The organism is Coleofasciculus sp. (assembly GCF_046565525.1).
GTDB lineage: Bacteria > Cyanobacteriota > Cyanobacteriia > Cyanobacteriales > Coleofasciculaceae > Coleofasciculus.
Window position 1 is genome coordinate 1 of record NZ_JBKHUP010000059.1, and the last position, 51,519, is coordinate 51,519.

The following is a 51,519-nucleotide window of genomic DNA, read 5'->3' on the forward strand; positions in this document are numbered from 1 at the left end:
TTGGTCATCTACGTCCCTCCGATGACCCGCCTCATATCCCACGCTTAAAAGACGTGGGTTTTACGGCGCTTCTATAAAAATCGCTAAACATCAGTACCAGTAAGCCTTTCAGAAATTGCGCGGCTGAAATTTAGGCAGAGTCACCTTCAACCGCTTATCTAGAGAGCGATTCAGCCATTTTTCCGCATCCCCTAAAAAAAACACCTACCCATCCGCGCTATCAGCCCAAAATCTCGTGTCATCTCGAAGGGGTTCACCGCCGATGCATTCAACCTTTCCTTGACAACAGTCACAGCGGAAATCAAAGGCAATGCTATCCTAATCTGAATGTCACGCTCCTCGTATTCTGGTGGGCAATGCCCACCCTACAGTATATCCAAGGTTTTAGCGATCGCGCGATGCAAATTTTCACCGCCATTGATCCTAGTCTAGCTTAATCACCGGATGCAGACACCAGACGCGATCGCCACCTGGCATACTGGGAATCGGTCAAACTGCACTCCAACACACTCTACTGCATCCACTGCCCCATACCCACCACTTGACAAGAAACCGTAGGGGCGCATGGCGTGCGCCCATAAAATCGACAAATCAGATTTATCTTTGGCTTTCGATGTTTGAGTCTCTGGAAAAAGTGACAGTTGCATTCGATTGATCAGCTAGGCTAATTTTGATGTCGTGCTGTTAGTGTAAAGCCAATCAATTTACAGTGAAAGTTACCGGGTTGGAGATATTACTTTTCAAGTTTCTCAGCTAACCTAGTTTTTCACGGGAAGTCTAGAAACCTGAATAGGGGCGGGTTTAGTCACATCTGGGTGCAACCAAAAAGATGGTCGTGAAACCCGCCCCTACACAATCAATACTCACGTTGTGCCACATACCGTAAAAAGTCAGCTTAGTTAACCCCTTTAGTTCAGTGATATTCAACTCCTCTTACTTGTGCAAAACAGCCTCTTTCAATGTTGAGATGCGCTCAAGTACGCTGTTGATTTCCTCTTGTGTGAGTCCATATTCAGCCAGTGATTCAGCCAAGTGATTGGCAATCGCTTCAAAATGTTCGGCTTGTAAGTCTAATCCAGCGTGAGCTCTTTCCATTGAGCGTCCACTGTATTGATTCGGACCCCCCAACGCATGGGAAACAAAAGCGGTTTGATGACGCCGTTGCTTTTCCATATCGGTGTGAGCAAAAAAGTCATTAACGATGTCGTCTGCTAAAACGCGCTTATAAAAATCATCCACAATTTGAGCAACAACTGGCTGTCCACCTAGCTTTTCGTATAAGTTGAGGGTTGGTGATGTAGGCATATTCCTTTCTGAAACTTAGCAATTTCTATTAGGTATTCTATCTCGGTATTGAATGAGGTTACGTCTCTCTAGAGTACAGCAATAGCCGAGTGACCTCTCTGCCTTAAGTTGGATTAAAAGAACTATTCTTATATTAATTTAAAAAAATAAAAAAGTCCAAATTAAATAGAGACATGATATGCATGTCTCTAAAATCTGGAAATAAAAGGCTTTTCTAATGCTGTCTTGGGTATCATTCCCCCCGAAAAACCCAAAGTAATCCTTTATCCGTTGGCTGAGTTTTGATGAGGAAGAACTAACTCGGAGTTAGAATTACCGGATTGAGAATTACCCGTTGTATCCGTTGGTAGAGGAGAATTGCGGAACATTAATGTATAGATATCAGTGGGCATTTCGATATTTGCCTGTTGCAGTGCTTCTTTTATACTTTGACTGACTTGAGATGTCATCGTCAAAAACCCTAATCGCCGTGAATCAACCCAAAAGCGTACTTCCAGATTCACCGTACTCGCCGCTAACTCCATTACTAAAATTTCGGGAGGCGGTTCTTTTTCTAACCCTGGAAGTGAGGCGAGAGTCGTTTTAATCACCTGTTTTGCCTGGGCAATATCGGCATCATAGTCAATACCAACCATAACTGAACTACGACGACGCGGTGAAGCCGTATTATTAATAATACTGGCAGAAAATACTTCTTGATTCGGAATATAAACTAACCGCCCATCATAGGTTCTCATCGTGGTTGCTCGGAGGTCAATCTGCGTAATCGTACCCTCATAATCACTAATCACCACCTGATCATTAATACCAAAAGGTCGAGCCGCAAGTAAAATGACTCCAGAGATATAATTACTCAAAACATCTTTGAGACTGAAACCAATCGCCACACTGGTGAGTCCCAACGCCCCTAATAAGGCACCAAAGTCTAGTCCCAAAACCCCTAGGGCAATGACTGAACCCAGTACCCAGACTCCACCATAGCCCAAGCGTCCAATCAGAATTTCTGTACTGCGATCGCCTTCCGTTTGTTGCGCCCAACTAAAGCCAATAAACCGCACCCCTTTCGCCACTCCCCAGGTAATCCCAACCACAACCAGCGCCCCTAATAAAGAAGGGAGATTCGTTATAATATCGCGTAAAAGTTGCCGTACTGTTCCATAAAGACGCTGTCCCACATCAATTGCTAGGGGCGGTTTTTTAATTGCCTGCTCCAGTTGTTCTGCCCATCTTTCGGCTAAGGCTTCAACAGACAAACCAAAATCTTGGGCATCTTGCTGAGTAACAGTCATTAATACTCGGTTATTCAATCGCAACGTTGCCACTTGGCGAGGGTCATCTGGATTCACTGTCACCTGTCCCAAAGTTTCCGATTGTGCCAAAAGACTATTAATCCGCCGATTGATAATTTTTGCCCGTTCTCTTGCACCAAAATCCGCAAGGCTACCCACTTGGAAAACAGGTTTACCTCGAACTAAAATATCGGAAAAATAGACTTCACTATCAGGATTATCAAGGGGTGAATTCGCGGACGCTGGTATAGGAACCATCTCGTCTTGGGCGACACTCCGGTGAGGACTAGCCAGGAAAAGAAATCCAGTAGCAAAGACGACAAGGGTGAATCGACGTGAACCGTTAAGGAGGATTTTCATGAATGGTCAGTTTTCAGCGTTTTGAACAGATTTAGCCAAAACAGATTACATGACCCATCCCTCGTTTGACTTCTAGCTACAGACAGGGAATCTGAAGGTTCGACTTCAGATTCCCTGTCTATAGCGTAGGGTGGGCATTGCCCACCAGCCTCATCTGATCGCATTTAATTTGATAAGGCAATCTAAGCTATCAAAGGGTTTCAGGATCTAAATTATTGGATTTAGCTGCATAGCAGCTTACCAAGTTGCATTCAAAGATATAACGTTCTCTCCCCCTGCTTCCCCTGCCTCCCCTGCCTCCCTGCTTTTCCTATGTACTATGTTTGAGCACAACTCGGTATGAGCGTGCCATGCAGCTTAACATCACTGTTAACCAAGCTGTGTCTAAGGATTGCTGCTGGTGATGCGAAGAATTTTATCTTTCTCAGGGGGGCAGTTCCCGCGTCCGTCGCAGTTACTCGTGGTAACATAAAGCTCACCATCAGGTCCCATAACCACTTCTCTAAGCCGACCGAACTCATTTTGAAAATACACCTCGTGACTCTGAACCTGATAGGGAGACTGTGGCTCGAAGGTAACGCGATGCAGGTGGGAAGCACCCAAGACACCCATTAACAGACTACCCCGCCACTGTGCGATCGCGTCCCCCGTATAAATGGCGGCTCCACCTGGAGGTACAGCTTCCTCCCAACTCAGAGAAGGAGGTATCATCCCTTCTTGATCTTGACAACCGTAGATAGGGGGCCAGCCGAGGTTAGCACCCGCACTGGCGACGCTAACTTCATCATGTCCGCTTCTACCCAGTTCGCCACTCGGTCCATGATCAGTTATGGCTAGGGTTGATGAGTCAAACCAGTCAAATCCCTCAGTATTACGAACACCGATAATATAGGCAGGATTGCCAGGAAAGGGATTATCCTCTGGAACCTGTCCCTCTGGAGTCACCCGCAGAATTTTTCCCGCAAGGCTGTTGACATCTTGGGAATTTTGAGGATTTCTGGCATCGCCAGTGCCGATATAGAGCATTCCATCAGGTCCCAAGCGCAAACGCCCGCCATTATGGAAGCGGGCGACGGGAATATTATCAACAATGATTTTATCGGGTGAGGCACTCGTGCCATCGGCTGATAACTGCCATCGCTCAACCAGATTGACCGATGATCCGTTGCGGTCGGCGGTGTAGTAAATATAAAATAGGCGATTACTGGCAAACTCAGGATGAGGCGCGATACCCAGTAATCCCCCTTCTCCCCTAGCGGTTACGGGAACAATGGCGACAGGTTCACTCTGGAGTTGCCCATCCCGCACCAGTCGAATCCGCCCAGGGCGTTCAGTCACCGGAAATAAAGGGTCTGAAGCCCCGTCCTTCTAGGACGGCTTTTATCCGGATAAACACCCCAGGATAGTATGATACAATGCAGTTGGCTTGCGGCGGCAAAGTCGAAGTCAACTTATCAGGTACGCCGGGACTCGGCGGAACCCAAACCGCAAAGGTTTGAAACGCCCAGCCCTGAATCGACAGGGTGTTAGGAGATAACACGATGCCCTAGATGGCGAATATCGTGTGCCTGGGAACCCGTTTACCGGGATATATGGAACGAAATTTCCATAGAATCTCCCTTCTTCTAGGAGGGAGAGCGTCAATCAGGGTTATTGTTTCAAAACCATTGAGCAAATCCGTCCCTCCTAGGGAGGATTAGCCATACAAATCCTGATCTGGCAACTACTCTGGTAAGGATTTAATTCCGATGCCAACGAGTGACACCACCGGGTTGATCAATCAGCGTAATCCCTTGGGCTTTCAGTTCATCCCGGATGCGATCGCCTTCCCCAAAATCCTTCCGTTTCCGCGCCTCGGTACGTTGCTGAATCAGCGCCTCAACCTCTGTATCACTTAACCCACTCGTCGATTCCTGACTGATTTCCTCCCCTTGCGCCTCAAGTCCAAACACCTGCGCCAGTTCCACCAATGTATGCCATTGTGCTTCTAATTCCTGGGGCGATGTCCGGGTTTTCCCTTCATGCACCAAAATATTCCCCTCACGCCCCAACTCTTTTGCCAGTTCAAATAATACAGCTAACCCCTCCGCAAAATTGAAATCATCATCCACAGCGGCTTGGAAGCGTTCTACTACAGAATTTTGCCGTTTATCAGAGTCTTGCCACCCCAGTTGTTTGCCATACTGATCACCAAAGAGCAATCCATCTTTCAACGTATGCCAACCATTCGTCGCCGCCGCCAAAGCATCATCCGTAAAATCTAAGGGCTTGCGATACTGTGCCTGGAGGACAAACAGCCGCACCGCCATCGGATCAGTGGGGCGATCGAGTAAATCCCGAATGGTGATAAAATTACCCAAAGATTTAGACATCTTTTCCCCATTCACAATCACCATCCCCGTATGTAACCAGTAACGCGCCAAAGGTTGACCTGTCACCGCTTCCGACTGGGCAATTTCATTCTCGTGGTGCGGAAAAATTAAATCCGATCCCCCCGCATGAATATCAATCGTTTCACCCAGATTGTCCCGAATCATCGCGGAACACTCAATATGCCATCCGGGACGTCCCGACCCCCAAGGGGATTCCCAGGCAGGTTCTCCGGGCTTAGAACCCTTCCACAGGGCAAAATCAAAAGCGTCTTTTTTCTTCGCCGCCTCTGAATCCTCTACCTCAACTCGCCCACTAGCCCCCGCTTGCAACTCATCTAACTTGCGTCCAGACAACTTACCATACTGATCAAAACGACGCACGGCATAATAAACATCTCCGGCGGCGGGGTAGGCGTAATTTTTTTGTTCTAAATCAGAAATGAGCCGTTTAATCCCATCCAGACAATGCGTCGCCCGGGGATAAGCATCCGCATCGTCCACATTCAGCCGCGCCATATCCTCAAAATACGCCTGAATAAAGCGTTCAGAGACGGCTTCCATCGATGTCCCCTCTTGTCGCGCCCGATTCAGGATTTTATCGTCAATATCGGTAAAATTCTGCACGTAGTTCACATCATAGCCGCGCCATTGTAGATAACGACGGGCAGTATCCCAGATAATGCAGGTTCTAGCATGACCCAAATGGCAATAGTCATAGGTGGTGATGCCGCAGCAATACATCCGCACCTTATCAGTCTCTATCGGGGAAAACGGTTCTTTGCGACGAGTCAGTGTATTGTACAGGGTTAGGGTCATGGCAAAAGAACAGTAAACTCAGTTGGGAACAGATACGCAATAATGAGAAAGGATTGGCATATCCAGCGTACAGCTTGATGTCTTATTGAATCACACCTGTACGGTATCTTCCTATCGTAACGTGGGGGGAGAGGGGGAGCTATAGAACCCCATCCTCAACGCAACGAAGTGGAGTAGGGTGGGGATGCCTTCACTCCCCCAAGTAAAAAGCAGATATTCAATATGCCTGCTTTTTACAATCTCTCCCGTCAGATGCTAGGATATCCGACATAGATTTTAAGTGACCATGCTAGTATTCGAGGCAAAATTACGAGGAACAGACGAGCAATACGCCATCTTAGACGAGATGATTCGTACTGCGCGTTTTGTGCGTAATTCCTGCCTTAGATACTGGATGGATAACAAAGGTCTCAATAAGTACGACCTCAATAAATATTGCCGAGTACTCAGAGAACAATTTGAATGGTGCAAAAAACTTTCAGCTCAAGCTTGTCAAGGGTCTGCTGAAAGGGCTTGGAGTACCATAGCTCGGTTCTTTAATAATTGCAAAAAAAAGGTTCCAGGCAAGAAAGGATTCCCCAAATTTAAGAAACATCAAATTCATGGCTCAGTCGAGTACAAAGTTGATGGGTGGGTGTTATCGGATGACCGATTAACCATTACATTTAGGGATGGATTTAAAGCTGGAACTTTTAGGATGTGGGGAACTCGTGACTTGCACTTTTATCAAAAAGAGCAGATTAAACGAGTACGTGTTGTGCGTCGGGCTGATGGATATTATATCCAGTTTTCCATCAACCAAGAACGAACCGAAAAACACGAACCCACTAATCGGATGGTAGGGATAGATGTTGGTTTAAACCATTTCTACACTGACTCTGATGGCAACAAAGTAGAGAACCCTAAATTTTTGAGAAAGGCGGAAAAAGCCTTAAAACGCGCACACAAACGTGTTTCTCGTAAGACTAAGGGTTCCAAAAATCGTCTTAAAGCCATTAAGCGGTTAGGTAAAACGCATCTCAAGGTATCAAGGCGGCGTAAAGACTTTGCGGTAAAGACCGCAAGGGCGCTTGTTCAGTCGGCAGACTTGGTAGCCATTGAAAACCTAAAAGTACGCAATATGGTCAAAAATCACCATCTAGCCAAATCAATATCTGATGCTAGTTGGACATTGTTTAGGCAATGGTTGGAGTATTTTGGAAAAGTATTTGACGTACCAGTGATTGCTGTTGCGCCTCATTACACTTCTCAGGATTGCTCCAATTGCGGACAAGAAGTCAAGAAAACCTTGTCCACTCGCACTCATCAATGCCTACATTGCGGATATATTAATGACCGAGACACCAACGCCGCCATCAATATTTTGATGAAAGCGTTGCGAGGTCTTGCACAACTACCGTCGGGCAGACGGAAAGTTACGCCTGGGGATGAGATGACCCCCTGCTCTTGTGGGGAAACCCAAAGGAGTAAGGTTGCTCGACGAGCCAGGAAACCCCATCAGTAATGATGGGAATCCCTACCCTCAGCAGATCCTTTGCAGGCTCAGGAGGGTGGGGAGGATGTCAAATTCTGACGTTTAAAGACAGTTCAACATAGCGCCTTATGCAATCAATCACAACTCAGTCTGCATCCGACCCAACCTTGGACGCTCCGAAACATGGCTTACCTGTGACGATTATTACAGGATTTCTCGGTAGCGGCAAAACTACGCTGCTTAATCATATCTTGAGCAACCAAGAAGGTGTCAAGACTGCCGTTTTAGTCAATGAGTTTGGGGAAATCGGCATTGATAATGAACTCATTGTTACCACCGGGGATGACATGGTGGAACTGAGTAATGGTTGTATTTGCTGCACCATTAATGAAGATTTAGTCAATGCCGTTTACAAGGTGCTCGAACGAGAAGACAAGGTGGATTATCTGGTGGTAGAAACCACAGGATTAGCAGATCCCCTACCCGTCGCCCTCACGTTTCTGGGAACAGAACTGCGAGACATGACTCGCCTAGATTCAATTGTCACAACGGTAGACTGTGAGAATTTTAGTTTAGATCTATTCAATAGCGAAGCGGCATATAGCCAAATTGCTTACGGCGATATCATTCTACTCAATAAAATCGACTTAGTTGATGAAGGTGATGTAGACGCCTTAGAGGTAAGAATTCGCGAAATTAAAGAAGGGGCGAGGATTATTCGCACCACTCAATCCCAAGTGCCATTACCGCTGATTTTAAGTGTAGGATTGTTTGAGTCAGACCGGTATTTTGATGAGTCGTCGGAGCATGACCATGATCATCACGAGCATGAGCATCACCATGACCATGATTGTGAGCATGAGCATCACGAGCATGAGCATCACCACGATCATGATCACTCCCATCACTTAGAAAATGATGGGTTTACCTCGATTTCCTTCCAGAGTGATAAACCTTTCAATATTCGGAAGTTTCAATATTTCCTGGACAATCAACTGACAACGAATATTTTCCGGGCTAAGGGAATTCTCTGGTTTAATGAAAGTCCAAATCGCCACATTTTCCACCTCAGTGGTAAGCGGTTTAACATTGAAGATGATCGGTGGAAAGGGGAGAAGAAAAATCAATTGGTGCTGATTGGTCAAGATTTAGACCATGATAAGTTGTACCAGCAGCTTGAAAATTGTCTCTGTTTACCCTCAGAAAATCGCGGTAAGGGATTTGGCAAATAAGGTGTTCTGTCGGGGTTGGTTTTGAAGCAGGCAACGCCTGGTAGAGACGTTGTATGCAACGTCTCTACAACAGTTCGCTTGTCTTAATCGATGTGTATACTGCTATCCTCAAAAAGCCCCCCTTTTGAAGGGGGGTTGGGGGGATATAAACTGTCGCAACCAACGCAAAAATCCCCAATACCTCATCCAAATTCAAAACCATTTTGCTTAGGGTTTAATCAAGCGTCGCTTTTTCGCCGACTGATTGTAATACTCCAGTTGTTTTCTCCGTTGCAGGTAAGGATTAATCAGAATATTAACCAAGGCTAAACTGCTGCCAACCGTCGATACCAATAGCCAAAAATTAACAAAACCTAAATTATAGCCAACCCCTAAACTCAGACCAAACCCAGTCATTAATAGTGAACTCGTCAGGGCAATTTTGGGGCTAAAGCCTCGATCCCGATAATTTTTAATCACTGCTCCCGCTGTAAATCCGATGATTAAACCCACTAAACCGACTAATGCAACTAAAAATGTCCCTATAAACCAAGACACAAATAGAGCAAAAACCATCATCATCCCCAGGATAGATAATGCTATTTTAGTAATCGGTACTCCCCTCACTCCTAGCCCACTGAGTACAGCACCGCCAATAAATGCGGCGATAAACCCAGTACCAATCCAATACCCTAATATCGGAATTTTGGCGATAAAAAAGGTAACAAATCCTGACAAAATCCCGGTTCCTATCCCAGATAGTCCTAAAAGAAGTCCTAGGGATATCCAAGGCGGTTTGGGTAAGGCTAAAAAATTAGTATTAACCTTCAGTTCAAAACTATAAGTTTCGGGAACAGCATTGGTTTGTAATAAGATGCGGCGGTTGTAGGTTTGATTTGCCATCAACCTGTTGGTATCCACCGTGATTCTACAATCAACCTGATTTCCCTGAAACTTACTCGGTTCAAAGGTAATCCAAAGATGTTTGTTTTGTTTCCTGAAACTTGGATCACTGGGATGGGGAGCGACTTCCCAAGTGCCTTCTAACACCGTTTCGGGAATGGAATTATCAAGGGTAACAATTTGTGTCAGTTTTTCCCCAATATGGGTTGTTGTGAATTCTAGTATCTCTGGGCTGAATTTCACCTCTGGCGTGCGGATCAAATCGATGGGCTTGAGTGCTTCTAGCGCCGCCGCTGCATTGATATAGCGATCGCGTGCTTTCGGTTGCACCATTTTCTCCAACCAAGTCACAAACCGGAGGCTGAGTTGGGGAAGCAGATGTTGAAAATGAATTTGTCCCTCTTCGTTAATCAGGGTATCCATGGCTATGGATTTTGTCCCCGTCAGCAAACTGATTAGAGTTGCACCTAATCCATACAGATCTGTGGCTTCCGTCAGTTTATGGTTGTATATCTGTTCTGGTGCCATAAACCCAAATGTCCCCGCCGCAACGCTACTCATGGCTACGTTACTACCCCCCACCCGCGCTAACCCAAAATCCACCAGATAAACATTGAGTTGCTCATCGACTAAAAGATTTTCGGGTTTGATATCGCGGTGAATCACCACAGGAAGCCGACGTTGCAGGTAAACCAGGATTTCTAGGGTGGCGATGGCGATTTGCTTGACTTGCTCCGGTTCAAAACTCCGGGGTATGGCTAACGATTGCGCTTTTTTGTACTCCTGGATCATACAAAATCCGGCTTTGGTTTCAAAGGAATCCAGATATCGGGGAATACCGACGTGATCGAGTCCCTGCAAGAGTTGGATTTCTCGTTGATAGGCTTTGAAACCTGACCAATCTGAACCCGCCTGAGCAAACAAAAATCGCTTAATCACAACGGGTTGCTGGGTTTTATTATCCTTTGCCAAGTAGGTGATGCGTCCACCAGCACGATTTCGCCCTAGTTCTCGCATCTTATGATAGCGAGGGCGGGGAGTTGATGGTGTGGGTGAGGACTTGTTCATGATTCCTGGGATGACGTGACGATAACTAGACGGTCACAGGAGTTAAGGTTATATCGTCATTGTGGCTTGTTTTCAAATGCGATCGCTATTGTCGAAGCCACCGGAGACGCGATCGCACTTGCTCTTTTAAATTTAGAACCTTTGTACTACAATTAAGATGTGGCAACCCTGGAGCCTTCTGTCTTCTTATACTAGACTGTCCCATCGTTAATGACAGTGCTTCAAGTGATTATGGCAAATCCTCGCCAACTTGCATTCCTCGCCCTACGAGATGTCCACAGCCACGGTGCATTTACAGATATTGCATTAGATCGAGTGCTTCGTAACGCTACTCTCAACCGTGCCGATCGCGCTTTGTTAACTGATTTAGTCTATGGTACTACCAGACAAGCCCGCACCCTTGATGCCTTAATTGACCAACTGGGTAAGAAAAAAGCCCACCAGCAGCCCCCTGACTTGCGCCTAATTCTGCATCTGGGCTTATACCAATTACGCTATCTGCAACGCATTCCCCCTTACTCCGCCGTTAATACCAGCGTAGAGCTGGCTAAAGCCAATCAATTAAAAGGATTAGCTGGGGTAGTTAATGGGGTGCTGCGACAGTACGCACGTCTGAAATCCAATCCCCAATCCTATGATCCCTTGCAGTTACCCCCCCACCCCATCCAGCGCCTGGGTACTCTCTATAGTTTTCCCGACTGGATAATCGAAGTGTGGTTAAATCAACTGGGAATCGAGGAAACAGAAGCCCTTTGCCAATGGTTCAACCAACCACCAACCCTTGACTTGCGGATCAATCCCTTGAAAGCTTCTATCGATACTGTAGAAACAGCGATGCAAGCCGCAGGTGTTCAAGTTCAGCGCCTTCCCCAGCTTCCCCAAGCCTTACGCCTAAAAGGAAGTACAGGTTCAATACAAAAGCTTCCTGGATTCAACGAGGGATGGTGGACAATTCAAGATAGTAGCGCTCAACTCGTGAGTCATTTACTCAATCCCCAACCGAATGATGTTGTCATTGACGCCTGTGCTGCTCCGGGAGGGAAAACAACCCATCTGGCTGAACTTATGTGCGATCGCGGTACAATCTGGGCATGTGATCAAGCCGCTTCTCGCCTGAAAAAACTCCAAGCCAATACCCAACGGCTACAATTACAATCCATTCAAATCTGCACAGGCGATAGCCGCGATTTCCCCCAATTTACCCAGACAGCCGATGCTGTCTTACTCGACGCCCCCTGTTCTGGCTTAGGGACACTGCACCGTCGCCCTGATATCCGTTGGCGTTGTACTCCAGCCAGAGTTCAGGAACTTTCTGTACTGCAAGGCGAACTATTAACTCATACAGCTACCTGGGTTAAACCTGGAGGCGTGCTAGTTTACGCCACCTGTACCTTGCATACCCAGGAAAATGAAGCCGTGATTCAAGCCTTTCTGGAACGTCATCCCCACTGGTGTACCGATGCACCCCCGCCGACACTCTCCGCTTTTTCTACCCCTCAAGGCGGGCTGAAAGTCTTACCCCATCAGCATCAGATGGATGGCTTTTTTATGGTGAGATTGAAGAATATAGGAGATTAGCCTTATGTCTTATGTCCTTTGTCCTTTGTTATGGATAGCCATTCCCTGTTTCCTGCTCATTAGTAAAGATTAGAACGTCTAAGCGCATTTTTGGGAACAGTTCTGATATAGATAGAGCAGAAGTTCTTTGTAGAAAAACGTCATGGTTACAGACTCTCATGTCAAACAGCTTGTGAAGATTCTGATTGGTGCGGCTTGGATAGATGGTCGAATTCAGCCAGAGGAACGGGAGTATCTGCGCCGAGTCGCCCAGCAATCCGGTGTGGATGAAGATCCAGACATTCGACCCCTGTTGAATGAACTCAAATCGGTGTCTAGTAACCAGTGTTATAGATGGGTGCAAGAGTATTTGGGTGATCATCCTAGCCAAGAGGATTATCAGGGCTTGATTGAAGCGATTAGTGCCTTAATTTACAGCGATGGCGATGTGGATACTGAGGAAGCTAAACTTCTCACTCGCTTACAGCTTCTCGATCCCGCCCAGACTTCCCCCAAGTCCACTCAGAATAATGTGCTTAAAGCCATTCAAAAGCTCTACCACCGTTGGATTGACCAGCAAACTTAGTCCTTTGTCCTTTGTCATTCGTCCTTAAGGAACAGGGAATAGGGAACGGGGAATGGGGAACAGGATCAGGTAGAGTGTTGACTCAAGTCCTTCTGGTCACTCATCATTCCCTTTACCTTGCCCCCTTTTTCCCTTGAAGCCTTGGAGCGCTGGAGCCTTGTCTGCACCATTTCCCCCATCTTTTCTCCTTTACCCTAAGAGTCGGTAGGGTTTTTTTTTATCGGAAACTAATTGTCCTTAATGATCGTCATTATCTTTTAAAATGTTCCCAAATACAGTGACCACGAGAACATTTTTTTGCTAAAGTTTATCCAATTAATAGGTTGGAAAATTTTAGGAACATCTGGAATCCTAAACGGTCTAGTTATTTAACAAGACGATTTGTGTTGGAGAACGCCTTTAATGTCTAACTTTTATCCCTGGCAATCTGGAACCGCTGCATTTTTAGCCCTTGGATTAACGGCTGGTGCGATCGCTCCCTTCGTTACAGGTGCATCAGCCCTTGCCCAAACCACACGTTTCTCAGATGTTTCTTCTAGCTACTGGGCTGAAGACTTTATTACAGAATTAGCACAACGGGATATTATTTCCGGTTTTCCGGATGGCACATTCCGACCTGATGCTCCCGTAACTCGCGCCCAGTTTGCGGCTATGCTGCGTAAGGCAAATCAATCTTTTAATAAAGCCAATCAACGGGGAGCAACGAATTTTGTCGATGTTCCTTCAAGATACTGGGCGTATTCTGCGATCCAAGATGCTTATAAAACGGGATTTTTAACGGGTTATCCGGGTAATGTTTTTAGACCCGAACAAAATATTCCTCGTGAACAAGCCTTAGTTTCATTGGCAAATGGCTTAAATTATGCCGCGAATTCAACCAATGTATTAAGTTACTACAATGATGCGTCTAGCATTTCTAGTTGGGCGCGGACGCCAATAGCCGCCGCTACAGAAGAACGCTTGGTGGTGAATTATCCGAACGTTAAATCGTTAAATCCCCAGCGGAATGCTAGTCGTGCTGAAGTCGCTGCATTTATTTACCAAGCCCTAGTGAGTGAAAATCAAGCGCAAGTTGTCAGTTCTCAGTACGTAGCTGATCCGACGCCTGTTGTTCAAAATTTCACGATTCCTGCGGGTACAACTATTCCAGTTAAGTACATCCGAGAGAAAATTTTAATTGCCCAAGAAGACGAACAATTACCCTTGACGTTAACAGTTGATGCTAATATCACAACCTCTGATAACAAGGTGCTGATTCCTGCGGGTAGTGAGGTTGTGGGTACGTTGCGTTCGACCAATGGTGGCGCTCAATTTATCGCCGAGAAACTAGTGATGAATGGTAAGCAGATGAATATTGATGCTTCGTCTGAAGTTATCACCACAACAGAAACAATAAGTCAAGGTAGTAATACAGGTACTCTGCTCAAAAATGCTGCACTTGGTACAGCGGCGGCGGCGGCGATTTCGGCGGTAACAGGAGATCGAGCGATCGCGACGGAAGAACTGTTGATTGGTGCGGGCTCTGGTGTAGCGTTAAGCTTAATCCAGCGCTTCCTCGGTCGCAACAGTGTTGATCTGATTGTGATTCAACCGGATACCGATTTGGATCTCAAACTAGATAATAACTTAGTCATCAGCGCCAACTAGATCACCATAGTGTAGAGACGTAGCATGCTACGTCTCTACACGTTAACGATGTGTGGCTTTCCAGATAGGTGTTTTCGGTGTTTTTTTACTTCATGATTCATGAATGGGTAACCAAACCACAAAGGTTGTTCCCTGGCTTGACTCCTCCCCCGAACTTTGAATCGCGGCGTCTAACTGAGATTGTTTCCACAGTGACTGCGCCGGACTAAATACCTCGATTTGACCCTGCATTTGTTCAATCAGTGCTTTGGCGATCGCTAGCCCTAAACCACTCCCTGGAATCCCTGTGTTGGCTTGTATTCCCCGATAACGCCGCTCAAATAAATGCTCGATGTCTTGGGGCACAATCCCCAAACCCGTGTCAGTAATCGCAATTCCTACCATTGTCCTCGTCTCATCATCGGGTTGAGCCACACCTGCTTCCACATCAATTTGTCCCCCGGCTGGCGTGTATTTTAAGGCATTGTCAATTAAATTATTCAAGACTTCTCGTAACGCCTTAGCATTAGCCCGAACAGGGGGTAAGTTTTGGGGAATCGAATAGCGTAATTCTAAACCACGTTCTCCTGCGATCGCTTGGGCGGAAATGAGCAGGGGTTCTAATACTTCAGTGACGGTGAACGACTCGACAATTAGGGTTTTGCCCGGAAGCAGAGGAATGGCTGGTGCGTCTGTATCCGGTTCTGAGTTAACGACAGAAGCTATTTTCCCATTCTCGTCGGGTTCAGGGAGTGGACAAGTCGCCGCGCTAGCTAACGCGGGTAAGGTTAGGGGTTCACTTGTCGGTGCATCCTGATCTAAGCACTCGTCAAAATCTTGCAATAAATCTTTCAAGCGATCGCTCTCCCGCACAATACTAGCTGCAACGTTATGATTTTGATCATCGGGTTGCAGTCGATTGAGTAGCAGCTTGCCAAAGGTTCGCAATGCGGTTAAAGGATTGCGAAATTGATGCAGGATATCATCAAGCCGATCCCTTTGCTGTGCCTGTAGACGGCGTTGCTGAGTCCATTCCTGCTCAAACCAAGCCCGACGCCGATCCATTAAGTAGGCAAGTGTCAATGTCCCAGCTATGCGTTCAATCGCGGTTTGTTCTTTGTCATTCCACGGTCGATCCTCGCGACTTGTCACTAATAATCCCATGACTACCCCTTCATGGATCAGGGGCAAAACTATTTGCCGTCCTTGAGATAAGGGATAGTTGTCCTGATAAAGTGAGGTGGAATCTGGGATAGGGTGATCGTCACAGGGTAGAGGTAAAAGGTGAGGTACAGCTTCAGCAAGGCGGGGAATTGTGTCCAGTGAACTGATGCGATCGGGCAATGCTAACTCAGCATCGTCCTCTTCCCAGATTGCCGCTTCTGGATAGACTACTACCGGAATCAGTTTAGGTTGCGCGGCTTCGTCTAGCTCATCTGTTGTTAAATATACCGCACTCAACGCCGCGCCTAGACTTTGAGTGAGGACTCCGACCTGTGATTGACACAAGGCGACAAATTCTGAACTAGCAGGAATGAACATGAGGATTGCGTGATCACCAGCAGAGGGCTTTTACAACAGAACTCAGCAAAGGTTCCTTTTCTATAATGTCTAACAATTGACACAACTGGCTATCGCCCCAAGGATATAAGATGAAATGGGGAATAGAGAACTCTTCACAGGGAACAGGATCATGTATAGTGTTGGCTTCTCTGGTTAACTCACCACTTCCTCATCTCCCCCCTGCACCACTTCCTCATCTCCCCCCTGCACCACTTCCTCATCTCCCCCCTGCACCTCTGCCTCTGGAGCCTCTCTAGGGGTTCTTTGTGAAGTTTTTTAACGAAAAATTAAATTTTATGGTAGTGATTGGGGCGGGATCATCGCTCAAACCCTTTTTTTTACTTAGTCTTGAGACATTTTAGGTATATCTATCAGAGCATAAAAAGATATTGATATTTCAGACTCAAGCAGATATACTTGCGACGGCTTTTGTAACTAGCATTACAACTGTCGGCAAAAAGAGGAGGTAAAGAGGTTGGCAAGAAGACGTAAGCGCAAGAGTCGCCGCCGCCAAGAGGGGCGCAAAATCCTAGAGCATGTGCCTCAGTATAATATAGAAAGCGGTGAAGATAAACCGGTTACAGCAGCACGTAAATATATTCAATCAGCCGGGATTATTCCGCCTGCTTTGCTACTAGTTAAGCGAAATGAGCATACGACAGACCGTTATTTCTGGGCAGAAAAAGGTTTATTTGGCGCTCAATATGTTGAGGAAAACCATTTTCTATTTCCCAGTCTGCGGGTGCTTGAGGCTCCCGTAGAAAAGGCTGTAGTTGCGGCTCAAAGCCGCTGACAGAGCCAGACTGTACGGATTGATCAGTGAGTGCTTTGACACTCATCATCGGCAATTCGTCTCATTCCTGCTAGGGGGGTGGGATGAATTGCCTAATTTTTTTGGTCATGTTAAGTTTCGGCTAGGATAAAAAGTCTCCAAAGCAGAGGGAGAGAAGGTAAGGCTCAAGGTGGCAAGGTAGAAGAAAATGATAACTGTTGAGTATGCTTGTCGAGTCATTTTCCTCTGATTCATGAGTTCAGTGCAACCGTCTTGTCCATTTATAGTCGGTGTAACGATCGCGGACTCCCGATTTTTTGTGGGACGCCAAGAGGAGTTGCAACGGATTGTCTCTCAGATGACAGGTGTCCTACCGGGTAGCTTGAATGTAGTGGGGCGCAGACGAATTGGCAAATCCTGGCTTCTCTATCATTTTTGTCAAACGTATCAGGAGTACCTTTCTCAACCCCATCGGTTTATTAGCGTTTATCTTTCGCTGCAAAATCCCCAGTCTCATGGGGAAGAAGGATTTTATCAGGTAGTTGGGCGACTGTTGTGGAATCATCCCCAAGTGCAGCGTCAACCGGGGTTAGTTGAGGCGCTGAGGGTTCAACAGTTTAACCGCTTGGCATTTAGTAGCGCCATGGGACATTGGAAACGCCAAGGGGTGTTAGCGGTACTCTGTTTAGATGACTTTGAAGTGCTGATGCGCCATTATCGGGACTTTGATGATGGATTCTTTGATAACCTGCGATCGCTAATCGATAGTGGCGCGTTGATGGTGGTGGTGGCGTCTCCCCGAAAGTTGGAATATTACCAGCATCGGTATCGTCTCACCTCGCCATTTTTTAAGTTGAGTCAGGTGTTGGCGTTGGGAGAATTGCGGGAAGAGGAGGCGTGGGAATTAGTGAGTTTATCGGATACTCAGGGAAAGGAGGGACAAGCCGCATTGAGTCCCCAGGATCAGAAATTGGCAAAGCAGTTGGGGGGTACTCATCCCTTTTTATTGCAGTTAGCTGGAAGTTTACTATGGGAAGCACGTCAGCAGAGGCGAGATATAAATTGGGTTAAGGCGCGGTTTGAGGTAGAAGCAAGGCGCACTCCTGGATATAGTTTTGAATTGCACCAGTTACCGCTTCCGTTGCAGGTATTAGTTAGGTTTCCCTTGAATTTAGGGCGAATGGTTAGGGGGATTCGGGGGACGGTGGATGAGATTGGTAATTTGATGGTGGGGACGGCTATTTTAATTGGAGTTATTTTAGTTGTTTTGGTGCTATTGAGGTTATTGTTTTAGACATTACCAATAATTAAAACTTTTCGTTCTCTACAATTTCAATTAGCTTTTTGTCACTTAACAGAAATTAACTGGTGAGAAATTGGTGAGAAGTATTCGCAATTACTGAGGAAGTTACGTCGTTTCAGCCTTATGTTAAAGATTTTTTGTATCCAATTTGCAGTATTTTAGTTTTTCGCCAAGCTCAACCCCTTGCTTTAGGGTCGCTTGAGCCGCATTTTCTCAAGACATGGTGCAGACGCGATCGCACCTTTAATGCATGTATTTTTGTAAAGAACAAACGAGTGTTTTGACAAAATAGATAATTTGTAGTGATGAAGCTATCCAACGTTTAGGTAGAAATCCACAAAAAGGTCTGTTAAGGATGTATATTAACAAGCATGTCAAGATAACAGAGCTGACCCTTGAGCCATTGATTGCCACTGTCCCGGAGGATAGGGTCGCAAGAATCCTACGGATGGTAGACCGATTAATCAAACTGGCTCATCAATAATGTTTCATTTGAGAGTAATCAGGAGCCTTTTATGTCATTCAAAGTCACTGGACGAGTTTACGAATCCGAAAGTGGTTTAGGGATTCCTAACCTAATAGTCGAAGCCTTTGATAAAGATATCGTCAAGAGCGATAACTTGGGATATGTGAAGACCAATAGTCAGGGACAATTTGAAATTACCTATACAGACGCAGATTTCCAAAGCCTGTTTGAACGGTTTGAAGGCAATCCCGACTTATATATTGTTGTCCAAACACCGGATCGTGCCAAAATTGTATACACCAGTGAGAAAAACGTTCGTCCAGATGCAAGTACGGATGAATATTTTGATGTACCCATTCCCCGCTCCACCTTTCTGGCAAACAAGGAAGAGTGGCTCAAAAATGAGCGGCAGTTGCTAAAACTCCTGATTGGGGTTGCTTGGATTGATGGGGTACTCGAACCGAAAGAACTCGAATTTTTGCAGCGAGTGGCAAATGAAAAAGGATTGACAGACGATCCAGAAATTAAATCCTTATTATCAAATAACCAGCCCGTACCGCGTGATGAGTGTTATCGCTGGTTAAAAGCTTATTTAGGAAATTATCCCAGCGAGGAAGATTTTCAGGAACTATATGAAGCTTTCAACTCCCTCATGTATTCTGAAGGAGCGTTAGACGAACAAGAACAGGAACTGATAAAATCACTAAGCCTCGCCACCACCGCCCCATCTGGGACTCGCCCCAATACGCTTCAGCAGCGCTTCATGAGCGTTTTAATGGATAACGAATTCTTGGCTAACGTCCTACAAATGGAGCGCTCATCAATCGCTAGTGACGTAGCCAAAGGTGCGGGTTACTATGCGCGGGTTCCTTACGGAATCCTGAGTCGCCTCAGCCTGACGGCAAACGTCAAAGCCCTCGCTGAGGATATGGCAGATTTTTATTTGACGGACAACTTTGCCCCAGTCAAACAAGAAGTGACTGCCGATAATTTAACCGTCATTGGCGAACTTCCTCAGGAACTTTCGGGGATGTTTCTTCGCAATGGTCCTAACCCTCAATTTCCCCCCATTGGACTCCACCATTGGTTAGACGGGGATGGAATGCTGCACGGCGTTCACATTAGCAATGGCAAAGCTAGCTACCGTAACCGCTACATCCAAACCGAAGGGTTTTTCCAAGAGAAAGCCGCCGGGAAATCCATTTGGCCCGGACTGCTGAACCTACCTCGGTTTGATTCCCCTCACGGTTTGATGATGAAGAATACCGCCAACACCGCCTGTGTGTGGCACGCAGGTAAACTACTGGCGCTGTGGGAAGCTGGCGCCCCCTATCAAATCCGACTTCCTGACTTAGAAACAGTTGGCGTGTATACTTTTAACGACAAACTCGCTTCCACGTTTACGGCACACCCCAAAGTTGACGCCGTGACGGGTGAAATGATTGTATTCGGTTTCGCCCCCATTGCTCCCCCTTACCTGGAATACAGCGTCGTTTCCAAAGAAGGCGAACTGTTGCGAACCGTACCGATTGATATTCCCGCCCCGGTGATGATGCATGATTTTGCCATTACCGAAAACTATACGCTGTTTCTGGATATGCCCCTGACATTTCGCCCCATGCGAATCATGTTGGGTCAGCTACCGATTAAATTCGAGGCTCAAAACCCCAGCCGCATTGGTATCCTACCCCGCCATGGCGATAACCGGACAATCCGCTGGTTTAAGATTTCTACCTCTATGCTCTACCACGTTGGTAACGCTTGGGAAGAAGGGGATGAAGTGGTACTCCTGTCCACCCGCACACCTGATACCTATCTGTTTATCCCTCAAGAAGATAATGGTGAAGGTGGGGACACTGAATTTGAACATTTCCGCATGTATCGCTACCGGATTAATTTAGTAACGGGTGCGGTGAAAGAGGAACTTCTCAATGACCTCGATGTCGCCACAGAATTTCCGCGCATCAATGATGATTTTACGGGTCGCAAAACACGGTATATGTACGCTTCCCGACAGGCAACCTATATGAGACCCCGACTCTTATTAGACGGTCTAATTAAGTATGACGTAGAAACAGGTAGCTCTCAGATTCATGAATTTGGTCGGGGACGGTTTGGCGGTGATAGTGCCTTTGCCCCGCGTCCGGGTGGAACAGCTGAGGATGATGGCTGGTTACTTACGATGATTTGGGATGCTGTAGAAAAACGGTCTGAATTATGGGTCATTGATGCTCAAAAGTTTACCAATGAACCAGTGGCACGAATACTCATGCCTCAGCGCGTTCCTTACGGTTTCCACGCCGCCTGGATTTCTGAGGCACAAATGGCAACTCAACAAAGTTAACCGTCAACGTCTCTGAGAGAGCACCATTGTAGAGACGTTGCATGCAACGTCTCTACAAGGCGGATGTATCTTAACCGCTATATTGCCCCCAGCATTATTTTTACCAATGCCAGATTTGATCGTAATTCCCAAATAACCCGGGCAAATCCTGACAGGCAACGTGAGTCAAACCGTTAATCATTTTTCCTTCAGGAATCCCACGAGATTTCACATCATCTACCACAATATAAACCGTAATTCCCTTCTCGATTGCCCGCCGCAAATCTTGATCCAGTTTAGGTGGCTGGGTTTGTGGCTTATCCCCAAACATAAGTCCAGACGCATCTTGCCCACTCACGGCATAATTCACCGCATTTCCCCTCAACAAAATATCTAAATCAGCACCGGCAGCTTTCATCGCTTGAGAAATCCAAACCGAGGGATCATCTTGTTCTTCAATCGTACAGCGATAAGCGGATTCAACTATTTGTAACGCTTTCATCTTACTATCCCTAATCCTTCCTACTTCGTAGCAATAATTAACGTTCCATCCGACTCACTCGCCCATTTCCATAAATCACTCGGCGCACCACGACGACAGCCATCAATCGCATCTTCTACCCCTCGCTCATCCACACAAAGCCCGCAATTAATCCAATCTAATTGACACCCCTTTGCTTTCGCTTTTTCCTGGAGTGCGGCAATCCAATCTTTGGTTAAAGGATGATCTTCTTCCTCCACTCCTCTACCATGAACCGCATTCGCGTGGGGTTTTTGATGAGCAAAGGCTAAAGATACTGCCCCTTCATAAGCAAAAACATTCACATTATACCCACGTTCAATTGCCTCATGAATCATCCGAAACGCTGTGGTTGTCCTTGCTTGTTCAAAAGGACCATCCATAATGGAAAAGGTTAAGGTTTTGGTACTCATTTTTTACTTATCTTGGGTTACAGCCAAATCGTTTTTTGTCCTTGAGCCATGGCATCAACCACAGCCGCAATACTAGCCACTTGCACGCCATCGCTTAGTTCTGTCTGTGAGATACCGCGTTCTCTCAGAGAAAAATCATCTGCCAATACGTTGACAGTGTTGAGATTGGCTAAACCATTCGCTACCGAAGCACGAGCGGCTAATACGCCATTTTCTACCAGAAACAAGGTGGTTTCATTTCCAGCATTGGCTAAATCTGATGCCAACTGATAATTTTGACTCACTTGGGTTGAATCAAAGGAACTCCTCGATTCAATTAAAAAATACTTTGCCATTCTGTTTGGCTCTCCAACCGATTGAATTAGTCAAATCAAGCAAGCAATGATAATGCCAGGACTCCCAACTATAATACAGGTTCAATTCATTGGCAAGATTGATTTTAATCCACGTTTTTGTGGATTTGTCAATGATTTGATTTTAAAGAATGTTTAATTTTTAAGAGATTACATTCAATTATGTTTATTTTTGTGTAGAAGTGGTTATTCGTCATTAGACAGGGAACAGAGAACAGGATAAGGTAGCATTATCGGTAAAACATCCCTACACCTCAGCACCCCTGCACAATTAGATTAGATAGCGAAGACAGCGCCTACTACGAACCGCGCAGGTTGCCAAAAAAACGGTAAACCGTCCTGATGACAACGTTTTGAGCCAGTAAAACAACCACAGAAATCAAAATGACGGGAACATAATCCCTGTCCCCGGGGTTCTAAGGTGTTCAGTGTTCAGGGATAATTCCTGGCAATTGATGGAGTGGTGTAGAGACGTAGACGGCTACGTCTATCAGTTACCAGTTATCAGTTATCAGTTATCAGCCAATTACTGACCACTGATAACTGACCACTATTTACGCTCACCTACGGAGCTGACTTATCGCGCCGCAATGAGCCGCATCATGTTATCTTGCTCAATTAGCGATCGCGCTTTGCTCATGCTCTCTCACGATGCCCAGATTGTAAAGGCTTGCAGACGATGAAACCCATGAATCCTTGGCAGAAGCAGTCCCTAGCCATGCTCACCGTCGGTGTGATGGCGATGGGTAATGTCATGACTCCCAGCATCGCGAGGGCGACAACGGCGGCTAATTTGACTAAAAGCGCCGACTCGATTGAAATCTTTGTTCCGCCTCCAGAACGTCGAACAAGTGGCGTTTGTCCAGATTTTTTGGGATTTTATATCGACTCAATCATTAATCGTCCCAATTTAGCGGGGGGTAAATGGGGGATTGTCGTGGAATCGGTATCGAATCCTGGGATTTCCTACAGCCACAACGCCAATCAATTTCTTATCCCCGCATCCAATAACAAACTCTTTACCACCGCCGCCGCTTTACAAAGGCTGGATTCCCAAGCCTTAATTCAATCGAAATCGTTAGATGAATGGGTGACAGTAACCAACCAGAGAAGCAGTAACAGCTATGCGGATAGCCTACTACGTTACATTGGTGGACCTTCTGCCGTGAAGCAGATTTTAGCACCCTTAGGTGTTGACCCCAATAGTTTTCGTCAAGTTGATGGCTCAGGTTTATCCCGGCAGAATGTAGCCACGCCGCAAGCGTTAATCGCGACATTAAAAGCGATGATGTATGCCAATGGTAATGATTTATTTTATCGTTCCTTACCCGTTGCCGGTGTGAATGGAACCCTGAGAAATCGCTTGCAGTTACCTGAAACTCAAGGCAGAATTCGGGCGAAAACGGGGACATTACGAGGAGTGAGAAGTCTGTCTGGGTATTTGGAACATCCCTATTATGGGACGATTTTGTTTAGCATTATGGTGAATCAACCGTCTCAGTCGGGACAAGTATTAGTGGGGGCGATTGATGAAATTGCCTTGCGCTTGGCTCAGTTAACGCCTTGTCAGTAATCTTTGCTGTCAGTAGTCAGACGAAATAGTCTAGTCCGCGCAGGCGGACGAAAGTTTGTGTAGCTGCGACTTCCTCCTCGCCAAGGCAAAAAGGGGATTTCTGAAAAAGTTAGTTATACCAAGTTGCCGTCTAAGGTAGAATCTGTCATGCTGAGCAAAACGCAGTGAAACGGAGTGACGCGAAGCATCTGCCCAGATTCTGACGCTCGTTCCGACGCTCGTTCCTCGCTACCGCTTCGCTAACGCTATCGCGCAAGCGTCACGCTTCGCTCAGAATGACATGATAGAACGCAACTTGGTATTAGGCTAGAAACAGCACAATCTTTCATCCATTAATTTTATGGCAGGGGAACCGGGAATTAAAGTCGAAAAGCCTGTTTAATTCTGGAAAAAAGCGATAAATCTTAGTCCTGAACAACTCACCAATCTGATACTGTAACCCCTCCGCCCAACTAATACATTTGCTCAATAAAACCTTGGAAAAGGGCGGGTTTACTAACATCCGGGTGAAAAAATACGATAACCATAAAACCCGCCCCTACATTGATATCAGAAACTTCCCTCACCGCCAACCCCTCTGCGTTCCTCTGCGCGAACCTCTGCGTTCCTCTGCGTTAAAAAAGCCAACCCTCCCGCCTCTCAACCCTAAAAACAAAGCGCGATCGCAAGCAAATTATATAATCAATATAAACAGCACTAACCAAGCTTTACTCTAATATTTTAGGCTAAGGGTTTAATCGCATTAACTTTGTAGGGGCGCAAGGCTTGCGCCCATCAAACCCCTACAATCTATTGCTAACTATTCAATCGCGAGAATTTATCTCCCCAATTTTTCCGCCATAACTTATGTTTTGGAAATTGATGGGCGGGTTTTATCGGAAATTGTATAATTAATCTAAATAGCACTAACCGAGCTTGATTTGTGTTGACTTCATGGCTTATATCTCCCACTCTCAACTATGAAACTATTTCGCCTTTCTCGAAATCACCGCCTAATTATCACCACCCTAATCAGCCTCTGTCTAATCCTATTTAGCTGGCTCAATTCTCCCCTCCATTCCACAGCAACTAATCCCCAAACTGAACTCTTTAACCAAGTTTGGCAAACCGTCAACGATAACTTTTACGATCCAAACTTTAACGGCGTCAACTGGCAAACCATTAAAGACGAATATGAACCCCAAATCCGCCAAACCCAATCCAGGGAAGCCGCCGCAACCCTGATCAATCAAATGCTTTCTGAACTCAACACCTCTCACACGCACCTCTACATACCCAACCAACCCGCCTACTACCAAGTCTTAGGAATCTTTGCACCCAGAAACCGCGACTTACGCCAACAACTCAAACCCTTCTTTCCCAATGACAAAATAGAATATACTGGCATTGGTATAGTTACCAAAACTATCGACAACCAAACCTTTATCAGCGCCATTCTAGAAGGAAGCCCAGCCGCTAAAGCCGGATTAAAGGTAGGCGATCGCATCCTGAGTGTGGATAATCGCCCATTCCAACCCATTGAATCCTTTGCCGATCAAGCTGGTACTCCTGTACCAATCCTAATTCAGCGATCGCAAAATCCCAACAGTCAGCAAGAAATCACCGTCACCCCTAAATTGCTGGATACAACCACCATGTATCTCGACGCCATGGACGCCAGCACGGAGATAATTGAACAACAAGGTAAAAAAATCGGTTATATTCATATCTGGTCTTACGCCAGTGATGAATATCAAGAACAGCTTGAGGAAAAACTAATCTATGGTCGTCTCAAACAAGCAGACACTTTAGTCGTAGACTTAAGAGATGGATGGGGAGGTTCACCCCTCACCGCCCTGAACATCTACACCGCTCCAAATCTCAGCTTAACCGCTATTTCCCGGGATGGCACGCCATATACTCACTACGCCGGCTGGAATAAACCTGTCGTCATGATTGTCAACGAAGGAAGCCGCAGTGCTAAAGAAATTCTGGCTTATGGTTTCCAGAAATTCGATATCGGACCCGTTGTTGGTACGCCAACCCCTGGCGCTGTAGTGGCGGGGCGTGCATTTCTCATGTCAGATGGTAGCTTGCTTTACGTCGCCGTCGCTGATGTCTACGTGAATGGAGACGAACGACTCGAAGGGAAAGGAGTAACACCGGATATCCTGGTTCCCTTCTCTCCAGAATACGCCCAAGGCGCTGATCCCCAAAAAGAACGGGCGCTAGAGGTGGCGCTGGAAGCCGTTACCTAATTAGGATCTGCTGAATAAGTCTGGTGGAGGGAGCAGGGGGAGCTGGGGGAGCTGGGGAAGCAGAGGGAGCTGGGGAAGCTGGGGGAGCTGGGGGAGCTGGGGGAGCTGGGGAAGCAGAGGGAGCTGGGGAAGCTGGGGGAGCTGGGGGAGCTGGGGAAGCCATAGTACATTTTCCCTGATAGCTAAGGGTTTGGGAGTTGTGCAGCAAGCCCTAATTACCAATCCCCAACATCCTCAAGCGCCTGTCGCAAATCATCCCCAATTTCTTCAGCACATCCTTTAACCGGTTTATGACAGTAATCCGCCACCGCTAATGGCGAACCAATACGAATGTCAACATCGCACCCCCAGTGGGGTACAGGTTGACTGTAATGAATCCGAATCGGTACAATTTTAACCCCTAAACCCGGTTGCTCCTTTTCTGCATGGAGCGCTATTCGAGCAAATCCCGGTTCTAGGGGTTGAATTTCTTCTGTGCGAAAAATATCGCCTTCCGGGAAAATCACCAAAACTTTTCCCTGTTCTAATAACTCAATCCCGTGACGCAAACTGGAAACTCCCGGACGCTTGGGATCAACTGGAAAACCGCCTAAATGACGAATAAACCAGCCTTGCACACCGTTCATTTCATCAACCGACACCATAAACTGCAACTCCCGTCCGATAATATCTCGACCTGCGGCGTAGGCTAACGTCAGCGCATCCCAGCGAGAACGATGGGTGGGTGCAAAGATAACTGGACTGTCTTTGGGCAAATTCTCCCGTCCTTTGACCTCAATCTTGCCAAAGTAAATGGGCAAAACCAGGTGACGTCCTAGGGGATAGACTAGGCGCACTAACCACGGTGAAATATGAGAGGTGATTGCATCTTGCTTGGTAGTTGGGGAATGCTCTTGAGTTTTGTCGGGAGATTCAGTCGGGCTCATTGTGGCAATCGGTGATGTGTAAGCCAATAAAATTTTATTACAGCTTCACCTTAGGTGTTATGACCTAGACTATCCTCTACCTAAGGGGTGATGAAGTTAGTTTGTAGTAAGGGCTTTAGCCCTTATCAAGGGAGGCAGAGCCGGGGAACGAGTAAAGCTTAAATAAAGGTGGGTTGTGTTGATATCACTTATCGATGGACTAGGGCGGGTTTTATTGTTCATTGATTGGTGGCTATCTTAATTTAGCAGCTAAATCCGCCCCAAGAATCGACTGTAATTGATCAAAAATCTGCCTGTTGAATGGTGCAATACTTTCCGCAACTATGCAACCTTCAAGTCAGGTACAGATACTTAAACAACAGTATGTCTTATAATTACGAACTCTTAGTCATTGGTGCAGGGTCTGGCGGTCTGGCGGCGGCGAAACGAGCCGCTGCTTACGGCATCAGCGTTGCTGTGGTTGAAAAAGAATCCCTCGGTGGTACTTGTGTCAATCGCGGCTGCATTCCTAAAAAATTAATGGTCTATGCGGCTGATTTTGCTTTACAAGATAAACTGGCAATTAGCTATGGTTGGAGTGCCTGAGTGAACAGGAGGAAAAAACGATGATTAAATTAATCGTTGAGGGAGAAAACCAGCGCATCGTGGGCGCTCAGATGGTGGGTGAACATGCGGCGGATATTATTCAAACTCTCGCCGTGGCGATTCGTCAGGGCGTCACCAAGCAAGAGCTAAATGGGACGATTTGTATCCATCCGACTATCGCAGAAGAGGTTCTCACGCTGGAGTAATGGGGAAGCCAATTCAATCTTCACAAAATGGTGTTCAAGTACACATTGGTACAGTCGGACATAAGATGTAGCTTGCTTCTGGCTTTGCAAGTATGACGAATGAGGAATGACGAATGACCGAAAAATTGGGTCACAAGCCTCCCCCTGCCATCGGGACTTTTGTGCTATGATAACGATGGTTGAAAAACCCGCATTCGCTTGCAGCGATATACACTCATTATGAGTTGAAACCGGGACTGGGCCAGCAATAGGGAAACGACGGAAGGGCAATGGTAAAATCCAACCTGGAAGCCAAACAAAAGTATTTTTTGATGCTTTTGATCTAAACGATACATGTAGTCGCGGGAGGGCATTCCGAGACTTAAAACGGACAGGGAGCGTATGTAAGACCTCTTTGAGGCAGTGTGCGTAGAGCTGTCAACCCCATTCAGCGACCACCCTTAAAAAGGTGGCGTGGTGAGGAATCATCGCACTTACAGGGCGGTGAGGATGTCAAAAATGATAATACTCATCCCCCTATAATTGAGTAAAATCAAGAACAAAGTAGCCCAAATGAGTGCAGCAAATAGCGCTAATAAAATAAAATTCGGCACAGATGGCTGGCGGGGAATCATCGCTGATGATTTTACCTTTGCCAATGTCTGTAAGGTAACTCGCGCGATCGCAAGTTATTTAGATACAGCCTACGACAAAGACCGCCCCGTTTTAGTCGCTTATGATACCCGATTCCTGGCTGATGAGTTTGCCCGCATGGCTGCTGAGGTGTTGGCAGACTTGGGTTGGACGGTGAAAATTGTCAACCGGGATTGTCCCACACCCGTGATTGCCTATCAAGCGCGTCAACTTAACTCAGCCGGAGCGCTGATGTTTACTGCCTCCCATAACCCCGCTGCTTATTGCGGGATTAAATATATCCCGGATTACGCAGGTCCTGCTACCCCGGAAATCACGGATACGATTGTTTCCAATATTGCTGGAGCAGATGATGCGCCACCTACGGGTAAGCATGGTGATAAAATTTCTACCTTTGACCCGAAACCGGATTACTTGAACTTTATTTACACGCTGCTAGATGTAGAACGGATTCGGCGGGCGCAACTTAATGTCAAATATGATGCCCTCTATTCCACCTCTCGCGGTTATCTGGATGATGTCTTAGAACATTGCGGCTGTCAGACTGAGGCATTTAACACCACCCGCGATGTCTTATTTGGGGGGGGAATGCCCGAACCCAAAGGGGAGTATCTGGTGGGGTTAAGAGAAGCCGTGATGCGGGATAAGGCAGATTTAGGTCTAGCTACCGATGGAGATAGCGATCGCTTTGGTATCGTGGATGAACAGGGGACTGTGCTAACGCCCAATACGGTGCTGTTGTTACTGGCACGTCACTTGATTAAGAATAAAGGTAAAAAAGGTGCGATCGTCCGTACTGTTGCTACAACTCACCTGTTGGATAACTTTGCCCTAAAAAATGGTCTAGAAACTTACGAGACAGCCGTCGGCTTCAAATATATCGGTCAGAAAATGCGGGAAACCGAGGTGCTGATTGGGGGTGAAGAATCCGGGGGATTGAGCATTATTGGGCATATTCCCGAAAAAGATGGTATTTTAGCCAATATGCTGGTGGCTGAAGCTATTGCTTACGAAGGCAAACCCCTAAGTCAGTTAGTCGAAGAAGCGATCGCGGAAGCTGATGGTCCGGTTTACAACCAGCGCCTGGACTTGCATTTAAACGAGGATCACAAAGCTGCTGTTTTAAACACTTGCGCCAAAAATCCCCCCCAAGACGTGGCTGGGATTAAGGTTAAAGAAGTTGGGCGCAAAGATGGGATTAAACTCTATTTATCAGAAGGAAGTTGGGTGCTACTGCGTCCATCAGGTACAGAACCCCTGATGCGGGTGTATATGGAAACAGATTCTCCCGAAAAGCAAAGCCAAATTGCTGAAGCGATGAAGCAGATGATTCAGCAGATGAAACCTGCGACGGTATAACTAGGGTTTGCTGAATCAGGATTGTAGAGACGTTGCATGCAACGTCTCTACACAGTTGGGGAATTCCACCCATCAAAATTAGTTTCCTACCAAATCCGCCTTTATTACCCCATGCAAGAGCAGGCGATTGAAATCGCTGCTACACAAACAAAGTCCGCGCAGGCGGACTGAATTATAGAGGATTTCGACTTTATTCTGCAAAGGTTTTGGTTATTTACTTTGTATGTTTCAATCCCTGATAGGGATTATAGAGGATTTTGACGCTGATTGTCTCTTTGTAGATATTCATCTCACTCGTGTTTCAATCCCTGATAGGGATTATAGAGGATTTTGACCGCCGACCTCTGAAACGCTTGCAGTGTATAGCTTTCAAGGTTCAGTTCCGAGAGACTGCATCTAATATACCATTTCAGACTTCGACAGACAAGAGACATCTTCAAGAAAAACTCCAAAACCCTCTACTAGCAAGCGTTTCAAGATTTCCGAGATTCTCATTTTCGGGATGGTGTCCTCAAACCCAGAACCCATAAGGGATACAGCCGAAAATTTACTACAGCCTTAAAAAACACCTACCCCTTCTCGGATTTAAGCCCAAAAAATTCAATCATCCCGAAGGGGTTCACCACCGATGCGCTTAACCTTTCGTTGAGAACACCCCCAGAGGCAGTCAAACCGAATGCTATCCGGGTTTAGCTTAACCACTTCGCCCAGGTGGAATGGTACTGACTGGTATGCTGGTGGGCAATGCCCACCCTACGATATATCAAGGGTGGAGGCGAGCTCAAACAGTGCCACTTCGCCTAGGTGCGATCGCCAACCTTACTGAATATCGTCAAACTGCGCTCAAATACACTATACTGCATCCACTGCCCTGAAGACTTAGATGAAAGCCTTAACTAATCTGCTAACCTCTGTAATTGTCGCCGCGTGGATTGCGGCAATTGCTATCCTATCCGTACAAAATGCCACACTTGTATCCCTAAGATTCCTCACTATTGAGTCCATTAAACTCCCTGTGGGAATTGTATTGGCGTTTAGTGTAGGCATAGGAGTGATTGCTGGGGCAATTATTCCGTGGGTATGGCAGATTGAAGGCAGAAGATAGAGGCGTTAACACCCACTTGATGTTAGCAGGGTACGATATGATTGTACCCCAACGATCGCACCGACAATAAGAACACGACTTCAGGGAGTGTGCCTCAAATGACAGTTAGCCCAAACTACGCCTATATTTCTCCAGAAGACTATTTAGAAGGAGAGAGAATCTCCCCCATTAAGCACGAATATATTCGTGGGGAAGTCTATGCCATGGCAGGTGCAAGTAAAGCCCATGGTCTCATTGCTCTTAACTTAGCCACCCAGCTAAGAAGCCATCTACGGGGGAGAGGTTGTATCCCTTACATGGCAGATATGAAAGTCCAGATTGAAGCGGCTAATATTTATTACTATCCCGATGTAACTGTAACTTGTGATGAACGCGATAATTCTTCCTCCGATGAAGACTTTATTCGCTATCCCTGTTTAGTTGTTGAAGTCCTATCTCCCAAAACCGCCGCCTTTGATAGAGGGAATAAATTTGCCGACTACAGAACCATAGACACTCTAGCAGACTATGTGCTAATTAATCAAGAACGTATGAGTGTTGAGTGTTTTTGTCGTAATTCCGAAGGACTTTGGGTGCTCCATCCCTATAGCCAAGGGGAAGAAATTCACTTCGCTAGTGTTGATTTTCACTGTCCTATCGAAGCTTTGTATGAAGATGTTATAGGACTTTAGTGGGTTAAAAAGATGTAGAGACGTTGCATGAAACGTCGGGGCGGGTTTAGTAAAATCTGGGTGCAACCGAAAAGATAGTGGTGAAAGTGAGCCCCTACAGAGGCGCCACATAACGTGAAAAGTCAGGATCTCTCAGGGGGACGCAAGGGGGAGCTCTTATTGGGTAGTTGAAGGGCTCAGAGATAGAATCAATAGGCATCTTGATTGCAAATCGGCGCTTCCCATCGACTATGACTCCCAACCGTTTTGTGTTCTATCTCAAAGTGCAGCGCGTCGAACAGGCTTGTCTGTTTGAGTTGTCCTGGGGACGAGGACAACTAATTGGTGTCACCGTACCCTATCCAGAAACCCTAACCACGCTGTATCAGGAGTGGAGTACGGTTTATCTGAGTTTCTATAAGCAGGCGCTGCGAGGGCGGGTGTCTCAGATGGGTAACTTGAATACACCGCCAATTGATTGGCACGCTAAACTTGTCCAAGCTGAGGCGAAATTACTCTACGAGTTTCATCAATGGTTGCGGCGAGGGGAGTTGTTTGAACTTCGTTCTCGTATCGTTCAGGCGGTTCGAGATCAGGGGATGAAGGATATCCCGATTATCGAAATCTTTCTCACCTGTAATCCCCTAGAACTCGCCCGATTACCCTGGGAAGCCTGGGAAATTGGGACAGAGTTTGCCGCACCATCTCAAATTCATATCCTGCGTACACCCCTGACGATTCAAGGCACTACAGTGACTCCCAGGCGGCGGCGACGGGCGCGGGTTTTGGTGATTTGGGGAGATGATACCGGATTAGATTTTCAGGCGGATCAAGAGGCGGTGCGATCGCTTACCGGAATCGCTGAGATTGTTTTTGTCGGTTGGCAACCTGGACAGGATGGGAATGCATTAAAAACGGAAATTGTCAAACAAATTACTGATGAACGAGGCTGGGATATCTTATTTTTCACGGGTCATAGTAATGAAACCATTTTAACCGGTGGAGAGTTTGCGATCGCGCCGGGAGTTTCTCTGAATTTCAGTGAAATCGCTACCCCTGTGAAAATCGCCAAGGAACGAGGATTACAATTTGCCCTATTTAACTCCTGTAATGGACTTAGTTTAGCCAATTCCCTCATTGATTTAGGCTTAAGTCAGGTGGCGGTGATGCGAGAACCGATTCATAATCAAGTCGCCCAAGAATTCCTCGTCCAGTTTCTGCAACGGTTAGCCCAGTTTCATGATGTGCAAGAATCCCTGCGGGAGGCTTGTCAGTATCTCAAATTAGAAAAGCATCTCACCTATCCTAGCGCCTATTTAGTTCCCTCCCTCTTTCGCCATCCTGACGCCCCACCCTTTTGCCTAGAACCCAGGGGCTGGAAGCAACAGGTCAAGGGTTGGTTGCCAACTAAACTCGAAGCGATCGCACTTTTGGTTCTCATGTTTCTTAGTTTACGCCCTGGGGTGCAAGATTTTCTACTGGAACGGCGGGTTTGGATGCAGTCGGTTTATCGAAACATCACCGCACAGACTCCTACCGATAAATCCCCACCTGTTCTGTTAGTTCATATTGATCGCGATTCTCTCATCCACGCCAATATTGATGCGCGACGAATTAATCCCATTGACCGCACCTATTTAGCTCGCCTCATTGATCAGCTTACCGCATTAGATGCCAAAGTGATTGGGTTAGATTATCTCCTGGATAGTCCCACCGATGAAGATGATGTTCTCGCCCAATCCATTCAGCACGCCATCGACAAAAAACAAACTTGGTTGGTATTTGCGGCGGTAAAAACCGGAAACGAAGAACTAGGAATCATTGATAGTCTCGCCCACCCCAATTGGAGTTTAGAGGCTTATATTAATGCGCCCCTTTGGTACGCTAAACTTCTACCCGCCCATACCAGTTGTGCAGATAGTTGTTCCTTTGCCTATTTATTAGCCCTCGCCCGCGCCGCAAATCAAACACCTATCGATCCGAATTTACCGCAACCCCAGCGATTAAGCGAGACTGATTCATCGGCAATTTTTCGCACCCGATTGGTTTCCTATTTAGACCAAAATCCTGCACCCAATCCCCTCACTGCATTTTTGCATGAGTTGCGCCTTCCTTCCATTACGAACCCATCGCGAAATTTTCAACAACTTTGGTTATATCCAATTATTGATTTTTCCATTCCTCCCGATTATGCCTATCAAACTATCGCCGCTTGGGAGTTACTAGAAAATACCGATAACGCACCAACACCGGAACAATTAAAACAGCAAGTTGTCCTGATTGCGGCTGGCGGATATGACCAAGCGGGGGTAACTGATGGAGGAAGTGATAACTTTCCCATTCCCCTGGCTGTAGACTATTGGCGATCGCAAAATCCTCAACTCAATTATCCACCTTTATTTACAGGAGGTGAGGCACATGCCTATACTATGCACCATTTATTAAGTCAGAGGTTAGTAATTCCCATCCCAGATTTGTGGATGATTGGTATGGCGGCATTTTTGGGTAAAGGAATGGTATTAATTATTGGTGAACGCCGACAAATTAAGATATGGCATTGGTTGGTACTATTAACCAGTGCAACGGCTATTTATGGACTAATTGGATTACAGGTTTATATTTCCGCTGCCCTATTAGTTCCCTTATTTTTACCATCGGTTACAATAGGAATTTACGCACTATATATTGTGGCGAGACGATATTGAATTCTCTATTACCTAGATTAACGAGTAATAATCGTGTCTACTGTCCCCGCTTCTGAGCTAAAACTTAGCTCAACCTCTGGCACATTTTTATTGAAGGAGAAAGAACTCTTAAAGAACATTGTTTTTCCGGGATTAAGGGTAAAATCGTAGTCGGTAAGGGAGGTGAGACCAGCACCAAATCCATTTTCATACATATAGCCATAGGTTACTCCAATGCTGGATAAGCTTTGGTTACTTTGATTAGTAATACACCCGTAAACAAAATTTTCTTCATCAGTCGGTTCGCTGTAAAGCTGAAGATTAGAAACGACTAATCCTTCCGATTCGATAGGATCGACTTGAGGTTGACAATACTTGGCGGTGACAGCATCTGTTATCTTTTCATTAGCGACACTCAAATTTTGTTTATATTCAATAATTTTTGTTCTCGCCCGCGAATAATTTTTGCTACGATTGGGTACAGTTTCCAGGCTCTTAATGGCTAGCTCCCATTTATTTGCCACTTGTTGCCAGTCAGATAAGCCTTGTGCAGATTGAGCCGCTTGAGCCGCTTTCATCCCCAGTTGTAGGGATTCTTGAAAATAGTCCCGTTGTGCCTCTTTTAGGTTAGTTTCAATAATTGCTAAATTCCTTTGATAGGTGCTAATCTTCTTTTGTGCAATGGCAAAATTTGGGTGAGAATTCGGGACGGTTTTAAGAAGGCTAATTGCTTTTTCCCAGCGACTCGCCGCTAAATTCCAATCCTGCTCACCCACCGCTGACTGACCAATTATGGCTGCTCCCATGGCGTGATCAATGGCTTGAGTGTAAGCATCAATATTAGGTTGAGAGGAGGAAGGTTCAGGGGAAGTGGAAACAGGTATCACTTCTGGGGAGGGTTCAGCCGTAATTGGTGTCTCTGTCGCCACTGGTTCTTCTCCCTGAGAACAGCCCACGAGGACGACTAAGAGAGTAATTGATAAAATCGGGGAAACGGATTTCATTAAACGATTCATATCGATCTAACTCCTGAATAATTCCGTTCAAGATTCACACCAATTATCGGTAAAATGTATAAACTTATACGTTTAGTTTATCTTTTGCTGAATAAGGTGGCAATAGGATAAGTTAGGGACTGAATCGAAAAAAGTAGGGAAAAATCAGGAGATTACTGGGACTCAGCACCTAGACATCAATTTTTGTTCAGGTCGTTAAAAATTGTAAACACCCACGGGTTCCTTCTATGATGAGGCGGCGTATGATTTGTCGATTAACTATTATAATGAACCCCCTCCCCCACCCACTCTTTTTGACCAATGGTTAGAGCGTCAATTGATGTAATCACAGTTAGCGGTGCTAAAGATTAATTTTCGGGTACTTTCTTGAGTCAATGTAGGGGCGGGTTTAGCCCAGTTTAGCCGCTAAAACTCCCTGGTGATCAAAACGTGAACAACAAAACCCGCCCTAGCTGACGAATCGGTAAGGGCGATAGAAAAAACCTTATACTATCTTTAATAACCTTTGCTCAATCTGTAAAAGCCCCGAAGGAACACGTTCTGACACAATTATCACCAACTGACTATGGTACAAGCACTCACCCCAATCACCACAGCAACTGATCTGGCTCAACTAGCGATTGACTTAATTCGTCAAGCTGGCTGTGAATACGGCGATGTCCGATTTTGCACGTACCGCCATCAAAATCTTTTTGCCCGCGATCGCTCCCTGAGTCAACTCTGTGATAATGTTAGTGCTGGCTTTGGTGTGCGGGTGTTGCTCGATGGGGCGTGGGGCTTTGCAGCGAGCCCCTATAAAACGCCAGCAGAGGTGGAACGCCTGGTGACTTTAGCCGTGGAAATCGCTAAGGGGAGTCGCCTGTCTCAGCAGACACGGGTGCAACTTGTTCCTGTCGCCGCCTATCAGGATACCTACATTACCCCGATGGAAATTGACCCCTTTAGTATCCCGATTACTGAAAAAGCCGATTTACTGTTGCAGATTAATGATCAACTACTGAGTTATGGCGAACGGGGGATTAAAAAGGCGTATTCTTATTTACAATTTACTAAGGAAGATAAGACCTTTGCTTCCACTGAAGGTTCGCTGATTCAACAAACGCTGTATCGAACCTATCCTGGATTTGGCTGTAGTGCGATCGCGAATGGAGATGCTCAAAATCGCAGCTATGAACGCCCGCCGATGAATAAGGGATATGAGCATGTTATCCGAGCGGATTTACTTTCTCAAGTGGAACGAGTAGCGGAAGAAGCGATTGAAAAGGTTCACGCGCCAAAAAGTCCCTCTGGTATTCGCACCACGTTGATTCTGAAGCCGACAAACCTGTGGTTAACGATTCATGAATCCGTCGGACATCCCACGGAATTGGATCGAGTATACGGCTATGAAGCCAACTTTGCTGGCACCAGTTTCGCTACAACTGATAAATTAGGTAAACTCCAATATGCTGCACCCTGGGTTAATTTCAAAGCCGATCGCATCCAACCCGGTGGACGCAGTACCATGGGGTATGATGATGAGGGCGTACCTGCACAAGAGTGGTACGTTGTCAAGGATGGAATTTTAGTTGATTATTTGACTGATCGCGAAACCGCCTATCGATTAGGGCGAGGCAGTAGTAATGGTAGCGCCTTTGCCGACAGTTGGTCAAGTGTGCCGATGGTACGCATTCCCAATTTAGGCTTAGAACCGGGAGTTGAGGGGGGAAGTCATACGGCGACATTAGCCGAAATGATTGCCGATACCGAAGATGGTATTTTAATTGATGGCATTGGCAGTTTTTCTATTGATCAGCAACGGCGTAATTTCCAGTTTGGTGGCGATGCTTTTTGGAAGGTGGAAAAAGGGAAAGTAGTGGGAATGTTAAAGGATGTCACCTATCATTCTATGACCACAGACTTTTGGAACAGTGTAGACGCGATCGGATCTGCATCTGAATGGCAACAATGCGGGACGAATTTATGTGGTAAAGGTGAACCCATGCAAATTGCCCAAATGACTCATGCTTGTGTGCCGGTGCGGGTGCGAAATATCCACATCGGCGGCGCATCTTAATCCGTCTGTAGGGGCGGGTTTTACGACTATCTTTTCGGTTGCACCCAAATGCAACTAAACCCGCCCCAATCAAATTTTGAGGATAGCAAGAGGAGGCGATTGAAATCGCTGCTACACAAACAAAGTTCGCCTGCGCGGACTAGGGTTATAAGGGGGGTGGCTAACCCGGATTTGGTATAATTATTTTGGGCGATCGCGTAATCGTTTTCCTTCGCCTAAGTGCTCATCACTATTCAATTGCAGCAATTTTACCGTTGTCCTTCCTTCTGGTGTTAATCCATTAATAGTTCTGACTTTTCACGTTATGTGGCGCCTCTGTAGGGGCGGGTTTCACCACTATCTTTTCGGTTGCACCCAGATTTTACTAAACCCGCCCCGACGTTGCATGTAACGTCTCTACAACTTTTTGGTTGCACTCAGGTTTCTAGTGCAAGAAGGCAGAAATAACTGAACAGCTACTATCTCCCCCAGCTCCCTCAGCTTCCCCTGCTCCCCCAGCTTCATCGTATCTACGAAGCTGCTCAAGTATTTCCGCCGCGCTGCACTAGACTTCCCCTGAAAAGTTAGATTAATAGTTGTATCCTCACCCACAAAAGTAATTGGCTCGTTCTTCTTGTATAGAGTTTTCTATTAGAAATTAGGATACCAAAAAAAACGTAGAACAGTCAAGTATTCGGTGCGATCGCCGATCACAAAATGAGTAAATTTCAGTCATTTGATGCCGTTAATTTAACCGTTTAGCGGCGGTTTTAGATAATAGTACCTATGTAGGGGCGCAAGGCTTGCGCCCTTGATTCAATCAATTGGCGATCGCACTCCCGTTGAAAGAGTTTGAGCAGAGGGGTTCTCTTTCATTAATGGTTTCCATCCCCTTTCGGGGAAGTGTGTTTGTAAAGCCTACTTCCCCAATCCAACTCAGTAAGTCGGGCATTTATTACAACGGGTAAGTCGGTGAAAATAAACTCAACTCTATTAAGTTACAGAAAAAGTTCTCAAACCCTGACAAATGACATAAGGCTCTCCACCTTTAACGGTATTCAGTATCAAAGGATACTGTTTTTTTGAAGCATTTTCCCACAAAACTCAACCCTCAACTAAATTAAAGCCAAATTTCCCGAATGTTATCGTTTTGTTAAAGCTTGGCTTGTACTTCTGGTGGAGTTGGTTTATCGTAATCCAACAAGCTGGTGGTGTCGCGGCGGGGATACTCTCCGTTAAGGTAAAAGGCAGAAGGTAGAATAAAGGAATGCTTGTAAAGTAAGCTGTTGCACCTTTTTCCACAGGATACTGATTTCCGCTACGTTCCACCAAACAGCTTCCCAGCCTCTACACTGAAAAATGGGCGCAAGCCTTGCGCCCCTACAACCCTCGTCATTTTTGGGTCATTTTTAAGATGAAAAGCAACCAACTGCCAAAAAAACAAGGCTTATACGATCCACAGTTTGAACACGACGCCTGTGGTGTCGGATTCGTCGTGCAGATGAAGGGGAATAAGTCCCACGATATCGTGGAACAAGGACTAACCATTCTGGCAAACCTGGAACATCGCGGCGCGTGCGGTTGTGAAGCCAACACCGGAGATGGCGCAGGGATTTTAATCCAAATCCCGGATCAGTTTATGCGGAAAGTCGCCGCCGCCCTTGACATTACCCTACCAGAAGCGGGTCAATATGGGGTGGGGGCGATTTTTACCTCCCCTGATCCGATGATTCGCCAGCAGAGTCGGCAGATTTTTGAGAAAATCGCCTCTGAAGAAGGTCAAACGGTTCTGGGTTGGCGGGATGTCCCCATCGATGACTCACCCCTAGGGAGTATCGCCAAACTGGGTGAACCGTTTATGCAACAGGTTTTCATCCAGCGTTCCCCCAACCTGGCTGATGATCTATCCTTTGAACGGAAACTCTATGTGATCCTGAAACGGACGGAAACAGAAATTCGTAACTCAGAGGTTGACCCCTGCTGGTATGTCGCTAGCCTCTCCTGTCGTACCCTAGTGTACAAAGGAATGCTCACACCGATACAGGTGGGACAATATTATCCCGAACTCCATGATCCCGATCTTAAAAGCGCCTTAGCCTTGGTGCATTCCCGGTTTAGCACCAATACCTTCCCCAGTTGGGAACGCGCCCATCCCTATCGCTATATCGCCCATAATGGGGAAATTAATACCTTACGGGGTAATACTAACTGGATGCACGCCCGACAGTCTCTGTTTAAGTCCAACCTGTTTGGCGATGACTTAGACAAAGTTCAGCCGGTTATTGATTTAGAGGGAAGTGACTCGGCGATATTCGACAACGCCCTAGAAATGTTAGTCCTTTCCGGGCGTTCATTACCCCATGCGGTAATGATGATGATCCCAGAACCTTGGACGAATCATGAATCCATGAGTCAGGAGAAAAAGGCATTCTACAAATATCACTCCTGTATGATGGAACCCTGGGATGGTCCAGCTTCCATCGCCTTTACTGATGGTACGACGATTGGGGCAGTTCTGGATCGCAACGGATTGCGTCCATCGCGCTATTATGTGACGAAGGATGATCGGGTCATTATGGCATCCGAAGCCGGTGTCTTACCTGTAGAACCCGAAGACGTGGCGTTTAAAGGGCGCTTGCAACCAGGGCGGATGTTCTTGGTAAATATGGAAGAGGGGCGGATTATTGCTGATGAGGAACTCAAACAGGCAATTATTACCGAACATCCCTACCAAGACTGGATTGACGAATACATGCTCGAACTGGCACAGTTAAAAGACGCGCCAGAGGTAGCCCAACCCGAACCCGACACCCTGATTCAGCGGCAAATGGCGTTCGGCTACACCTTCGAGGAACTGCGGATGCTGATGGCGCCGATGGCACAGAATGGGGTGGAAGCTGTGGGTTCCATGGGTTCGGATACCCCGTTGGCGGTGCTATCTGACCGACCGAAATTACTGTACGATTATTTCCAGCAACTGTTTGCCCAGGTAACTAATCCCCCCATCGATTCAATTCGGGAAGAAATTATCACCTCGGCGGAAACTACGATTGGTTCAGAACGCAATTTACTCGAACCCGAACCCAAAAGTTGTCATTTAATTGAACTGAAAACGCCGATTCTGAGTAATGAGGAATTGGCGAAACTCAAATATGTGTCCGCCGGGGAGTTTAAATCTGTTACCCTTCCGATTCTATTTGACCCGAAAGCTGGGGTGAAGGGATTAGAAACGGCGATGGATGAGATTTTCGCCAAAGCAGATAGCGCGATCGCACAAGGGACGACTATAATTATCCTTAGCGATCGCGGCATTGACAAAGACCATGCACCAATCCCCGCATTACTGGCGGTTGCAGGTTTACATCACCACTTAATCCGCAAAAAAACTCGCACCAAAGTAGGGTTAGTCTTAGAATCGGGAGAACCCCGCGAAGTTCATCATCACGCGGTTCTCGTCGGTTATGGTTGCGGCGCGATTAATCCCTATCTGATGTTTGAAACCATTGACGATATGATTCGCCAGGGCTTGCTGGAAAATATTGATAGCAAGACGGCGTACAAAAACTATATCAAAGCCGCCACTAAGGGTGTGATTAAAGTCGCCTCCAAGATTGGGATTTCCACCATCCAAAGTTATCGCGGTGCCCAAATCTTTGAAACCATTGGACTCAAACAAGCCCTCGTTGATCAATACTTTACCTGGACAGCAACTCGGATTGAAGGGGCGGATTTGGACGTAATTGCCCAAGAAGCCATTATACGTCATCGCCACGCCTTCCCAGACCGAGAAGTGAATGGTCATACCCTGGATGCAGGGGGCGAATATCAGTGGCGTAAAGACGGTGAAGCACACCTATTTAGTCCCCAAACTATCCACGCCCTACAAAATGCCGTGCGTCAAGGGAGTTATGACCTGTATAAAGAATACGCTGCCCTAATTAACGAACAGAGCCAGAAACATTTTACCCTACGCGGACTCCTGCAATTCAAGAAACGCGACCCGATTCCTTTAGAGGAAGTGGAACCCGTGGAGGCGATTACTCGGCGGTTTAAAACGGGGGCGATGAGTTACGGTTCCATTTCCAAAGAAGCACATGAATCCCTAGCCATAGCCATGAACCGGATTGGCGGTAAATCCAATACCGGGGAAGGGGGAGAAGATCCCGAACGCTATACCTGGACAAATGAACGGGGGGATTCTAAGAATAGCGGGATTAAACAAGTCGCATCGGGGCGGTTTGGCGTCAACAGTTTGTATCTGTCTCAAGCCAAGGAACTGCAAATTAAGATGGCGCAAGGGGCGAAGCCGGGAGAAGGGGGACAGTTACCGGGGCGGAAGGTTTATCCTTGGATTGCTAAGGTACGCAACTCTACCCCCGGTGTGGGGTTAATTTCGCCACCGCCGCACCACGATATCTACTCGATTGAAGACTTAGCCGAGTTAATTCATGACCTGAAAAATGCCAACCGCAACGCCCGGATTAATGTGAAACTGGTGTCTGAGGTGGGTGTGGGAACGATCGCGGCGGGGGTTGCCAAAGCCCATGCTGATGTGGTACTAATTTCTGGATTTGATGGGGGAACCGGTGCATCGCCGCAAACCTCGATTAAACACGCGGGATTACCTTGGGAATTGGGGGTAGCGGAGACGCATCAAACTCTGGTATTAAATAATCTGCGATCGCGGATTGTCGTGGAAACCGATGGTCAAATGAAGACTGGGCGCGATGTGGCAATTGCGGCGCTATTGGGGGCAGAGGAATTTGGCTTCTCTACTGCACCTCTAGTGTCCCTGGGCTGCATTATGATGCGGGTTTGTCAAAAAAACACCTGTCCGGCGGGAATTGCCACTCAAGACCCCCAGTTACGCGAGAGTTTCATTGGCAATCCGGATCATACGGTAAACTTCATGACCTTTGTCGCCCAAGAAGTGCGGGAAATCATGGCGCAACTGGGATTCCGCACGCTGAATGAAATGGTAGGGCGTGTGGATGTCTTGGAAGCGAAGCCAGCGGTGGATCATTGGAAGGCGAAGGGATTGGATTTATCCCAGATTCTCTATCAACCGGATGTGGGACCCGAAATTGGGCGTTACTGTCAGATTCCCCAGGATCATGGGTTGGATAAGTCCCTGGATATGAGGGTTCTGCTAGATTTATGTAAAGGCGCGATCGCGAAAGGTGAAAAGGTAACGGCTACCCTACCGATTCAGAATATCAATCGGGCGGTTGGCACAATTTTAGGCAATGAAATCACCAAGCGCCATTGGCAAGGTTTACCAGAGGATACCATCCATCTGCATTTCCAAGGGAGTGCGGGTCAAAGCTTTGGTGCCTTTGTTCCTAAGGGAGTCACCTTAGAACTAGAAGGAGATGCTAATGATTACTTTGGTAAAGGGTTATCCGGTGGTAAATTAATCCTCTATCCTCCCGCCCGTTCCACCTTTGTTCCCCGTGAGAATATCATTATCGGTAATGTCGCCCTCTATGGCGCAACCTCTGGTGAAGTTTATATTCGGGGAATGGCTGGTGAACGGTTCTGTGTTCGCAACTCAGGGGTTAATGCGGTGGTGGAAGCCGTGGGTGATCATGGGTGCGAATATATGACGGGGGGTAAAGTTGTGGTTCTCGGTTCAACCGGGCGCAATTTTGCCGCTGGAATGAGTGGCGGTGTCGCCTATGTGTTGGATGAGAAGGGTGATTTTGCCACCCGTTGCAATACCCAGATGTCCGACTTGGAGAAACTGGAAGACGCAGGGGAGATTGAGATCATCCACCAAATGATTGCCAAACACGTCGAGTACACCAAGAGTCAACTGGGGTTAACTATTTTGGCGAATTGGACAGAAATGGTGCCGAAGTTTGTCAAGGTGATCCCGAAGGATTACAAACGGGTATTGGCTTGCTTGAATAAAGCCGAGGAAGCCGGATTAAGTGGCGATGATGCGCTGACGGCTGCGTTTGAAGAAAACGCCCACGATTTAGCCCGGATTGGCGGTAGCTAGTGCTTACCGTAGGGTGCGTTAGCGAAGCGTAACGCACCATTTCTCAAGGGTTTGATCACAGCGAAGCGTAACGCACCATTTCCCAAGGGTTTGATCACAGCGAAGCGTAACGCACCATTTCCCAAGGATTTGATCACAGGGCGACCCGAGTCAATTGAATGGACACCATTTTTCATTGATGCAGGCGGGTCGCCCCTACAGCCATAAACGGTTCTTTTCCATGCAATGAAATTCGAGATTAACTTTACTCCTATAGCTGCCAATCATATACGCGCCTATAGAAAATTTGCCCAAAAAACTATTCTTGATTCTATCGAAGCACAGCTATCCAATGAACCCACACTAGAAACTAGAAACAGAAAACGACTGGGAGAAAATGAACTATCCGATTGGGAACTGCGAGTGGATAACTATCGGGTTTTCTATGATGTAGTTATAGAAGACGATTCCTGTATCGTTCAGATCAAGGCTGTGGGACACAAAGAACACAATACACTTTACATTGGTGGTAAAGAGGTTCAGATATGAAAATTATCAACGTAGAAAGTGGACAACTTACGCTAGATGAGGTCATGACGCTGGCACAAGGAGAAGCTATCGTTTTACGCAAGCCCGACGGCGCACTGTTTGCCCTCGCCCCCGTCGATGAGTTTGCGGTGGAAGTGGAACTACTGAAACATAATACTGAATTTATGGCATTTTTAAGAGAACTATCTCAGGAAAAAGCAACCATTTCACTGCAATCATTGCGAGAAGAATTGGGGTTATAACGATTGCTATTTGAACGGCGACTAGAGCCATGAATAGAGGATACCATGGATTACGAACTTTATTCAGACGTTATCTTGCTTGGCGATAGTCCTGAAGCTGGGCTTTATGCAGGTGATATCGGTACAGTTGTCGAAAAACATAACGTTGCTGAATTAGAAACGGGTTATAGTGTTGAATTTTTTGATATGTTAGGCAACACCGTAGCCGTTATGACTCTACCTGCAAGTTCCCTCCGTTCACCAACTCATGCAGACCGACCAACGGTTAGAGACTGTATCTCTGATTTATGACCGATGAATTCCCAATCTTACTGGTTACGCAAGAAGCGTATGAAGCCTCCTCAAATGAAACGTTAGGGAGTAAATATAAGTTTTGGTTCTACCACGAAGAACTTGGTCGTTATCTTTATAAGCAAAGCCGACCTAACCTGGGGGAAGATTGGGCAGAAAAAGTCGCCTCAGAATTATGTAAACTCTTGGGACTTCCCCATGCGGTTTACGAATTGGCTTCCACTTGGAAAGGCGATCGCGGTGTCGTTTCACCTAACTTTTTACCGAAATCGGGGACGCTGGTTCATGGTAACGAACTGCTTTCCTCAATTGTGCCGAACTATCCGGCGTTTGGGACGTATGGTATATCACAACATACAATAGATAGAGTATTGAGGGTGATTGCCGGGGAATCTGTCCATTTACCGATTGATTGGACACCGCCCTCTGGTATCCAAACAGCAGTAGATGTGTTTGTTGGTTATCTGCTGCTAGATGCGTGGATTGGCAATGGCGATCGTCACCATGAAAACTGGGGAATTGCTCGCATGAAAACAGCATCAGCGTCCGCTGAAACTGAACACCTAGCACCAACCTATGACCATGCTTCCAGTTTAGGACGCGATCTCTCTGACGAGCAAAGGCAGAAACGCTCAGTTCAGGCTTATGCCAATAAATGTTTTTCGGCGTTTTATGGCAGTGTTGATGATAGAAAAACGCTTAAAACCTTTGATGTATTCTCACTCGTGGCTCATCGCTATCCCCAAGCGGCTTCTGTGTGGTTGGCGCGGCTGGAAACGATCCAAAAGGCTAATACTTTAGCCATCTTTAATCGCATTAACCGATCGCGCATTTCTCCCGAAGCCATCAACTTTGCTCAGGAGATTCTGGACATCAATAAACATCGGCTACTTACCTTGAGGAAAACACGACCTTGAAAACACCAAAAACACTATTTTTAGCTTGGCAAGATCCGATTAGTCGCTATTGGTTCTCGATTGGTCGGTTAACCTTTGATGGAAGAGTTTATCAATTTGTTTATACTCAAGGGGTAAAAGAGGCGGAAGCCAAATGTGCTTTTCAGCCATTATCTTCGTTTCCGTACTTAGATGAAGTTTATACATCAACTCAATTATTCCCCGTTTTTGCGAATCGGTTAATGTCGCGATCGCGTCCAGATTATTCTAGTTTTATGGAATGGTTAAATATTCCTAACCATGAAAATGACCCCATGACAATTTTAGCCCGCAGTGGTGGGGAACGAGAAACGGATACACTTGCTGTTTTTCCTTATCCGGAAGTTAATACACAAGGACAGTATCATTTATACTTTTTCTCCCATGGGCTGCGACATTTGCCAAGCTGTGCCATTGAGCGGATTAATCAGTTTGAATCGGGTAAAAAATTATGGTTAGCTCACGAATTTCAAAATCCTTACGATGCTCAAGCTTTAATTTTAACCACAGAAGACCACTACATTGTCGGCTATTGTCCGCGATATTTGCTGGCAGAAATGTTTGAGTTAATTCGACACAAGTTAAACCTAGAGGTACAGGTAGAACGTGTGAATAAACCTCCAAAACCACTTCAGTTTCGGTTATTGTGTAAAATGACTGTTCAGGCGAGCCATGATTATCGTCCCTTCTCCAGTCTTCACTATCAACCCCTGATAGCAGGATTTGCGCGATCGCGTCCTCATTCTCAGCTAAACTGTTAGATAGGTTAACCATTTTTATAGGTAATAACAAGGGTTGATATGTCGTTATTTCAAGATTTAAAGAGAGCCTTGAAATAAATTTCAGGCTCAAAGCTAAAGTAAGCTAAAGCTTACTGAATTATTGTATCAGGTTATTAACCCGTTTTAACGGGTTTTAGCTCTTAGCCCGTAGACGCGGAGCGGCTTCTCTTCGAGTATTTTAATTCAGGGCTGACTATCAACCCCTGATGGCAGAATTTGCGCGATCGCGTCCTCATTCTCAGCTAAACTGTTAGATGGGTTAATCATTTTGCCTGATACCCAATCAAGATTAATCTATCGTGATTTGGGCAAGACTGATCCAATAATTTTATTATTGTAACCTATTGGAGATTTCCCTAAATGTTACAAACACCATCCCCAACGCTTACCCTAGCCGAATTTCTCCAACAACCCGAAACCCAACCCGCCAGGGAATATATTGATGGCAAAATTGTACAGAAGCCAATGCCCAAAACTCGCCACTCTCGACTTCAGAGTAAGTTAATTCAATCGATTAATAATATTAGCGAAGCCGAACAACTTGCTTATGCGTTTCCTGAATTGCGTTGTACCTTTGGCGGACGGTCAATTGTTGCCGATATAGCGGTTCTACGGTGGGAACATATTCAGTTTGATGAACAGGGCGAACCCCTTGATGATGTGGTCATCCCGCCAGATTGGATGATTGAAATTCTCTCACCCAACCAAAGTTCTAATCAGGTTACAGGTAATATTCTGCACGCGCTCCAATATGGGTGTCAATTGGGATGGCTACTTGACCCAGATGACCGTTCAATTTTAGTGTTTCTGCCTCAACAACAACCGGAGTTACGGAATAATCGTGATGCGTTAATTGGGTTAGAAGGCATTCCATTAACGTTAACTGTTGAGCAAGTCTTTGGTTGGCTAAAAATGAAAAAATAACATTTTTATGAGTGTTTTATTGGGAAGGTGGGGCGGTGTCAGGTATGGTCAACGTAGAACCCGCAAGGCTTCGAGAACTTTGCCTCTGTTGTAAATCGTTACAATCGCCTGAAACTTTTATATGTTACATTTCATAAGTCTCGATGCGAGAGAAGAAGTACAAAAAATATCTCCTCCTCCCTCCACCCACCCAACAATCCCCAAACCCCACATTAGGGAGATGCCCCAGGGGGGCTTTAGGGCTAAAGGTAAGCTCCTGGTAACTCAACCATTCTCCATTTTTACGACGCCATCCCAGCATATCGCCCAACTTTTCAAAGATGTCATAATCTATCTCAACACCTGGTTGACCCCCTACACTTTGCCAAATTCGCTTTTGCACAGAAAAACCAAAGCGTCCATTGCTGTATTTTACCCAGAGACGGTCAATCGTTCGTAGGTCGGTACAAGGAAATATTTCTATATCTTCCCTATAAACATCCCACCATTCTGTTTTCCCGATAACAGCCAGCATTTTATTTGCTGTTTCTTGATCGGCTTTTTCCCACTCTCCGGCGGCTAATAAATCTCGCAGTCGGCGGTAATCGATGCCACATTCTGAACTCAAGTCATCAGTTGAATTCTGGGGAACCAGTAGCTGTAACCATTCCGACACCGATTGAGGGCGATTTTCCGGTTGCAGTTCCATCCCTGTGAGAATGGCTTGATTCACCCGATCACTCACGTTAGAATTTGGCAATACAGGGAAGTGATTGTTCATGGAAGACATTTTCAATCTGGACAATATGGGGGTGTCTACACACGGCTAATCGGGTAGCTTCCCTCTCAAAATCTCGCTGGTATTTATCGCGAAAATCGATATAGTCTGGATTCTCCATCACCTCGTCTTTCAGGGTTTTGATGACGAGGGGTTTGCCTTTTCTGTCTTTTGCCAGGTAGGTGATACCAAAGCCACCTTGACCGAGTTGTCGTTCAATGACGTAGCGATGACCGTGTAATTGCTGTCCCTTAACCCAGACCATTGATGATTTTTGCGATAATCCTGTCTTGATTGTGCCACAATCGGTAGATGGCATCAGGGTGAAACGAGATTTAAGACAGAAGAGGGCGGGTTTAGTCCAGTTATCGGTTGAGGCTGAAACGTTATCGGTAAAACCCGCCCCTACAACCGGAATTATTGTCAGGTGTGGTATGTGTTGCTGGGTGAACCTGTTGTTATGTTGGCGTAGTCACAGGTGTGGGTTTTGGCTGTCGTGCAGTTTGGTTGCACAATTAACTAACGGCAAAATCGGTAAACTGCCGCATATAAGGACTATGAAATCCTAATACGATATCCTCCCGATTTACGCCTAATTCCATCAAGTCATCGGCTAGATGTGCCTCAGTATTATTAACCTGTATCCATACCTTACCATCCGGCTTAATATCGATATGTATTGAGCAACTGTGGATTCGTCTCTCGTTGTGCCAACCCACACTCACCACTTGGTAATGGTTGCGTTCAGTGTCAAAAATTGTCTGTACTTCAACCTGTACGTTTATCGGTTTATAGCTGCCATATTTGGTTAAGACTTGCTGGACAGCTTGACGATATCGTTCTAGTTTATCCATTGCACAATTGTCTCCAAAACTGGGTTATAGACAATGATTTTAATTTGATTCGTTTGTACGACTAATGCTTCGGCTTCCGATAAAGGATTACGATTTCTCACCCGCCGCCATAAGTCTTCCCCCTGGATATATTCCATGGCAATACAGGGAAGTGATTGTTCATGGAAGACATTTTCAATCTGGACAATATGGGGGTGTCTACATACAGCTAATCGGGTAGCTTCCCTCTCAAAATCTCGCTCGTATTTATCGCGAAAATCGATAAAATCGGGATTTGTCATCACCTCGTCTTTCAGGGTTTTGATGACGAGGGGGTTGCCTTTTCTGTCTTTTGCCAGGTAGGTGATACCAAAGCCACCTTGACCGAGTTGTCGTTCAATGACGTAGCGATGACCGTGTAATTTCTGTCCCTTAACCCAGACCATTGATGATTTTTGCGATAATCCTGTCTTGATTGTGCCACAATCGGTGGATGGCATCAGGGTGAAACGAGATTGAAGACAGAAGAGGGCGGGTTTAGTCCAGTTATCGGTTGAGGCTGAAACGTTATCGGTAAAACCCGCCCCTACAACTGGAATTAAGGACTATAGCGTTTCTCATAAGATGAGGTGCAGGGGTGAGGGCGCAAGGATGGTGCCCCTACATTCGCTCCCACATTTGGGTGTACCTCACGCACTTGGGAACTGCTATATTAAGGGCTATGAAATCTTAAATCGTTCGTTCCTGCTCTTTTTATTCACTCAACGGCAAGTATTCAATTCTGTCTTGATATTCCCCAACAAAGGAAGCTTCAGCAATGAAAATTAGCTCGGTAAGGGTTTCACCAATATTCTGAGATAGATCGATAACAAAGATGCCCGGTATGTGATGTCCTTCGGCAAGATGATCTGCTAAGTGTTTGGGCATAGATTTCCGATTATTGGTCACTAAGATAAAATTATTCGTCTCACACCAGATTAAAATTTCAGGATCGAGAGTTCCTTTTGCCGGAGCATCTGGATCTCCAATTCTTCTAACAATAAGATAAGGAGCTTTACGCATCAGTTGAGTTCGGTACAACGAGGCAATATGCTCATCCAACAAATATTGAATCATTATAAACGGTTCACAGATTCAGAATATTTTTGCTGAACTTCTGCCTCTGCTTTCAATTGGCGAAATCTCTGTCGTGCCGGAGAAGGATTCTGTTTTTGCTCGTCTCGCTGTTGACGGCAAAACGCTAACCAATCTGCCAAGTAAGCACTCACTTCTTCGGTGTTGTGTAGATAGTAAAGAATCGTCGCATAAACCTGTTCTAGGGTAATGGTTTCAAATTGTTGGGCGATTTCTTCAGGGGTTTTAGCTCGGTAAATATACTCGTAAAGAACGCTTTCAATCCCGATGCGACTGTCCTGAATGCGGATATCATCAGGAGCAAGAAAGTTGAAGTAGTCTCGAATTTGCATAGCCAGTTGCTTTTACTATTACGGGGAATTATTTTCTGGGAAATTATTCAGTCAGATACTCCCCGTCCAATTTTACCTCATTTGTGGTTGAACAGCACACTCTAAAATTGTTGCCTGTTACCTATTGCCTGTTGACTTTCCAACGCCGGGGAGAGGGGATCAAGATAAGATATAGCCAGCTACATTTTTTATTATTAATTCTTCCGGTTTCCCTTCTCCCATGTCAGGGAAAGCACGCAATATTTTAGCTAACCGGATGAGTTGGGTTACTCTCCGAGAAGGCTCCGCCTACGTTCCTCAACCCAACTACTTGCGTTGACATTCACCCGTTTGAGTTCCCTCTCCTTGGCAAGGGGAGGGTTAGGGAGGGGTCAGATCAAGGGAACGTGTTTCTGGCTGAATCTGTTGTGATGTTGGCGTCATTTCAGGTGTAGGTTCTGGCGGTGGTGCTGATGGAGGCTTGAGGGCTAAAAACCCAGCAATCATACTCAAAACCCCAGCAATTGTGCCAATAATCGTTAACCACATCATCAAATCCCAATTGCGCCAAGGTTGGGGAATTTGAGCCGCAACCCCCAATAAATCTAACCATTCCTGCATCGTTTGAGGGCGTTCTTCGGGAGCTAACGCCATCCCTCGGAGAATCGCCTGATTCGTGCGATCGCTCATTTGGGGATTATTTAGCCCTTGCCAAACTGCGATCGCGGACACTGGGCGGTTTTTCTCCGGTTAATAATTGATACAATGTTGCGGCTAAGGAATACACATCAGTATAAGCGCCGCGTTCGGCATCAACATGATATAACTCTAGGGGTGTAAATCCATCGGCGGTTGTTGGATTAATCGTCGTCAACGGGTTATCAAATCCCACGGCTAACCCAAAATCAATTAACACCGCTTCCCGCTTCCCCTGACGCATGATAATATTGTCAGGTCTAACATCCCGATGCACCAAGTTATTCTCATGCACCACCATCAAAGCTGAACCAATCTGGCGAATATAGTGTAAGGCTTCTTTTTCTGTCCAAACTCGGTTAGAACTGGCTAAATCTTGCCCCTGAATATACTCCATGACAAGACAAACTTGATCACCCTGTTTAAACGAATCCTTAACCCGGACAATATGAGGGTGTTTGCACTGCGCCAACTTCACCGCCTCTTGCCACAACTTATCCTGAAGTCGATTAAGTTCTGCTGGAGTAAGCTGATTGAGTAACGTATCACTCAGGGTTTTCACCACACAGCGTTGGGACGTGCGATCGCGTGCTAAGTAGGTTATCCCAAACCGTCCTGATCCTAACTCTTTCTCAATCGTATATTTGCCACGTTGCAACTGCTGTCCCGCCGACCAAGCCATTGCCGATTATCTCAAATACTGCCTTGATTGTGGCTTGACACTCCCACGGCTCAAAGCGCGTGGGATTCTGTATTCAACGTCAAAACTTGCTCTACCAGGCTTGCGCCAAGT

At 46.2% G+C, this 51,519-nt stretch carries 49 protein-coding genes and 1 pseudogene; 27 read left to right on the plus strand and 23 right to left on the minus strand.

Features of this window, described 5'->3' with window-relative positions; genetic code table 11:
• Positions 1–437: 437 nt before the first annotated feature.
• The 6 genes from ACLGGO_RS20610 to cysS all read right to left on the minus strand — a co-directional run bounded on the left by ACLGGO_RS20610 (position 438) and on the right by cysS (position 6,142).
• Entirely contained in the window at positions 438–647 is a 210-nt protein-coding gene (locus ACLGGO_RS20610; protein WP_446420712.1) for a hypothetical protein, read from the minus strand.
• Between the two features lie 286 nt (positions 648–933).
• Positions 934–1,305, minus strand: coding sequence for a group I truncated hemoglobin (locus ACLGGO_RS20615; RefSeq protein ID WP_446420713.1), 372 nt, complete (start codon positions 1,303–1,305; stop codon positions 934–936).
• A 263-nt stretch (positions 1,306–1,568) separates the two neighbouring features.
• The gene (locus tag ACLGGO_RS20620) at positions 1,569–2,954 is read right to left on the minus strand and encodes a mechanosensitive ion channel family protein (protein WP_446420714.1); all 1,386 of its coding nucleotides are present in this window, start codon (positions 2,952–2,954) and stop codon (positions 1,569–1,571) included.
• A gap of 384 nt (positions 2,955–3,338) precedes the next feature.
• Positions 3,339–4,292: a PQQ-dependent sugar dehydrogenase gene (locus ACLGGO_RS20625; protein WP_446420715.1), complete on the minus strand. Its 954-nt coding sequence runs from the start codon at positions 4,290–4,292 to the stop codon at positions 3,339–3,341.
• The gene (locus ACLGGO_RS20630; protein WP_446420716.1) at positions 4,285–4,494 is read right to left on the minus strand and encodes a hypothetical protein; all 210 of its coding nucleotides are present in this window, start codon (positions 4,492–4,494) and stop codon (positions 4,285–4,287) included. Before ACLGGO_RS20630 ends, ACLGGO_RS20625 begins: the two co-directional genes overlap by 8 nt.
• Before the next feature lie 199 nt (positions 4,495–4,693).
• Positions 4,694–6,142 (minus strand): cysteine--tRNA ligase, encoded by a 1,449-nt coding sequence (gene cysS / locus ACLGGO_RS20635; protein ID WP_446420717.1) that lies wholly within the window; start codon positions 6,140–6,142, stop codon positions 4,694–4,696.
• A 286-nt stretch (positions 6,143–6,428) separates the two neighbouring features.
• Here cysS and ACLGGO_RS20640 point away from each other — a divergent pair, with 286 nt between their 5' ends.
• Together ACLGGO_RS20640 and ACLGGO_RS20645 are read left to right on the plus strand one after the other, a co-directional pair.
• Positions 6,429–7,646 (plus strand): RNA-guided endonuclease InsQ/TnpB family protein, encoded by a 1,218-nt coding sequence (locus tag ACLGGO_RS20640; protein WP_446420718.1) that lies wholly within the window; start codon positions 6,429–6,431, stop codon positions 7,644–7,646.
• 98 nt (positions 7,647–7,744) lie between these two features.
• A complete protein-coding gene (locus ACLGGO_RS20645) occupies positions 7,745–8,848 on the plus strand; it encodes a CobW family GTP-binding protein (protein WP_446420719.1) in 1,104 nt (367 codons plus the stop codon).
• Between the two features lie 207 nt (positions 8,849–9,055).
• Here the strand turns inward: ACLGGO_RS20645 and ACLGGO_RS20650 are convergent, their stop codons facing one another.
• Positions 9,056–10,798 carry a protein kinase domain-containing protein gene (locus ACLGGO_RS20650; protein WP_446420720.1) on the minus strand — a complete coding sequence of 581 codons (1,743 nt, stop codon included), beginning with the start codon at positions 10,796–10,798 and terminating at the stop codon, positions 9,056–9,058.
• 15 nt (positions 10,799–10,813) lie between these two features.
• On the opposite strand from ACLGGO_RS20650, the gene ACLGGO_RS20655 reads away from it, so the two are divergent.
• The 4 genes from ACLGGO_RS20655 to ACLGGO_RS20670 all read left to right on the plus strand — a co-directional run bounded on the left by ACLGGO_RS20655 (position 10,814) and on the right by ACLGGO_RS20670 (position 14,588).
• Complete coding sequence (locus ACLGGO_RS20655; RefSeq protein WP_446335176.1) at positions 10,814–10,954, plus strand: hypothetical protein; 141 nt, start codon at positions 10,814–10,816, stop codon at positions 10,952–10,954.
• A 75-nt stretch (positions 10,955–11,029) separates the two neighbouring features.
• The gene (locus ACLGGO_RS20660; RefSeq protein ID WP_446420721.1) at positions 11,030–12,376 is read left to right on the plus strand and encodes a 16S rRNA (cytosine(967)-C(5))-methyltransferase; all 1,347 of its coding nucleotides are present in this window, start codon (positions 11,030–11,032) and stop codon (positions 12,374–12,376) included.
• A 142-nt stretch (positions 12,377–12,518) separates the two neighbouring features.
• Positions 12,519–12,941, plus strand: coding sequence for a tellurite resistance TerB family protein (locus ACLGGO_RS20665; RefSeq protein ID WP_446335174.1), 423 nt, complete (start codon positions 12,519–12,521; stop codon positions 12,939–12,941).
• Positions 12,942–13,343: 402 nt separating this feature from the next.
• A complete protein-coding gene (locus tag ACLGGO_RS20670; RefSeq protein WP_446420722.1) occupies positions 13,344–14,588 on the plus strand; it encodes an S-layer homology domain-containing protein in 1,245 nt (414 codons plus the stop codon).
• 90 nt (positions 14,589–14,678) lie between these two features.
• On the opposite strand, the gene ACLGGO_RS20675 is transcribed toward ACLGGO_RS20670, so the two are convergent.
• Positions 14,679–16,109, minus strand: a complete 1,431-nt coding sequence (locus ACLGGO_RS20675) for a GAF domain-containing sensor histidine kinase (protein WP_446420723.1) — start codon at positions 16,107–16,109, stop codon at positions 14,679–14,681.
• A gap of 496 nt (positions 16,110–16,605) precedes the next feature.
• On the opposite strand from ACLGGO_RS20675, the gene ACLGGO_RS20680 reads away from it, so the two are divergent.
• The 3 genes from ACLGGO_RS20680 (at position 16,606) to ACLGGO_RS20690 (ending at position 21,015) form a co-directional block, all read left to right on the plus strand.
• Positions 16,606–16,923 carry a DUF3155 domain-containing protein gene (locus ACLGGO_RS20680; protein ID WP_446369321.1) on the plus strand — a complete coding sequence of 106 codons (318 nt, stop codon included), beginning with the start codon at positions 16,606–16,608 and terminating at the stop codon, positions 16,921–16,923.
• Between the two features lie 232 nt (positions 16,924–17,155).
• On the plus strand, positions 17,156–18,196 hold the full coding sequence (locus tag ACLGGO_RS20685) for an ATP-binding protein (RefSeq protein WP_446420724.1): 1,041 nt from the start codon (positions 17,156–17,158) through the stop codon (positions 18,194–18,196).
• A 524-nt stretch (positions 18,197–18,720) separates the two neighbouring features.
• A complete protein-coding gene (locus tag ACLGGO_RS20690) occupies positions 18,721–21,015 on the plus strand; it encodes a carotenoid oxygenase family protein (protein WP_446420725.1) in 2,295 nt (764 codons plus the stop codon).
• 100 nt (positions 21,016–21,115) lie between these two features.
• Here the strand turns inward: ACLGGO_RS20690 and ACLGGO_RS20695 are convergent, their stop codons facing one another.
• Genes ACLGGO_RS20695 through ACLGGO_RS20705 form a run of 3 tightly spaced genes read right to left on the minus strand, consistent with a single transcriptional unit; the run spans position 21,116 to position 22,262 of the window.
• Positions 21,116–21,496: a hypothetical protein gene (locus tag ACLGGO_RS20695; protein ID WP_446335168.1), complete on the minus strand. Its 381-nt coding sequence runs from the start codon at positions 21,494–21,496 to the stop codon at positions 21,116–21,118.
• 20 nt (positions 21,497–21,516) lie between these two features.
• Positions 21,517–21,927, minus strand: coding sequence for a DsrE/DsrF/TusD sulfur relay family protein (locus ACLGGO_RS20700; protein WP_446353215.1), 411 nt, complete (start codon positions 21,925–21,927; stop codon positions 21,517–21,519).
• Between the two features lie 17 nt (positions 21,928–21,944).
• Positions 21,945–22,262 carry a DsrH/TusB family sulfur metabolism protein gene (locus ACLGGO_RS20705; RefSeq protein ID WP_446335166.1) on the minus strand — a complete coding sequence of 106 codons (318 nt, stop codon included), beginning with the start codon at positions 22,260–22,262 and terminating at the stop codon, positions 21,945–21,947.
• Positions 22,263–22,959: 697 nt separating this feature from the next.
• On the opposite strand from ACLGGO_RS20705, the gene ACLGGO_RS20710 reads away from it, so the two are divergent.
• The 3 genes from ACLGGO_RS20710 to ACLGGO_RS20720 all read left to right on the plus strand — a co-directional run bounded on the left by ACLGGO_RS20710 (position 22,960) and on the right by ACLGGO_RS20720 (position 26,269).
• Positions 22,960–23,853 carry a D-alanyl-D-alanine carboxypeptidase gene (locus tag ACLGGO_RS20710; protein WP_446420726.1) on the plus strand — a complete coding sequence of 298 codons (894 nt, stop codon included), beginning with the start codon at positions 22,960–22,962 and terminating at the stop codon, positions 23,851–23,853.
• Between the two features lie 959 nt (positions 23,854–24,812).
• Entirely contained in the window at positions 24,813–26,090 is a 1,278-nt protein-coding gene (locus ACLGGO_RS20715; RefSeq protein ID WP_446420727.1) for a S41 family peptidase, read from the plus strand.
• Positions 26,091–26,113: 23 nt separating this feature from the next.
• The gene (locus ACLGGO_RS20720) at positions 26,114–26,269 is read left to right on the plus strand and encodes a hypothetical protein (RefSeq protein WP_446420728.1); all 156 of its coding nucleotides are present in this window, start codon (positions 26,114–26,116) and stop codon (positions 26,267–26,269) included.
• Between the two features lie 36 nt (positions 26,270–26,305).
• On the opposite strand, the gene ACLGGO_RS20725 is transcribed toward ACLGGO_RS20720, so the two are convergent.
• Complete coding sequence (locus ACLGGO_RS20725; RefSeq protein WP_446420729.1) at positions 26,306–27,016, minus strand: lysophospholipid acyltransferase family protein; 711 nt, start codon at positions 27,014–27,016, stop codon at positions 26,306–26,308.
• A gap of 363 nt (positions 27,017–27,379) precedes the next feature.
• On the opposite strand from ACLGGO_RS20725, the pseudogene ACLGGO_RS20730 reads away from it, so the two are divergent.
• The 7 genes and pseudogenes from ACLGGO_RS20730 to ACLGGO_RS20760 form a co-directional block, all read left to right on the plus strand.
• Positions 27,380–27,595: pseudogene (locus ACLGGO_RS20730) on the plus strand (FAD-dependent oxidoreductase); the annotation flags it as partial.
• The gene (locus ACLGGO_RS20735) at positions 27,589–27,807 is read left to right on the plus strand and encodes a hypothetical protein (protein WP_446420730.1); all 219 of its coding nucleotides are present in this window, start codon (positions 27,589–27,591) and stop codon (positions 27,805–27,807) included. The pseudogene ACLGGO_RS20730 and the gene ACLGGO_RS20735, both read left to right, overlap by 7 nt.
• Before the next feature lie 552 nt (positions 27,808–28,359).
• Positions 28,360–29,799 (plus strand): phosphoglucomutase/phosphomannomutase family protein, encoded by a 1,440-nt coding sequence (locus ACLGGO_RS20740; RefSeq protein ID WP_446420731.1) that lies wholly within the window; start codon positions 28,360–28,362, stop codon positions 29,797–29,799.
• Positions 29,800–29,835: 36 nt separating this feature from the next.
• A complete protein-coding gene (locus ACLGGO_RS20745; protein ID WP_446420732.1) occupies positions 29,836–29,970 on the plus strand; it encodes a hypothetical protein in 135 nt (44 codons plus the stop codon).
• Between the two features lie 712 nt (positions 29,971–30,682).
• Positions 30,683–30,904, plus strand: a complete 222-nt coding sequence (locus ACLGGO_RS20750) for a LapA family protein (RefSeq protein WP_446335161.1) — start codon at positions 30,683–30,685, stop codon at positions 30,902–30,904.
• 98 nt (positions 30,905–31,002) lie between these two features.
• Positions 31,003–31,575, plus strand: coding sequence for a Uma2 family endonuclease (locus tag ACLGGO_RS20755; RefSeq protein WP_446420733.1), 573 nt, complete (start codon positions 31,003–31,005; stop codon positions 31,573–31,575).
• A gap of 230 nt (positions 31,576–31,805) precedes the next feature.
• Positions 31,806–34,259 (plus strand): CHASE2 domain-containing protein, encoded by a 2,454-nt coding sequence (locus ACLGGO_RS20760; protein ID WP_446420734.1) that lies wholly within the window; start codon positions 31,806–31,808, stop codon positions 34,257–34,259.
• A 17-nt stretch (positions 34,260–34,276) separates the two neighbouring features.
• Here ACLGGO_RS20760 and ACLGGO_RS20765 read toward each other — a convergent pair whose 3' ends face one another.
• Positions 34,277–35,254, minus strand: coding sequence for a hypothetical protein (locus ACLGGO_RS20765; RefSeq protein ID WP_446420735.1), 978 nt, complete (start codon positions 35,252–35,254; stop codon positions 34,277–34,279).
• Between the two features lie 565 nt (positions 35,255–35,819).
• On the opposite strand from ACLGGO_RS20765, the gene ACLGGO_RS20770 reads away from it, so the two are divergent.
• Positions 35,820–37,310: a TldD/PmbA family protein gene (locus ACLGGO_RS20770; protein ID WP_446420736.1), complete on the plus strand. Its 1,491-nt coding sequence runs from the start codon at positions 35,820–35,822 to the stop codon at positions 37,308–37,310.
• A 799-nt stretch (positions 37,311–38,109) separates the two neighbouring features.
• Here the strand turns inward: ACLGGO_RS20770 and ACLGGO_RS20775 are convergent.
• Both ACLGGO_RS20775 and ACLGGO_RS20780 read right to left on the minus strand, forming a co-directional pair.
• Positions 38,110–38,241 carry a hypothetical protein gene (locus ACLGGO_RS20775; RefSeq protein WP_446420737.1) on the minus strand — a complete coding sequence of 44 codons (132 nt, stop codon included), beginning with the start codon at positions 38,239–38,241 and terminating at the stop codon, positions 38,110–38,112.
• 152 nt (positions 38,242–38,393) lie between these two features.
• Positions 38,394–38,621, minus strand: a complete 228-nt coding sequence (locus ACLGGO_RS20780; RefSeq protein ID WP_446420738.1) for a hypothetical protein — start codon at positions 38,619–38,621, stop codon at positions 38,394–38,396.
• Between the two features lie 82 nt (positions 38,622–38,703).
• On the opposite strand from ACLGGO_RS20780, the gene gltB reads away from it, so the two are divergent.
• From gltB to ACLGGO_RS20815, 7 genes are all read left to right on the plus strand, one after another.
• Positions 38,704–43,293, plus strand: coding sequence for a glutamate synthase large subunit (gltB, locus tag ACLGGO_RS20785; RefSeq protein ID WP_446420739.1), 4,590 nt, complete (start codon positions 38,704–38,706; stop codon positions 43,291–43,293).
• Between the two features lie 225 nt (positions 43,294–43,518).
• Positions 43,519–43,821 carry a type II toxin-antitoxin system RelE family toxin gene (locus tag ACLGGO_RS20790; protein ID WP_044204696.1) on the plus strand — a complete coding sequence of 101 codons (303 nt, stop codon included), beginning with the start codon at positions 43,519–43,521 and terminating at the stop codon, positions 43,819–43,821.
• On the plus strand, positions 43,818–44,063 hold the full coding sequence (locus ACLGGO_RS20795; RefSeq protein ID WP_006098702.1) for a hypothetical protein: 246 nt from the start codon (positions 43,818–43,820) through the stop codon (positions 44,061–44,063). Before ACLGGO_RS20790 ends, ACLGGO_RS20795 begins: the two co-directional genes overlap by 4 nt.
• A 45-nt stretch (positions 44,064–44,108) precedes the next feature.
• Entirely contained in the window at positions 44,109–44,354 is a 246-nt protein-coding gene (locus tag ACLGGO_RS20800; RefSeq protein ID WP_446420740.1) for a DUF4926 domain-containing protein, read from the plus strand.
• Positions 44,351–45,271 (plus strand): HipA-like protein, encoded by a 921-nt coding sequence (locus ACLGGO_RS20805; protein ID WP_446420741.1) that lies wholly within the window; start codon positions 44,351–44,353, stop codon positions 45,269–45,271. The genes ACLGGO_RS20800 and ACLGGO_RS20805 overlap by 4 nt, the downstream gene beginning before the upstream one ends.
• On the plus strand, positions 45,268–46,050 hold the full coding sequence (locus ACLGGO_RS20810; protein ID WP_446420742.1) for an HIRAN domain-containing protein: 783 nt from the start codon (positions 45,268–45,270) through the stop codon (positions 46,048–46,050). The genes ACLGGO_RS20805 and ACLGGO_RS20810 overlap by 4 nt, the downstream gene beginning before the upstream one ends.
• Before the next feature lie 381 nt (positions 46,051–46,431).
• Positions 46,432–46,995 carry a Uma2 family endonuclease gene (locus tag ACLGGO_RS20815; RefSeq protein WP_446420743.1) on the plus strand — a complete coding sequence of 188 codons (564 nt, stop codon included), beginning with the start codon at positions 46,432–46,434 and terminating at the stop codon, positions 46,993–46,995.
• 124 nt (positions 46,996–47,119) lie between these two features.
• Here the strand turns inward: ACLGGO_RS20815 and ACLGGO_RS20820 are convergent, their stop codons facing one another.
• The 8 genes from ACLGGO_RS20820 to ACLGGO_RS20855 form a co-directional block, all read right to left on the minus strand.
• Positions 47,120–47,755 carry a GUN4 domain-containing protein gene (locus tag ACLGGO_RS20820; protein WP_446420744.1) on the minus strand — a complete coding sequence of 212 codons (636 nt, stop codon included), beginning with the start codon at positions 47,753–47,755 and terminating at the stop codon, positions 47,120–47,122.
• Positions 47,721–48,071 (minus strand): protein kinase domain-containing protein, encoded by a 351-nt coding sequence (locus tag ACLGGO_RS20825; protein ID WP_446420745.1) that lies wholly within the window; start codon positions 48,069–48,071, stop codon positions 47,721–47,723. The genes ACLGGO_RS20820 and ACLGGO_RS20825 overlap by 35 nt, the downstream gene beginning before the upstream one ends.
• A 196-nt stretch (positions 48,072–48,267) precedes the next feature.
• Positions 48,268–48,606, minus strand: a complete 339-nt coding sequence (locus tag ACLGGO_RS20830; protein WP_446420746.1) for an element excision factor XisI family protein — start codon at positions 48,604–48,606, stop codon at positions 48,268–48,270.
• The gene (locus tag ACLGGO_RS20835) at positions 48,594–49,085 is read right to left on the minus strand and encodes a protein kinase domain-containing protein (protein WP_446420747.1); all 492 of its coding nucleotides are present in this window, start codon (positions 49,083–49,085) and stop codon (positions 48,594–48,596) included. The genes ACLGGO_RS20830 and ACLGGO_RS20835 overlap by 13 nt, the downstream gene beginning before the upstream one ends.
• Positions 49,086–49,338: 253 nt before the next feature.
• Positions 49,339–49,647: a DUF5615 family PIN-like protein gene (locus ACLGGO_RS20840; protein WP_446420748.1), complete on the minus strand. Its 309-nt coding sequence runs from the start codon at positions 49,645–49,647 to the stop codon at positions 49,339–49,341.
• Between the two features lie 53 nt (positions 49,648–49,700).
• Entirely contained in the window at positions 49,701–50,051 is a 351-nt protein-coding gene (locus tag ACLGGO_RS20845; RefSeq protein WP_446420749.1) for a DUF433 domain-containing protein, read from the minus strand.
• A 360-nt stretch (positions 50,052–50,411) separates the two neighbouring features.
• Positions 50,412–50,762, minus strand: a complete 351-nt coding sequence (locus tag ACLGGO_RS20850; protein ID WP_446420750.1) for a hypothetical protein — start codon at positions 50,760–50,762, stop codon at positions 50,412–50,414.
• Positions 50,728–51,408 (minus strand): serine/threonine protein kinase, encoded by a 681-nt coding sequence (locus ACLGGO_RS20855; protein WP_446420751.1) that lies wholly within the window; start codon positions 51,406–51,408, stop codon positions 50,728–50,730. Before ACLGGO_RS20855 ends, ACLGGO_RS20850 begins: the two co-directional genes overlap by 35 nt.
• Positions 51,409–51,519: the final 111 nt, after the last annotated feature.

Coding starts and splice junctions, on each gene's coding strand:
- ACLGGO_RS20690 (WP_446420725.1), top strand. CDS start 18,721: ATGTCATTCAAAGTCACTGGACGAGTTTACGAATCCGAAAGTGGTTTA.
- ACLGGO_RS20765 (WP_446420735.1), bottom strand. CDS start 35,254: ATGAATCGTTTAATGAAATCCGTTTCCCCGATTTTATCAATTACTCTC.
- ACLGGO_RS20775 (WP_446420737.1), bottom strand. CDS start 38,241: ATGCCCGACTTACTGAGTTGGATTGGGGAAGTAGGCTTTACAAACACA.
- ACLGGO_RS20715 (WP_446420727.1), top strand. CDS start 24,813: ATGAAACTATTTCGCCTTTCTCGAAATCACCGCCTAATTATCACCACC.
- ACLGGO_RS20795 (WP_006098702.1), top strand. CDS start 43,818: ATGAAAATTATCAACGTAGAAAGTGGACAACTTACGCTAGATGAGGTC.
- ACLGGO_RS20660 (WP_446420721.1), top strand. CDS start 11,030: ATGGCAAATCCTCGCCAACTTGCATTCCTCGCCCTACGAGATGTCCAC.
- gltB (WP_446420739.1), top strand. CDS start 38,704: ATGAAAAGCAACCAACTGCCAAAAAAACAAGGCTTATACGATCCACAG.
- ACLGGO_RS20700 (WP_446353215.1), bottom strand. CDS start 21,927: ATGAGTACCAAAACCTTAACCTTTTCCATTATGGATGGTCCTTTTGAA.
- ACLGGO_RS20755 (WP_446420733.1), top strand. CDS start 31,003: ATGACAGTTAGCCCAAACTACGCCTATATTTCTCCAGAAGACTATTTA.
- ACLGGO_RS20820 (WP_446420744.1), bottom strand. CDS start 47,755: ATGAACAATCACTTCCCTGTATTGCCAAATTCTAACGTGAGTGATCGG.
- ACLGGO_RS20770 (WP_446420736.1), top strand. CDS start 35,820: ATGGTACAAGCACTCACCCCAATCACCACAGCAACTGATCTGGCTCAA.
- ACLGGO_RS20725 (WP_446420729.1), bottom strand. CDS start 27,016: ATGAGCCCGACTGAATCTCCCGACAAAACTCAAGAGCATTCCCCAACT.
- ACLGGO_RS20705 (WP_446335166.1), bottom strand. CDS start 22,262: ATGGCAAAGTATTTTTTAATTGAATCGAGGAGTTCCTTTGATTCAACC.
- ACLGGO_RS20845 (WP_446420749.1), bottom strand. CDS start 50,051: ATGCAAATTCGAGACTACTTCAACTTTCTTGCTCCTGATGATATCCGC.
- ACLGGO_RS20750 (WP_446335161.1), top strand. CDS start 30,683: ATGAAAGCCTTAACTAATCTGCTAACCTCTGTAATTGTCGCCGCGTGG.
- ACLGGO_RS20665 (WP_446335174.1), top strand. CDS start 12,519: ATGGTTACAGACTCTCATGTCAAACAGCTTGTGAAGATTCTGATTGGT.
- ACLGGO_RS20790 (WP_044204696.1), top strand. CDS start 43,519: ATGAAATTCGAGATTAACTTTACTCCTATAGCTGCCAATCATATACGC.
- ACLGGO_RS20800 (WP_446420740.1), top strand. CDS start 44,109: ATGGATTACGAACTTTATTCAGACGTTATCTTGCTTGGCGATAGTCCT.
- ACLGGO_RS20620 (WP_446420714.1), bottom strand. CDS start 2,954: ATGAAAATCCTCCTTAACGGTTCACGTCGATTCACCCTTGTCGTCTTT.
- ACLGGO_RS20745 (WP_446420732.1), top strand. CDS start 29,836: ATGCAACGTCTCTACACAGTTGGGGAATTCCACCCATCAAAATTAGTT.
- ACLGGO_RS20645 (WP_446420719.1), top strand. CDS start 7,745: ATGCAATCAATCACAACTCAGTCTGCATCCGACCCAACCTTGGACGCT.
- ACLGGO_RS20610 (WP_446420712.1), bottom strand. CDS start 647: ATGCAACTGTCACTTTTTCCAGAGACTCAAACATCGAAAGCCAAAGAT.
- ACLGGO_RS20640 (WP_446420718.1), top strand. CDS start 6,429: ATGCTAGTATTCGAGGCAAAATTACGAGGAACAGACGAGCAATACGCC.
- ACLGGO_RS20840 (WP_446420748.1), bottom strand. CDS start 49,647: ATGCGTAAAGCTCCTTATCTTATTGTTAGAAGAATTGGAGATCCAGAT.
- ACLGGO_RS20825 (WP_446420745.1), bottom strand. CDS start 48,071: ATGCCATCTACCGATTGTGGCACAATCAAGACAGGATTATCGCAAAAA.
- ACLGGO_RS20675 (WP_446420723.1), bottom strand. CDS start 16,109: ATGTTCATTCCTGCTAGTTCAGAATTTGTCGCCTTGTGTCAATCACAG.
- ACLGGO_RS20760 (WP_446420734.1), top strand. CDS start 31,806: ATGACTCCCAACCGTTTTGTGTTCTATCTCAAAGTGCAGCGCGTCGAA.
- ACLGGO_RS20855 (WP_446420751.1), bottom strand. CDS start 51,408: ATGGCTTGGTCGGCGGGACAGCAGTTGCAACGTGGCAAATATACGATT.
- ACLGGO_RS20835 (WP_446420747.1), bottom strand. CDS start 49,085: ATGCCATCCACCGATTGTGGCACAATCAAGACAGGATTATCGCAAAAA.
- ACLGGO_RS20740 (WP_446420731.1), top strand. CDS start 28,360: ATGAGTGCAGCAAATAGCGCTAATAAAATAAAATTCGGCACAGATGGC.
- ACLGGO_RS20695 (WP_446335168.1), bottom strand. CDS start 21,496: ATGAAAGCGTTACAAATAGTTGAATCCGCTTATCGCTGTACGATTGAA.
- ACLGGO_RS20670 (WP_446420722.1), top strand. CDS start 13,344: ATGTCTAACTTTTATCCCTGGCAATCTGGAACCGCTGCATTTTTAGCC.
- cysS (WP_446420717.1), bottom strand. CDS start 6,142: ATGACCCTAACCCTGTACAATACACTGACTCGTCGCAAAGAACCGTTT.
- ACLGGO_RS20615 (WP_446420713.1), bottom strand. CDS start 1,305: ATGCCTACATCACCAACCCTCAACTTATACGAAAAGCTAGGTGGACAG.
- ACLGGO_RS20815 (WP_446420743.1), top strand. CDS start 46,432: ATGTTACAAACACCATCCCCAACGCTTACCCTAGCCGAATTTCTCCAA.
- ACLGGO_RS20830 (WP_446420746.1), bottom strand. CDS start 48,606: ATGGATAAACTAGAACGATATCGTCAAGCTGTCCAGCAAGTCTTAACC.
- ACLGGO_RS20805 (WP_446420741.1), top strand. CDS start 44,351: ATGACCGATGAATTCCCAATCTTACTGGTTACGCAAGAAGCGTATGAA.
- ACLGGO_RS20650 (WP_446420720.1), bottom strand. CDS start 10,798: ATGAACAAGTCCTCACCCACACCATCAACTCCCCGCCCTCGCTATCAT.
- ACLGGO_RS20685 (WP_446420724.1), top strand. CDS start 17,156: ATGAGTTCAGTGCAACCGTCTTGTCCATTTATAGTCGGTGTAACGATC.
- ACLGGO_RS20710 (WP_446420726.1), top strand. CDS start 22,960: ATGAAACCCATGAATCCTTGGCAGAAGCAGTCCCTAGCCATGCTCACC.